General features: G+C 74.6%; 48 protein-coding genes and 1 pseudogene (1 of these 49 running past the window's edge). 20 read left to right on the forward strand and 29 right to left on the reverse strand.

The features are described from left to right. Positions 1 to 595, forward strand: the 3' portion of a protein-coding gene (locus tag JE024_RS19325) for a hypothetical protein (protein ID WP_205374779.1). Its footprint begins 434 nt before the window's first position; only the last 595 of its 1,029 coding nucleotides appear in the window; its start codon lies off the left edge, out of view; the stop codon is at positions 593 to 595. Between the two features lie 460 nt (positions 596 to 1,055). Then, positions 1,056 to 2,873, forward strand: coding sequence for a S8 family peptidase (locus JE024_RS19330; RefSeq protein WP_205374780.1), 1,818 nt, complete (start codon positions 1,056 to 1,058; stop codon positions 2,871 to 2,873). 177 nt (positions 2,874 to 3,050) lie between these two features. Here JE024_RS19330 and JE024_RS19335 read toward each other — a convergent pair whose 3' ends face one another. Next, positions 3,051 to 4,352 (reverse strand): MFS transporter, encoded by a 1,302-nt coding sequence (locus JE024_RS19335; RefSeq protein WP_205374781.1) that lies wholly within the window; start codon positions 4,350 to 4,352, stop codon positions 3,051 to 3,053. Then, positions 4,349 to 4,942, reverse strand: coding sequence for an ArsR/SmtB family transcription factor (locus tag JE024_RS19340; RefSeq protein WP_205374782.1), 594 nt, complete (start codon positions 4,940 to 4,942; stop codon positions 4,349 to 4,351). The genes JE024_RS19335 and JE024_RS19340 overlap by 4 nt, the downstream gene beginning before the upstream one ends. Positions 4,943 to 5,230: 288 nt before the next feature. Between JE024_RS19340 and JE024_RS19345 the strand changes: the two genes are divergently transcribed. Further along, positions 5,231 to 6,706, forward strand: a complete 1,476-nt coding sequence (locus tag JE024_RS19345) for an ABC transporter permease (RefSeq protein ID WP_205374783.1) — start codon at positions 5,231 to 5,233, stop codon at positions 6,704 to 6,706. A gap of 43 nt (positions 6,707 to 6,749) precedes the next feature. Then, complete coding sequence (locus JE024_RS19350; protein ID WP_205374784.1) at positions 6,750 to 7,430, forward strand: ABC transporter ATP-binding protein; 681 nt, start codon at positions 6,750 to 6,752, stop codon at positions 7,428 to 7,430. Between the two features lie 488 nt (positions 7,431 to 7,918). Here the strand turns inward: JE024_RS19350 and murQ are convergent, their stop codons facing one another. Further along, positions 7,919 to 8,845 carry an N-acetylmuramic acid 6-phosphate etherase gene (murQ, locus tag JE024_RS19355; protein WP_205374785.1) on the reverse strand — a complete coding sequence of 309 codons (927 nt, stop codon included), beginning with the start codon at positions 8,843 to 8,845 and terminating at the stop codon, positions 7,919 to 7,921. A gap of 107 nt (positions 8,846 to 8,952) precedes the next feature. Next, positions 8,953 to 9,870: a MurR/RpiR family transcriptional regulator gene (locus JE024_RS19360; RefSeq protein ID WP_205374786.1), complete on the reverse strand. Its 918-nt coding sequence runs from the start codon at positions 9,868 to 9,870 to the stop codon at positions 8,953 to 8,955. Positions 9,871 to 9,937: 67 nt separating this feature from the next. On the opposite strand from JE024_RS19360, the gene JE024_RS19365 reads away from it, so the two are divergent. Continuing rightward, the gene (locus tag JE024_RS19365; protein ID WP_205374787.1) at positions 9,938 to 10,294 is read left to right on the forward strand and encodes a DUF8819 family protein; all 357 of its coding nucleotides are present in this window, start codon (positions 9,938 to 9,940) and stop codon (positions 10,292 to 10,294) included. Beyond that, positions 10,291 to 10,560 (forward strand): DUF4031 domain-containing protein, encoded by a 270-nt coding sequence (locus JE024_RS19370; RefSeq protein ID WP_205374788.1) that lies wholly within the window; start codon positions 10,291 to 10,293, stop codon positions 10,558 to 10,560. The genes JE024_RS19365 and JE024_RS19370 overlap by 4 nt, the downstream gene beginning before the upstream one ends. A gap of 206 nt (positions 10,561 to 10,766) precedes the next feature. On the opposite strand, the gene JE024_RS19375 is transcribed toward JE024_RS19370, so the two are convergent. From JE024_RS19375 to JE024_RS19385, 3 genes are all read right to left on the reverse strand, one after another. Then, positions 10,767 to 11,990, reverse strand: coding sequence for a Cmx/CmrA family chloramphenicol efflux MFS transporter (locus JE024_RS19375; RefSeq protein WP_205376617.1), 1,224 nt, complete (start codon positions 11,988 to 11,990; stop codon positions 10,767 to 10,769). 88 nt (positions 11,991 to 12,078) lie between these two features. After that, positions 12,079 to 12,786, reverse strand: coding sequence for an HD domain-containing protein (locus JE024_RS19380; protein ID WP_205374789.1), 708 nt, complete (start codon positions 12,784 to 12,786; stop codon positions 12,079 to 12,081). A gap of 424 nt (positions 12,787 to 13,210) precedes the next feature. Then, complete coding sequence (locus JE024_RS19385; protein ID WP_205374790.1) at positions 13,211 to 15,481, reverse strand: heavy metal translocating P-type ATPase; 2,271 nt, start codon at positions 15,479 to 15,481, stop codon at positions 13,211 to 13,213. 248 nt (positions 15,482 to 15,729) lie between these two features. On the opposite strand from JE024_RS19385, the gene JE024_RS19390 reads away from it, so the two are divergent. Next, positions 15,730 to 16,428: a copper homeostasis protein CutC gene (locus tag JE024_RS19390; protein ID WP_205374791.1), complete on the forward strand. Its 699-nt coding sequence runs from the start codon at positions 15,730 to 15,732 to the stop codon at positions 16,426 to 16,428. 423 nt (positions 16,429 to 16,851) lie between these two features. On the opposite strand, the gene JE024_RS19395 is transcribed toward JE024_RS19390, so the two are convergent. Then, entirely contained in the window at positions 16,852 to 19,014 is a 2,163-nt protein-coding gene (locus tag JE024_RS19395) for a HelD family protein (RefSeq protein ID WP_372449818.1), read from the reverse strand. A 342-nt stretch (positions 19,015 to 19,356) separates the two neighbouring features. Here JE024_RS19395 and JE024_RS19400 point away from each other — a divergent pair, with 342 nt between their 5' ends. Continuing rightward, positions 19,357 to 19,557: a hypothetical protein gene (locus tag JE024_RS19400; RefSeq protein WP_205374792.1), complete on the forward strand. Its 201-nt coding sequence runs from the start codon at positions 19,357 to 19,359 to the stop codon at positions 19,555 to 19,557. 82 nt (positions 19,558 to 19,639) lie between these two features. Here JE024_RS19400 and JE024_RS19405 read toward each other — a convergent pair whose 3' ends face one another. Both JE024_RS19405 and JE024_RS19410 read right to left on the reverse strand, forming a co-directional pair. Further along, a complete protein-coding gene (locus JE024_RS19405; protein ID WP_205374793.1) occupies positions 19,640 to 21,295 on the reverse strand; it encodes a DNA repair helicase XPB in 1,656 nt (551 codons plus the stop codon). A gap of 100 nt (positions 21,296 to 21,395) precedes the next feature. Then, complete coding sequence (locus JE024_RS19410; protein ID WP_205374794.1) at positions 21,396 to 23,999, reverse strand: helicase C-terminal domain-containing protein; 2,604 nt, start codon at positions 23,997 to 23,999, stop codon at positions 21,396 to 21,398. Positions 24,000 to 24,137: 138 nt separating this feature from the next. Between JE024_RS19410 and JE024_RS19415 the strand changes: the two genes are divergently transcribed. The 3 genes from JE024_RS19415 (at position 24,138) to JE024_RS19425 (ending at position 27,536) form a co-directional block, all read left to right on the forward strand. Next, positions 24,138 to 25,163: a hypothetical protein gene (locus tag JE024_RS19415; protein ID WP_205374795.1), complete on the forward strand. Its 1,026-nt coding sequence runs from the start codon at positions 24,138 to 24,140 to the stop codon at positions 25,161 to 25,163. Positions 25,164 to 25,816: 653 nt separating this feature from the next. Then, entirely contained in the window at positions 25,817 to 26,461 is a 645-nt protein-coding gene (locus JE024_RS19420; RefSeq protein WP_205374796.1) for an HAD family hydrolase, read from the forward strand. Positions 26,462 to 26,582: 121 nt separating this feature from the next. After that, on the forward strand, positions 26,583 to 27,536 hold the full coding sequence (locus JE024_RS19425) for an IS481 family transposase (RefSeq protein WP_205374797.1): 954 nt from the start codon (positions 26,583 to 26,585) through the stop codon (positions 27,534 to 27,536). Between the two features lie 48 nt (positions 27,537 to 27,584). On the opposite strand, the gene JE024_RS19430 is transcribed toward JE024_RS19425, so the two are convergent. After that, positions 27,585 to 27,836, reverse strand: coding sequence for a hypothetical protein (locus JE024_RS19430; protein ID WP_205374798.1), 252 nt, complete (start codon positions 27,834 to 27,836; stop codon positions 27,585 to 27,587). A gap of 180 nt (positions 27,837 to 28,016) precedes the next feature. On the opposite strand from JE024_RS19430, the gene JE024_RS41935 reads away from it, so the two are divergent. Beyond that, on the forward strand, positions 28,017 to 28,400 hold the full coding sequence (locus JE024_RS41935; protein ID WP_018847073.1) for a cold-shock protein: 384 nt from the start codon (positions 28,017 to 28,019) through the stop codon (positions 28,398 to 28,400). A gap of 168 nt (positions 28,401 to 28,568) precedes the next feature. Here the strand turns inward: JE024_RS41935 and JE024_RS19440 are convergent, their stop codons facing one another. The 4 genes from JE024_RS19440 to JE024_RS19455 form a co-directional block, all read right to left on the reverse strand. Beyond that, positions 28,569 to 29,408: a 1,4-dihydroxy-6-naphtoate synthase gene (locus JE024_RS19440; RefSeq protein ID WP_205374799.1), complete on the reverse strand. Its 840-nt coding sequence runs from the start codon at positions 29,406 to 29,408 to the stop codon at positions 28,569 to 28,571. Then, positions 29,405 to 30,082, reverse strand: a complete 678-nt coding sequence (locus tag JE024_RS19445; protein ID WP_205374800.1) for a futalosine hydrolase — start codon at positions 30,080 to 30,082, stop codon at positions 29,405 to 29,407. The genes JE024_RS19440 and JE024_RS19445 overlap by 4 nt, the downstream gene beginning before the upstream one ends. A 16-nt stretch (positions 30,083 to 30,098) precedes the next feature. Next, positions 30,099 to 30,578, reverse strand: a complete 480-nt coding sequence (locus JE024_RS19450) for a DUF2771 domain-containing protein (RefSeq protein WP_205374801.1) — start codon at positions 30,576 to 30,578, stop codon at positions 30,099 to 30,101. 767 nt (positions 30,579 to 31,345) lie between these two features. Next, positions 31,346 to 32,710, reverse strand: a complete 1,365-nt coding sequence (locus JE024_RS19455) for an MFS transporter (protein ID WP_205374802.1) — start codon at positions 32,708 to 32,710, stop codon at positions 31,346 to 31,348. Between the two features lie 473 nt (positions 32,711 to 33,183). On the opposite strand from JE024_RS19455, the gene JE024_RS19460 reads away from it, so the two are divergent. Further along, positions 33,184 to 34,119 (forward strand): DUF3027 domain-containing protein, encoded by a 936-nt coding sequence (locus JE024_RS19460; protein ID WP_205374803.1) that lies wholly within the window; start codon positions 33,184 to 33,186, stop codon positions 34,117 to 34,119. A 751-nt stretch (positions 34,120 to 34,870) separates the two neighbouring features. Beyond that, positions 34,871 to 38,044 carry a sacsin N-terminal ATP-binding-like domain-containing protein gene (locus JE024_RS19465; protein ID WP_205374804.1) on the forward strand — a complete coding sequence of 1,058 codons (3,174 nt, stop codon included), beginning with the start codon at positions 34,871 to 34,873 and terminating at the stop codon, positions 38,042 to 38,044. A 62-nt stretch (positions 38,045 to 38,106) separates the two neighbouring features. Here the strand turns inward: JE024_RS19465 and JE024_RS41940 are convergent, their stop codons facing one another. The 3 genes and pseudogenes from JE024_RS41940 to JE024_RS42320 all read right to left on the reverse strand — a co-directional run. Then, positions 38,107 to 39,255 carry a hypothetical protein gene (locus JE024_RS41940; RefSeq protein WP_205374805.1) on the reverse strand — a complete coding sequence of 383 codons (1,149 nt, stop codon included), beginning with the start codon at positions 39,253 to 39,255 and terminating at the stop codon, positions 38,107 to 38,109. Between the two features lie 451 nt (positions 39,256 to 39,706). Then, positions 39,707 to 39,898, reverse strand: coding sequence for a DUF397 domain-containing protein (locus JE024_RS41155; RefSeq protein ID WP_372449870.1), 192 nt, complete (start codon positions 39,896 to 39,898; stop codon positions 39,707 to 39,709). Next, a pseudogene (locus JE024_RS42320) lies at positions 39,807 to 40,710 on the reverse strand (helix-turn-helix domain-containing protein); the annotation flags it as partial. The gene JE024_RS41155 and the pseudogene JE024_RS42320, both read right to left, overlap by 92 nt. Positions 40,711 to 41,078: 368 nt before the next feature. Between JE024_RS42320 and JE024_RS19485 the strand changes: the two are divergent. From JE024_RS19485 to JE024_RS19495, 3 genes are all read left to right on the forward strand, one after another. Further along, entirely contained in the window at positions 41,079 to 41,480 is a 402-nt protein-coding gene (locus tag JE024_RS19485) for an ATP-binding protein (protein ID WP_205376619.1), read from the forward strand. 151 nt (positions 41,481 to 41,631) lie between these two features. Further along, a complete protein-coding gene (locus JE024_RS19490; protein ID WP_205374807.1) occupies positions 41,632 to 42,039 on the forward strand; it encodes a VOC family protein in 408 nt (135 codons plus the stop codon). 195 nt (positions 42,040 to 42,234) lie between these two features. Beyond that, positions 42,235 to 42,831, forward strand: a complete 597-nt coding sequence (locus JE024_RS19495) for a peptidoglycan-binding domain-containing protein (RefSeq protein WP_205374808.1) — start codon at positions 42,235 to 42,237, stop codon at positions 42,829 to 42,831. 88 nt (positions 42,832 to 42,919) lie between these two features. On the opposite strand, the gene JE024_RS19500 is transcribed toward JE024_RS19495, so the two are convergent. The 10 genes from JE024_RS19500 to JE024_RS19545 form a co-directional block, all read right to left on the reverse strand. Continuing rightward, positions 42,920 to 44,824, reverse strand: a complete 1,905-nt coding sequence (locus JE024_RS19500; protein ID WP_244882979.1) for an ABC transporter ATP-binding protein — start codon at positions 44,822 to 44,824, stop codon at positions 42,920 to 42,922. Then, the gene (locus tag JE024_RS19505) at positions 44,821 to 45,330 is read right to left on the reverse strand and encodes a TlpA family protein disulfide reductase (protein ID WP_205374809.1); all 510 of its coding nucleotides are present in this window, start codon (positions 45,328 to 45,330) and stop codon (positions 44,821 to 44,823) included. Before JE024_RS19505 ends, JE024_RS19500 begins: the two co-directional genes overlap by 4 nt. Further along, positions 45,327 to 45,869: a MauE/DoxX family redox-associated membrane protein gene (locus tag JE024_RS19510; RefSeq protein WP_205374810.1), complete on the reverse strand. Its 543-nt coding sequence runs from the start codon at positions 45,867 to 45,869 to the stop codon at positions 45,327 to 45,329. Before JE024_RS19510 ends, JE024_RS19505 begins: the two co-directional genes overlap by 4 nt. Positions 45,870 to 45,882: 13 nt before the next feature. Beyond that, complete coding sequence (locus tag JE024_RS19515; RefSeq protein WP_205374811.1) at positions 45,883 to 46,083, reverse strand: hypothetical protein; 201 nt, start codon at positions 46,081 to 46,083, stop codon at positions 45,883 to 45,885. A gap of 225 nt (positions 46,084 to 46,308) precedes the next feature. Beyond that, on the reverse strand, positions 46,309 to 46,512 hold the full coding sequence (locus JE024_RS19520) for a hypothetical protein (RefSeq protein ID WP_205374812.1): 204 nt from the start codon (positions 46,510 to 46,512) through the stop codon (positions 46,309 to 46,311). A 157-nt stretch (positions 46,513 to 46,669) separates the two neighbouring features. Then, entirely contained in the window at positions 46,670 to 46,873 is a 204-nt protein-coding gene (locus JE024_RS19525; protein ID WP_205374813.1) for a hypothetical protein, read from the reverse strand. A 108-nt stretch (positions 46,874 to 46,981) separates the two neighbouring features. Continuing rightward, positions 46,982 to 48,862 (reverse strand): AfsR/SARP family transcriptional regulator, encoded by a 1,881-nt coding sequence (locus JE024_RS19530; RefSeq protein WP_205374814.1) that lies wholly within the window; start codon positions 48,860 to 48,862, stop codon positions 46,982 to 46,984. Further along, positions 48,859 to 49,356, reverse strand: a complete 498-nt coding sequence (locus tag JE024_RS19535) for a S26 family signal peptidase (protein WP_244882980.1) — start codon at positions 49,354 to 49,356, stop codon at positions 48,859 to 48,861. The genes JE024_RS19530 and JE024_RS19535 overlap by 4 nt, the downstream gene beginning before the upstream one ends. A 102-nt stretch (positions 49,357 to 49,458) precedes the next feature. Then, complete coding sequence (locus JE024_RS19540; RefSeq protein ID WP_205374815.1) at positions 49,459 to 51,927, reverse strand: HAD-IC family P-type ATPase; 2,469 nt, start codon at positions 51,925 to 51,927, stop codon at positions 49,459 to 49,461. 211 nt (positions 51,928 to 52,138) lie between these two features. Continuing rightward, positions 52,139 to 52,444, reverse strand: coding sequence for a DUF2530 domain-containing protein (locus JE024_RS19545; protein ID WP_205374816.1), 306 nt, complete (start codon positions 52,442 to 52,444; stop codon positions 52,139 to 52,141). A gap of 309 nt (positions 52,445 to 52,753) precedes the next feature. Here JE024_RS19545 and JE024_RS19550 point away from each other — a divergent pair, with 309 nt between their 5' ends. Beyond that, positions 52,754 to 54,211 (forward strand): NCS2 family permease, encoded by a 1,458-nt coding sequence (locus JE024_RS19550; protein ID WP_205374817.1) that lies wholly within the window; start codon positions 52,754 to 52,756, stop codon positions 54,209 to 54,211. On the opposite strand, the gene JE024_RS19555 is transcribed toward JE024_RS19550, so the two are convergent. Further along, positions 54,181 to 54,417: a hypothetical protein gene (locus JE024_RS19555; RefSeq protein ID WP_205374818.1), complete on the reverse strand. Its 237-nt coding sequence runs from the start codon at positions 54,415 to 54,417 to the stop codon at positions 54,181 to 54,183. The two genes, JE024_RS19550 and JE024_RS19555, sit on opposite strands and share 31 nt — an antisense overlap. Before the next feature lie 167 nt (positions 54,418 to 54,584). On the opposite strand from JE024_RS19555, the gene JE024_RS19560 reads away from it, so the two are divergent. Together JE024_RS19560 and JE024_RS19565 are read left to right on the forward strand one after the other, a co-directional pair. Continuing rightward, positions 54,585 to 55,031 (forward strand): MarR family winged helix-turn-helix transcriptional regulator, encoded by a 447-nt coding sequence (locus JE024_RS19560; RefSeq protein WP_147986969.1) that lies wholly within the window; start codon positions 54,585 to 54,587, stop codon positions 55,029 to 55,031. Positions 55,032 to 55,058: 27 nt separating this feature from the next. Next, on the forward strand, positions 55,059 to 56,396 hold the full coding sequence (locus tag JE024_RS19565; protein WP_205374819.1) for an MFS transporter: 1,338 nt from the start codon (positions 55,059 to 55,061) through the stop codon (positions 56,394 to 56,396). Positions 56,397 to 57,089 lie beyond the last annotated feature (693 nt).

Genomic DNA, 57,089 nt, shown 5'->3' on the forward strand with positions numbered 1-57,089 from the left:
CTCGATGCTGATCCTCGTCGCGTACGGCACGGGGGAGGACTGGGAGGAGATCCAGGACCAGTACATGATGCGGCTGGCCATCACCCCGTGGCTGCTGCTGCTCACGGCGCCGCTGGTGATCACCCTGCTGTTCCGGATGGCGCCGCCGGCCGCCCGGCCGAACATGCGGGCGCGGCTGCGGCCGTCGGTGCGGATGGTGCTCTGGTACTTCGGCGCGTTCACCGCGGTGCCGCTGATGTTCGCGGGCGTCATGCTGCTCACCCAGGAGTTGCAGGGCTACGTCTGGTCCCCGTTCCTGGCGCTCGGCCTGCTGATCCCGGTCGTCTGGGTCCTGTTCTTCGTGGGCTTCGGCTCGTCGACGATGGTGCGCACGGCGTTCGGCACCTCCGAGGTGCACGCGGCGCTCCCGGCGCTGCTGACGGGTGTGCTGGTGTGGGAGCTCGCGGCCATCAACCTGCTGACGGCGGGGATGCCGCCGGGCCCGCCGCTGGTGCAGATCCTGGCCGTGATCTGCGGGCCGCTGTCCGTCTCGGTGATCGCCTGGTGGGAGGTCGAGCGGCTGCGTACCCGGCACGGGGTGCGGCTGCGCGCCTGAACCGCGCCGCACGGCAACGGAGTCCGGACGCGCCGGCCCCTCGGGGGCCGGCGCGTCCGGCCGTTTCCGGGCGGGGTGCGGCAGGCCGGGGGCGGCGGCGCGGTCGACGGCCGCCGCGTCCGGCCGTTCCGGGCAGGGGCGGCGGGGCGGTCGGGCCCGAGGGTGAGCGGCCGTTCGGGCCCGGTAGGAACCGGCCGTTCCCGGCCCGCAATACCGCACCTCGGGGCGGACGGCGACCCCCGTGACGCGGCAAGTTCCTGACGGCGGGGGGAGAGGGTCCGGCAAGGGTTCTCCCTGTTTCCCCTCATGTCACCGGCTGGCTACGTTCCTCCAAGTGACATGTTCCGGCCACCCAGTGGCCGGGGCGTGGACCCCCCACCAGTACGGCTGCTCCCTTGCGGATGCGTGTCCGCACCCTCCGCAAGGGAGCGTCGTCCTTTGCCCGAGAGGGAACCACCACGTGAACAAGCCGACCCGAAGAGCCCTGTCCGCCGTCGCCGCCACGGCGACGCTGCTGGGACTCGCCGCGACGTCCTCCACGGCCGTCGCCGTCACCCCGGCCGCCTCCGGCACCGCGGCCCCGTCCGCCGCGGTGGCCGCCGAGCGGCTGATCGTCGGTTACAAGTCCGGTGTGCAGGAGGCGCGTTCCAACGGCGTCGCCGCCGCGGACGCCCAGGACAAGGCCGCCGACGCCGGCCAGGAGCTCAGGTTCGAGCGCCGCACCGGCACCGGTGCCGCCGTCTTCGACCTGGGCGAGAAGAAGTCCAGGGCCGAAGTCGCCGACCTGATGGCCGAGTTCCGTGGCGACCCGGACGTCGCCTTCGTCGAGCCGGAGCTGATCGCCCAGCCCCTGGCCGTCGCGGCCGACCCGAACGACACCGACTACGCCAAGCAGTGGGACCTCTTCGAGGCCACCGGCGGCATGAACGTCCCCGGCGCCTGGCCCACCACGACCGGCGCCGGTGTGACCGTCGCCGTCATCGACACCGGCTACGTCGCCCACTCGGACCTCGCCGGCAACATATCCGGCGGCTACGACTTCATATCCGACGCCGCCCGCGCCCGGGACAACAACGGCCGCGACGCCAACCCCGCCGACCAGGGCGACTGGTACGCCGTGGGCGAGTGCGGCACCAACACCACGCCGTCCGACTCCTCCTGGCACGGCACCCACGTCGGCGGCACCATCGGCGCGGTCACCGGCAACGGCAAGGGCATCGCCGGCGTCGCGTACGGCGCGAAGATCCAGCCCGTGCGCGTCCTCGGCAAGTGCGGCGGCTCCAGCGTCGACATCGCCGACGCCATCACCTGGGCCTCGGGCGGCACCGTCCCCGGCGTCCCGGCCAACCCCAACCCGGCCAAGGTCCTCAACCTGAGCCTCGGCGGCGCCTCGGCGACCTGCCCGAGCACCTACCAGAACGCGATCGACGGAGCCGTCTCCCGCGGCGCCACGGTCGTCGTGGCGGCGGGCAACAGCAACCAGGACATCGCCGGCTTCACCCCGGCCAACTGCAACAACATCATCTCCGTCGCCTCCACCAACCGTGAGGGCGGACGGGCCTTCTACTCCAACTTCGGCGCCAAGGTCGACATCTCGGCCCCCGGTGGCGAGACCCGCCGCGCCACCGACACCCCCGGCACCGTCACCACGCCGGAGAACGGCATCCTCTCCACGGTCAACGCGAGCAAGACCTCGCCGACCACCGAGACGTACAAGCCGTCCATGGGCACCAGCATGGCCGCCCCGCACATCGCGGGCCTCGCCGCGCTGATGAAGGCCGCCAAGCCGAGCCTGACGCCGGCCCAGATCGAGACCGCCATGAAGGCGAGCGCCCGTGCGCTGCCCGGCACCTGCACCGGCGGCTGCGGCGCGGGCATCGCCGACACGGCGAAGACGATCGCGGCCCTCGGGGGCACCACCCCGACCGACCCGAAGACCTTCACCAACGCCACCGCCGTCGCCATCCCCGACAACGGCGCCGCGGTGACCTCCTCGATCGCCGTCACCGGTGTCACCGGCAACGCCCCGGCCACGCTGAAGGTCGCCGTCGACATCCGGCACACCTACCGGGGCGACCTGGTGGTCGACCTCGTCGCCCCCGACGGCACCGTGCGCAACCTGAAGGCGTACTCGGGCAGCGACAGCGCGGACAACGTCATCGCGACCTACACCGTCGACGCCTCGTCGGAGGTCGCCAACGGCACCTGGAAGCTCCGTGTCCAGGACCGGGCGGCCCAGGACACCGGCTCGATCAGCTCCTGGGGCCTGACCTTCTGACCGGCCCCGTCAGACCCCCGCGGCGCCCGGCGTGAACCGCCGGCCCGCCCCGGGACCCGGCTGCCGCCGGGCCGGCGGAGTCGCCCCACGAGGTCCCACCCGCCGGCCCGACGGCGTCAACCGGGCCCGCCGCGCGGTGCTGTTCCGGGGCCGTCATGCGGTGCCGTTCCGGGGCCGTCACGCCGGGTCCGGCACCGTCTCCGCGGTCGGGTGGGGGAGCGCCGGGGCGGGGGTGGCGCGGGCCCACAGCAGGGCGCCGGCGAGCAGGATCGCGCCGCCGAGCAGCCAGGGCAGGGGGCCGATCGGGAGGACTCCGGCGCCGAGGCCCGCGAGGGCGCCGACCAGCTGGAGCGCGAGGGACTGCACGGACAGCGCCGTCGCGCGGACGGAACCGGTCACGCGGCGGTGCAGCAGGTCGTTCTCGTTGGGGCCCGCCGCGCCGAAGCCCACGTACACCAGCGCGTAGCCGAGCGCGGCGACGGCGAGGGCGAACGGGCCGGTGGACGCGGCCGTGGCGCCGAGGAGCAGCAGACCGGTGGCGCTCACGGCGAGGGTGGCGAGCACGGCCCGCTCGCCGCTGCCCGTCAGCCGGGCAGCCCAGGGCGCGAGATGGCTGCCGAGCGCCGTGCCGGCGAAGCCCGCGCACGCCAGCACCGCGAAGAGCACCGCTCCCGACTCGGCCGCGCCGGTGAGCCGCGCTGCCCGTCCGGGGGTGAGGAGTTCGATGGAGGCGAGGGCCGCGCCGGCGGCGCCCGCCGTGAGGAGCAGCCGGCGCACCACGGCGTCCCCCTTCCCGAGCCGCAGGCCGCCCAGCACGGTCGCCGGGACGCCGCGCAGCACCGAGCCGAGACCGGCGGGCGGCCGGGGCGGCTCGGGGAGGGCGGTGAGCACGTAGGCGACGTAGCCGGCGCACACCAGGGCGCCTACCAGCGAGGGGACCGACAGCGGCAGGACCGTGCCGAACGCCTCCATCCCGAGCGCGGACAGGCCGAGCGGCAGGGAGCCGCCGAGCAGGGTGCCGGCGGCGAGCGCGGCGGCTGAGGCGGTGCCGCCGCGGGCGAGCCCGGTGCGCAGCTCGGCGCCGGGGCCCTCGGCCGCCTGCACGGTGTCGACGTACCAGGCCTCGGCCGGGCCGCTGGACAGGGCGCGTCCGGAGCCCAGCAGCAGCATCGCGCAGACCAGCATCCACACGCTGTCGCCGAGCGCCGCCAGCAGCAGCGCGCCGAGGTTGAGCACGCCCGCCGCGGCGAGCACGGGCCGCCGTCCGAGGACGTCCGACAGCCCGCCGGTGGGCAGTTCGAGCGCGGAGACGGTGAAGGAGTGCACGGCGAAGAGTGCCGCGACGGTGGCCAGCGTCATGCCCCGCTCGGTGAACAGCAGGACCTGCGACGGGATGTACATCCCGACCGGGAGCCAGAAGAGGAAGGTGACGGCGGCGAAGCGGCGGCGGGCCGCCACCGGGTCGAGGACGGCGCTCATGCCTCCTCCTCCCCGCTGACGGGGAGACCGGCGGCGAACAGCACGACCTGGGCGCCGCGGGCGTCGCCCTCGTCCCGCGCGGCCAGTTCGAGCGCCGTGCGGTGGAAGGTGTCCCACAGCTCGGTCAGCGACTCGGGGGTGAGGCGCAGCACCAGGTCCGTGAAGCCGGACGGCTCCGTCCACTCGGGGCCGAGGCGGCCGGCCCCGGTGTCCGCGAGGTGGGCGGCGAGCGACCGCTCCAGGTGCTCCAACTGGGCGCGGCGGGCGGCGTCCACGAAGGCCCTGGTCTCCGGGGAGTCCGTCATCGCGGCGTTGGACCAGCTCGTCACGTCGTGCACGGACCGCCAGCGGCGCTCGCGTCCGTCGCGGTGCTCGGCCTCGGCGATGAAGGCGTACTTGGCGAGGACGCGCAGGTGGTAGCTGGTGGACGCGGACGACTCGCCCGTCCGCTCGGCCAGTTCGCTGGCTGTCGCCGGGCCGTGCTGGCGCAGCAGCCCGAGCAGCCGGATCCGCAGCGGGTGGGTGAGCGCCTTCAGCGCGGCCGTGTCCTGGCGCGGGTCGAGGACGCGGCGGGTGAGGGGAGTGGGCATGGGGGGAGCGTAGGGCGCGGGGGCGGTTCTGCAAAAGAGTTTTTGCAAAATTTGTTTGGCAAAGTGCGCGGATGCGGGTGCCCCGCCGGAGTGCGGAGCGGGGTGCGGCGGGGGCGGAGCGGGGAATGCGGCGGAGCGGGGTGCGGCGCGGGCGTGGCGTGCGGGGCGGGGCGCGGTGCGGCGGGGGGTGTGGCGTGCGGGGCGCGGTGCGGCGGGGGTGTGAGCGCACTCATGCGGCTCTCATCCGGGTCTTAACCCGCCATCACACCGCGCCTCTACGTTCGCGCCATGTTCTTCACCTACCTCCGGCGCGAACTGCGCCGCCGCAGGAAGGCGGCGCTCGTCGTCGCCTCGGGGCTCGCCCTCGGCATCGCCCTGGTCATCGTCGTCAACTCCGTGGCGTCCGGCATGAACCGGGCGCAGGACAAGGTCCTCGAATCCCTCTACGGACTCGGCACCGACATGACCGTCACCAAGGCCGCGGAACCGCCCGGCGAGGGCCAGACCGTGCGGCGGCCCCGGTTCGAGTTCGACGCGCAGGACAGCGGCGACGACGCCGAGCAGAGCCAGGACATCGTGATGGTCCAGGGCTTCGAGTCGCTCCCGGCGGCCACCGTGTCCGACGTCGCCGGCCAGGACGGCGTCGCCGACGCCGTCGGCGGGCTCAGCATCCGCGTCATGAAGGTCGACGGCGCGTTCACGCGCGGCGAGGTGCAGCAGATGCCCCGTCAGGGCGGCCCCGGAGCGGGCGGCGGGGGCACCGGCGGCGGCGAGGTCCGCGGCGGCGGCGCCGCCTTCGACGTCGACTCGTACAGCGCCTACGGGACGGACGTGACGAAGCAGGACCTCGGCCCGCTGACCTCCTCGAAGATCACCTCCGGGCGCGCCTTCACCGAGGCCGACGCGAAGGCCGACGTGGCCGTCCTCGACAGCGCCTGGGCCAAGGAGAAGGAACTCGCCGTCGGCGGGACCCTCACCGTCTCCGGCACCGCGTACAAGGTCATCGGGATCGCCACCGCCGACAGCGGGGACGCCACGGCCGACGTCTACCTCCCGCTCGCCGAGGCCCAGACCCTCGCCGACGCCGCGGGCAAGGTGACCACCGTCTACGTCAAGGCCACCGACTCGCAGCGGATCGACGGGGTCAAGCAGGCCATCCAGAAGAACATCTCCGGCACCACGGTGACCACCTCCGCCGACCTCGCCGACACCGTCTCCGGCTCCCTGTCCACCGCGTCCGACCTCGCCTCCGGCGTCGGCAAGTGGCTCTCCTGGCTGGTGCTCGCCGCGGCGTTCCTGGTGGCCGGACTGCTGACGTCCGCCGCCGTCAGCCGCCGGGTGCGGGAGTTCGGCACCCTGAAGGCGCTGGGCTGGCGCAGCGGCCGGGTCACCCGGCAGGTCGCCGGCGAGGCGCTCGTCAACGGACTCGTCGGCGGTGCGCTCGGCATCGGCCTCGGACTGCTGGGCGCCTGGCTCATCACCACCTTCAGCCCCACGCTGACCGCCCAACTGGGCGGTGCGGCGGGCGGCGGGGCCGCCCAGGGCGGCTTCGGCGGCGGGATGCGGGCCGGCGGCCCGGGCGGCGGCGACGGCCCCGGGGCCTCCGCACGCGCCCTGGACATCGTGCTCACCGCGCCCGTCTCGCTGACCACCATCGGCCTGGCCGTCGCGCTCGCCGTCGCCGGCGGGCTGGTGGCGGGCGGCTTCGGCGGCTGGCGCGCCTCGCGCCTGCGTCCGGCGGACGCGCTGCGCCGCGTCGAGTGACGCGCCACGCCACCCTTTCCCCATCGCACAACAGGAGTTGCAGATGTACCAGCTCAGCGGCGTCACCAAGGGCTACCGGCGGGGCAAGGACACCGTACGCGCCCTCGACGGGGTCGACCTCACCATCGAGGACGGCGACCGCCTGGTGATCAAGGGCCCGACCGGGGGCGGCAAGTCCACGCTGCTCCAGATGCTCGGAGGGCTCGACCGGCCGACCGAGGGGAGCGTGCTGCTCGACGGCACGGACCTCGCGACCCTGCCGGAGGCCCGGCTGACCCGGGTGCGCGCGGAGAAGATCGGGTTCGTCTTCCAGGGGTTCAACCTGATCCCGACGCTGACCGCCCAGGAGAACGTGGAGACCGCGCTCGTCCCCCTCGGCCTGCGCGCCGCCGAACGCCGCGAACGCGCGGCCGACGCGCTGGCGTCGGTGGGGCTCGGGGAGCGGCTGCGCCACGTGCCGGGGGAGCTGTCCGGCGGGCAGCAGCAGCGGGTGGCGATCGCGCGGGCGCTGGTGAAGCGCCCGGCGGTACTGCTCGCCGACGAACCGACCGGGAATCTCGACGAGTCGATGCGGGACGAGGTGATGGACGTCCTGGAGACCCTGTGGCAGGAGCACGCCTTCACCTTCGTGATGGTCACCCACGACTCCGCCCTCACGAAGCGCGCCCGCCGCGTGGCGACGATCCGCGCGGGGCGCGTGACAGTCCGCGAACAGGTGGGGTGAGCCCCCGGGGGCCTTTCCGCCTGTGTGGGGTGCGGTTTTCGGGGTGCGCATCTTCAGCCCGTCCGGCGATTGAGGACACCGTGCGCAGCGCGGTGCTGCGGCCACCGGGGTGCACCGCCCCGGGTGCGCGGCCGGGTCCGGCGGGGCTCTGCCCCGCACCCCGCGCCTCAAACGCCGGCGGGGCTGAAAGGAAGCGCACCGGCCCTGTGCGCGCGGCCCGGTCCGGCGGGGCGGAAAGGAAGCGCACCGGCCCTGTGCGCGCGGCCCGGTCCGGCGGGGCTCTGCCCCGCACCCCGCGCCTCAAACGCCGGCGGGGCTGAACCCTCCCAGCCCGTCCGGCGTTTGAGGACACGGCCGGAGGCCGTGCCGGGGCCACCGGGGCGCACCGCCCCGGCGTGCGCATCCCGGTCCGGCGGGGCTGGAAGGAAGCGCACCGCCCCCGGATGCGCGGCCCGGTCCGGCGGGGCTGAAAGGCGGCCCCACGAGGGTCAGCCGGTCTCCGTGAGGGCCGCGCGGAGGTGGCCGCGGGAGGCGGAGAGGAGGGACGCCGCACGCCCCGCGTCCACCCCTCCCAGGATCACCAGGATCGCGTGCTTCACCTCCCCGCCCGTCGCCGCCAGAGCCGCCTCGATCTCCGCGTCGGACGCGTCCGTCGCCAGCGCGACGATCCTGCGGGAGCGGGCGTGCAGCTTGTCGTTGGAGGCGCGGACGTCCACCATCAGGTTCCCGTATGTCTTGCCCAGGCGGATCATCGTGATCGTCGAGATCATGTTGAGGACCAGCTTCTGCGCCGTCCCCGCCTTCAACCGCGTCGAGCCGGTGAGTAGTTCGGGCCCGGTCACCACCTCGACGGCGTGCTCCGCCGCCGCCCCCAGCGCGCTGTCCGCGTTGCACGACAGCCCGATGGTGAGCGCTCCCAGCGCCCGCGCGTGCTCCACCGCGCCGATCGCGTACGGCGTGCGGCCCGAGGCGGAGATGCCGACCACCGTGTCGTCCGGGCCGGCCTTCAGTGCGTCCAGGTCGGCCGCGGCGAGTTCCTTGCTGTCCTCCGCGCCCTCGACCGCCTTGACCATCGCCGACGGGCCGCCCGCGATCAGGCCCACGACCTCCGACGGGTCGGTGTTGAACGTCGGCGGGCACTCGCTCGCGTCGAGCACGCCCAGCCGCCCCGCCGTGCCGGCGCCCGCGTAGATCAGCCGGCCGCCGCGGGCCATCCGCTCGGCGGTGGCGTCGATCGCGGCGGCGATGACGGGAAGCCGGGCGGCGACGGCGGCGGGGACGGAGGTGTCCTCGCCGTTCATGATCCGCGCGATCTCCAGGGTGGGCAGGCGGTCGATGTCGGCCAGGTCGGGGCGGAACGCCTCGGTCGTCAGCGAGGCGAGCTGGGCGCGGAGTTCACCGTAGGTGGAGGTCATGGAGGGCGGCTCTGCTTTCTCGGGCGTACGGCGAGGCGGGGCGGATCGGGAGCGGCGGGTGCGGGTGCCGGGTGCTGGTGCGGGTGCCTGCGGCGGGTGCCGACGGGTCAGCGGCTGCGCGGGCTGTGGCGGTGTGCGAGTGCCTCGTACGACGCGGCGAGGGCAGGAGCCGCCGACTCGTAGGTGCGCTGCGCCACGCCGATGAACAGGCAGTCGACGACGAGCAGTTGGCTGGTCCGCGAGGACATCGCGGCCGGGCGCAGCTCGCTCTCGCGGGCCGTCGAGGTGGTCAGCACATGGTCGGCGTACTGCGTCACGGGGCCGTCCGGGCGGCCGGTGATCGCGACCGTCGTCGCGCCGCGGTCGAAGGCCACCCGCAGCGGCTCGATGACGTCGCCCGTCGACCCGGAGTGGGTGATGGCGATGGCGACGTCGCCCGAGCGGAGCTGCACCGCGTTGGTCACGGCGAGGTGGGGATCGGTGTGGGCGTGGGCGATGAGCCCGATCCGCAGCAGCTTCTGCGCCAGGTCCATGCCGACGAGCGAGGAGGCGCCGACGCCGTAGATGTCGATCCGCCGGGCCGTGGAGGCCGCGGCGACCGCCGCGCCGAGCTGCACGGTGTCCAGGCCGGCGGCGGTGTCGGCGAGGGTCTGCTGCTCGTCGTAGGCGAGCTTGGCGACGACGTCGCCTATCGGGTCGTCGACGGCGATGTCGGTGGTGAGGGCCGGCGCGCGGCCGGACTGCTGGTGGGCGGCGAGGCCGGCGAGGGCCAGGCGCAGGTCGCGGTAGCCGGGATAGCCGAGGAGACGGGCGGTGCGGACCACGGTCGCCTCGCTGGTGCCCGTGAGCTCCGCGAGTCCGGTGACCGTGAGGGCCGCGCAGCCGGCCGGGTCGTCGGCGACGGCTTCGGCGACCCGCTGCATGGAGCGGGTCATGGACGGGGAGAGCGTACGCACCTTCGCCGCGAGCGCGGCGGGGGCGGGCGGTGCCTCACCGTTGAAAATTTCCTTCACTGGATAGGTCACCTATGAAAGGTATTTTCAGAATTCGCCCCCCGTCAAGACCCCCGGGCGGCGCGGGACAATGGGGCCCATGGACGAGACGAACCCGCTGGAGCAGGCCCTGCATGCCGCCCGGGCCATGGTCCTCGCGGACCTCGCCGCACGTGATGTGGCGGACGCGGACGTCGTCTCCCTCGTGGAGGACGCCGTCACGCACCGCCGCTGGTGGGTGGAGCAGTGGCCCGACGGGGCCGCCTTCGTGACGGGGCTGGTGGCCCAGGACGTGCAGGACGCGCTGCTGGAGCGGTACGGCCGCTGGCCGCTGTGCCCGGTCTGCGACGCGGGCGACCCGCACGCGCTGGAGGTCGACCCGGAGCTGGGCGCCGATCCGCGCTGGGTGTGCGCGAAGGCCGGGGCCGTGGTGGCCCCGGTGGGCAGTCTGCGGTGACGGTCTACATCGACCCGCCGAACTGGCCCGGGCACGGGCGCATGTGGTCGCACCTGGTCAGCGACGTCTCCTTCGAGGAGCTGCACGCCTTCGCGGACGCGATCGGGTGTCCGCGCCGGGCGTTCGAGCGCGATCACTACGACGTGCCGTCGCACCGCTACGCGGACGCGGTGGGGGCGGGGGCGGTGGAGATCGGCTCGAAGGAACTGGTCCACCGGATCACGGCGGCGGGCCTCCGCCGCCCGAAACACCGCCCGCCGCCGTAGCGCTTCGGCCCCACGGGCGTGCGGCTCCGGGCGGCCGTTGTCACTCAGCCCGTCCGGGGTCCCCTTCCGGAGGCGGGCCGCGCTGTGCAACTCCAGCCCGTCCGGCGATCGAGGACACCGCGCGCAGCGCGGTGCCCCGGCCACCGGGCGCACCGGCCCCGTGCGCGCGGCCCGGTCCGGCGGGGGCCGAAAGCAGCGCGGCCCGGTCAGTCGGTGGGGCGGAGGGACGCGGGGGAGGGGGCCTCGATCGGGGACGGGGCTCCCATGGAGCCCGTCACCACACGGGAGCGGCTGTGCAGCCGCAAGGAGACGGCGACCAGCACGATCGCCACCAGCGTCATCCCCGCCCCCGCCCACGCCGTCGAGGCGAACCCGAGCCCCGCGTCGATCACGGTGCCGCCCAGCCAGGGTCCACCCGTGTTGCCCAGGTTGAACGCCGCCGTCGTCGTCGCGCCCGCCAGCGTCGGGGCCGCGCCCGCGCCGTTGAACATGCGCGCGTTGAGCGCGGGCGCCGTGTAGAACGCGGACAGGCCGAGCAGGAACGACAGGGCGACCACCGCGACCGGGCTGGAGGCGAACAGCGCGAGCGCCGCCAGCAGCACGGTGGAGGCGGCGGTGCCGGAGAGCAGCACGCCGAAGAGGTGGGCGTCGGCCACCCGCCCGCCGACCGTCGTGCCGACCAGCGCGCCGAGGCCGAAGAGCGCCAGCACCGTCGGCACCCAGCCGTCCGGCAGCCCGGCGACGTCGGTGAGCAGCGGCGCGAGGTAGGAGAAGGCGCAGAACACGCCGCCCGCCGCGAGCGCGGTCACCGCGATCGACAGCCACACCTGCCGGTCGCGGTAGATCGACAGCTCGCCCTTCAGCCGGGGGCGCTGCTCGGGCAGCGGGATGCGCGGGATGAGCGTCACCACGCCGACGAGGGCGATCGCGGACGCCGCGCCCACCGCCCAGAACGCCGAGCGCCAGCCCAGGTGCTCCCCGAGGAACGCGCCCGCCGGGACACCCAGCACATTGGCGATCGACAGTCCGCCGATCATCACGGCCATCGCCCGGGCCCGTGACGTCCGGGGCACCATCGCGATGGCGACGGCCGCGCCCACGGCCCAGAAGCCGGCGCACGCCAGCGCGCTGATCACCCGCGAGGCGAAGAGGATCTCGTACGTGGGCGCCAGCGCCCCCGCGATCTGGCCGACGCCGAACACCGAGATCAGCGTGACCAGGGTGGTCTTGCGCGGCAGCCGCAGCGTCGCGACCGCAAGCAGCGGCGCGCCGACCACCATGCCGATGGCGAACGCGGAGATCAGCAGCCCGGCGCTGGGGATCGAGACGTCCATGTCCTCGGCGATCGGCGGCAGCAGCCCGGAGAGCATGAACTCGCTGGTCCCGAGCGCGAAGACGGACAGGCCGAGTATGTAGACGGCGAGCGGCATACGGGTGCCGGCGGGTCGTGCGGAAGGATCGGGCATGACAGGTGCCAACGACGGCGTCGTACCTGTCATTCCCCGGGGCCGGGGCGTCTCACGATGCGGCCAGCAGCTCCAGCTCCACGGTGAGGTTGTGGCGGGCCGCCCGCTCCCAGTGCTCCCGTCCGTACGGGGTGCGGAACAGCGCGGGCAGCGCCAGGAGCTGCCGCAGCACCGCGGCCCGCCCGTCGCGGAACGCCTCCTCCGGCACGAAGGCGTACTCCTCGCGCACGGCCGCCGCGTAGGCGGCGTACGCCTGCGGGGCGGCGGCCAGGATCGCGAGGTCGGCGTCGCAGAGGGCCTCGCCGTCGGCGTCGCCGGGGGCGGGGTCGTGGGTGACGGTGAGGCGCACCAGCCGGGCGACCTCGGCGGTGCGCCGCTCGTCGACGCCCAGCTCGGCGAGGGCGCGTTCCGCGAGGCGGGCGGAGCGCTCCTCGTTCTCGGAGCGGTCCGGCAGGTAGACGGCGTCGTGGAACCAGGCCGCGAGGCGGACGACCGCGGGGTCGTGGGCGTGGTCCGCGAGCTCGTCGATCCGGTCGAGGACGGCGACGAGGTGGTCGGTGGTGTGGTATCGGCGCTGCGGTTCGGCCCAGCGGGCGAGCAGGGAATCGGCGTACCGGTGGTCGGGGTCGGGGTCGGGGTGCCTGGGCCCGCCCGTGCCGCCCGTGCTGCCCGCGGCATCCGTGTCGAGGGCGTCGAGCAGGGTGGTGCGCCAGCGCGTGCGGAGGGCGTCGTGGGCGGGGTGCGCGGGGAGTGCGGGCATGCGCCCATTGTGCCGCCGACGGGGGTGGCTCAGCGGGGTGCGGGGCGGAGCCCCGCCGGAGCGGGCTGCGCGTGCAGCTCGGCTGCGCGCCGGTGGCCGCGGCACGCCCTGCGGGCGTGTCCTCAAGCGCCGGACGGGCTGGGTTCTCGCCGGACGGGCTGGTTCTCGGTGCCGCCGTGGATCAGGTGCGCGCCCGGTGGTCGAGGTACGGCCTGCGGGCGTGTCCTCAAGCGCCGGACGGGCTGGGTTCTCGCCGGACGGGCTGGTTCTCGGTCCCGCCGTGGATCAGGTGCGCGCCCGGTGGTCGAGGTACGCCCTGCGGGCGTGTCCTCAAGCGCCGGACGGGCTGGGTTCTCGCCGGACGGGCTGAAAAAGCGGCGCCCTCCCGGGAGGGAGGGCGCCTCGGGTGTGAGGGCGGCGGTTCTCAGGTCGTCGGGCGGAAGCCGCGGAGGCGGAGGGAGTTACCGACGACGAAGACCGAGGAGAACGCCATCGCCGCCCCCGCGATCATCGGGTTCAGCAGGCCCGCCGCGGCCAGCGGCAGGGCCGCGACGTTGTAGGCGAAGGCCCAGAAGAGGTTGGACCGGATGGTGCCGAGGGTGCGGCGGGAGAGGCGGATCGCGTCGGCGGCCGCGTTCAGGTCGCCGCGGACCAGCGTCAGGTCGCCCGCCTCGATCGCGGCGTCCGTGCCGGTGCCCATCGCCAGGCCCAGATCGGCGGTGGCGAGCGCGGCGGCGTCGTTGACGCCGTCGCCGACCATGGCGACGCTGCGCCCCTCGGCCTGGAGACGGCGGACGACGTCCACCTTGTCCTCGGGCATGACCTCCGCGATGACCTCGTCGATGCCGACCTCCGCGGCGACCGCCTCGGCGACGGTCCGGTTGTCCCCGGTGAGCAGGATCGGGGTGAGCCCGAGGGCGCGCAGCCGGCGGACGGCCTCGGCGCTGGTGTCCTTGACGGCGTCGGCGACCTCCAGGACGGCGCGGGGCTCGCCGTCCCAGGCGACGGCGATCGCGGTGCGTCCGGTGCGCTCCGCCTCCTGCTTGGCCTTGGCCAGGCCCTCCGGGAGAGCCATCGCCCAGTCCCCCAGCAGCTTCTCCCGCCCGACGAGCACCGCGTGCCCCTCGACGACGCCCTGCACGCCGAGGCCGGGCACGTTGGCGAAGTCCTCGGGGGCGGGCAGGGTGCCGACCCGCTCGCCGGCGCCGGCGGCGACGGCCCGGGCGATGGGGTGCTCGGAGGCGTTCTCCACCGCGCCGGCCAGGCGCAGGACCTCGTCCTCGGTGACGCCCTCGGCGGTGTGGACGGCGAGCAGGGTCATCCGGCCGGTGGTGACGGTGCCGGTCTTGTCGAGCACGATCGTGTCGACGGAGCGGGTGGTCTCCAGGACCTCGGGCCCCTTGATCAGGATGCCGAGCTGGGCGCCGCGGCCGGTGCCGACCATGAGCGCGGTCGGGGTGGCGAGCCCGAGGGCGCAGGGGCAGGCGATGATCAGGACGGCGACGGCGGCGGTGAACGCGGCGGTCAGTCCGGAGCCGTTGCCGAGCCAGAAGCCGAGGGTCGCGAGGGCGAGGCCGATGACGACGGGGACGAAGACGGCCGAGATCCGGTCGGCGAGGCGCTGGGCCGCGGCCTTGCCGTTCTGCGCGTCCTCGACGAGCTTCGCCATCCGGGCGAGCTGGGTGTCGGAGCCGACGCGGGTGGCCTCGACGACGAGCCGGCCGCCGGCGTTCAGGGTGGCGCCGGTGACGGTGTCGCCGGTGGAGACCTCCACGGGCACGGACTCGCCGGTCAGCATGGACGCGTCGATCGCGGACGACCCCTCGACGACGGTGCCGTCGGTGGCGATCTTCTCGCCGGGGCGGACCAGGAAGCGGTCCCCGACCGCGAGCTCCGCCGTAGGGACGGTCACCTCCCGGCCGCCGCGCAGCACGGTGACCTCCTTGGCGCCCAGTTCCAGGAGCGCCCGCAGGGCCGCGCCCGCCTTGCGCTTGGAGCGGGCCTCGAAGTAGCGGCCCGCCAGGATGAAGGCGGTGACGCCGGCCGCGGCCTCCAGGTAGATGTTCCCGGCGCCGTCGCCGCGGGTGACGGTGAACTCGAAGGGGTGGGTCATCCCGGGGGTGCCGGCGGTGCCGAAGAAGAGCGCCCACAGGGACCACAGGAAGGCCGCCGAGGTGCCGACGGAGATCAGGGTGTCCATGGTGGCGGCGCCGTGGCGGGCGTTGGTGAACGCGGCGCGGTGGAAGGGCCAGGCCGCGTAGGTGACGACGGGTGCGGCGAGGGTCAGGCTCAGCCACTGCCAGTACTCGAACTGGAAGGCCGGGACCATGGCCATCGCGATCACGGGCACGGAGAGGAGGACGGCGGTGATCAGACGCTGCCGCAGGGGCGCGAGCTCGTCCGGCTCGTCGGCGTCGTCCTCGGAGCCGGCCTCGCGGACGGGGCGCACGGGGGCGGGCTCGTGGGCGGTGTAGCCGGTCTTCTCGACGGTGGCGATGAGATCCGCCACGTCGACGCCGTCGGCGAAGGAGACCTTCGCCTTCTCGGTGGCGTAGTTGACGGTGGCCTCGACGCCGTCCATGCGGTTGAGCTTCTTCTCGATCCGGGCCGCACAGGAGGCGCAGGTCATGCCACCGATGGCGAGTTCCACTTCGCGGGCTTCGCTGGTGGCCGGGTGAGCGGCTGCGGTCGGCATCTCCGGTGCTCCTTCGTCGGTCTCGTATCCTACTGCGAGGATACCCCCTGGGGGTATCTTGCACCTCTTGTATACCCCCTCCCTGTATATGAGGCAAGCGCCGACGGGGAATCCGAGGGGTGAGGGGGTCGTGTGCTGCTGCCTGGGAGCCGGATGGGCATTAGGGTGGACATTGGACTAGACCTGTTGGGCGGGCTCGTCGGAGCCGCGCCGCCCCGTTAGCCGTACTTCCTGGAGGAATGGGCCCCATGAGCAACCGTGCACTCCTTGAGGTGATCGCCCTCGACGCACAGGACGCGGTCGCCGCCCGGGCCGGTGGAGCCGACCGGCTGGAGCTGGTCACCGACATGGCGGCCGACGGCCTGACCCCGCCGACCGAGACCTTCCGCCGCATCCGCGACGCCGTGGACATCCCGCTGCGGGTGATGCTCCGCCTCACCGACGGCTTCGCCGCGGGCGGCCCCGACGACGTCGACACCCTGGTGCGCACCGCGGCGACGCTGCGGGACGCGGGGGCCGAGGAGTTCGTGCTCGGCTTCCTGGACGACCACGGGCTGCCGGACCTCGTCACCGTCGAGCGCCTGGTGACCGTCATCGACGGCTGCGCCTGGACGTTCCACCGCGCCATCGACCGGGCGGCCGACCGCGACGCCCTGCGCAAGCAGCTCGCGGACGTCCCCGGCCTGGACACCTATCTGACGGCCGGCTCCCCGGCCGGGGTGGACGACGGACTCCCGACCCTCGTCGCCGAGGCGGCCCGCCACAGCGAGCCGGGCTACGAGCCGACGCTGCTCGTCGGCGGCGGCCTCCGGCTGGAGCACGTCCCCGAACTGCGCCGGGCCGGGCTCACCGCGTTCCACATCGGCGGCGCGGCCCGCCCCTCGGGCTGGACCGCCCCCGTCTCCGCCACCGCCGTCCGCGCCTGGCGCGACGCCCTCGACGCGTAGCCCTCGGGCGGGCGGCACACCCGGGGCCTGCTCCCGGGGGCGCGACCGCCCCCGGCGGGCTTCCCGGCTCCCGGGGCAGGGCCGCCCGTGCGGGCGAACACCTGCGGTGCCCCCGGCGCCGCCGGGCCGCTGGGGGGCGTCCCGTGGCGGCACGCGTACCGCCCGCGCGAGCGAGCTCCCCGGGGTGCTGCCCGGCCGCTCGCGGCCGCCGGGTGCTGCCACGTGGGCTTCGCCCGTACCGCCCGCACGGGCGAACACCTGCGGTGCCCCCGGCCCTGCCCCGGCCCCCCGGGCCCCCGGCGCCGCCGGGCCCGCGGGGGCCGTCCCGTGGCGGCGCGCGTACCGCCCGCGCGGCCGAGCTCCCGGGGTGCCGCCGTGCCGCCCCGGGCGGGCTTGCCGGCGCCCCGCCCCCACGGCCAGTCCTCAGGAGAGCTGGGCGGGCAGCGGGGTCGCGTGGAGGACGGCGAGGCCGGAGACGGCCCTGGTCAGGGTGACGTAGAGGCGGCGGAGGCCGGTGCGCTCGTCCGGTTCGCCCGAGACGATCGCGGACGGCTCGTCGAGGACGACGTAGTCGTACTCCAGGCCCTTCGCCAGGGAGGCCGGCACCAGCGTCAGCCGGGACTCGGCCGTGGTCTCCTCGCCCGGGGAGAGGTACGGCATCCCCGCGGCGGTGAGTGCGGCCGCCAGCACCGGGATCCGGGCGTCCGCCGCGATCAGGCCGATCGAGCCCTCCCGGCGCAGCGACTGCGCACAGGCGGCGAGCACCGCCGCGTCGAGGTCCGCGGCCTCGGCGACCGCGTCGACCGACAGCGAGCCCGGGTTCTCCCGCACCGAGGAGACCGGCGCCAGGCCGGGGGACATGTGCGGCAGCAGGCGGGAGGCGTAGGCGATCACCTCGCGGGGGACGCGGAAGCCCGCCGTCAGCTCCTCGACCACCGCCTCCGGCTTCCCGAGGTGCGCCAGGGCCTGGGCCCATGAGCCCGTCGCCCACGGGGTGGTGCCCTGCGCCAGGTCGCCGAGGACGGTCGCCGAGCCGGTCGAGCACCGGCGCCCCACCGCGCGGTACTGCATCGGCGACAGGTCCTGGGCCTCGTCGAGCACGACATGGCCCAGCGAGTGGGTGCGCCGCACCAGATCGGTCGCCTCGTCGATCAGCACCGCGTCCGCCGCCGACCACTTCGCCGTCCGCACGCTGCGCGGCGGCTTCTCCATCAGGATCGCGGCCTGCTCCGCCGCGTCCAGCTCGCCCTCCGCGTGCTCCGCGAGGAAGGTGGCGTCCGACAGCAGCCGGAGCACCAGCTTCGCCGGTTCGACGGGCGGCCAGATCGCCTTCACGGCCGCCTTGACCGCCGTGTTGCGGGCCACCGCGTCCTGGACGCGGTCGTCGGGGGCCTCGCCCGACTGCTCCATCCGCACCAGCACGGCGTGCGCGATCCGCTGCGGCAGCGCCTCGCGCGCGGCGCCGTAGCGGATGTCGCGGTCCAGCAGCTCGCGGACGATCTCCTCCAGTTCGTACGCGGGGATCCGCCAGCGCCGCGAGCCGCGCACGACCACGACCGGCTCGGTCGGCAGCGTCACATGCGAGCGGATCGCCCGGCGCAGCACCCGCGCCATGCGGGCGTCGCCCTTCACGACCGCCGCGGGGGCCTCGTCGGCGCCGCGCACCTCGACATGGGCGACCAGGTCGTCGACGGTCGCCTGCCGCACCTCCAGCTCGCCGAGCGCGGGCAGGACCTGCTCGATGTAGTGGAGGAAGGAGCGGTTCGGCCCGATGACGAGCGTGCCGGTGCGGGCCAGGCGCTCCCGGTGCGCGTAGAGCAGGTACGCCACCCGGTGCAGGCCCACGGCCGTCTTCCCGGTGCCCGGACCGCCCTGGACGCAGACCGAGCCGGACAGCCCGCTGCGGACGATCTCGTCCTGCTCGGGCTGGATCGTCGCCACGATGTCCCGCATCGGACCGACACGCGGCCGTTCGATCTCGGCCTGGAGCAGCTTCGAGGTCTGCTCGGCCTCGGCGGGGTCGGTCAGGTGCTCGTCCTCGTACGCGGTGAGGTCCCCGGCGGTGTAGCCGAAGCGCCGCCGCAGGCCCACGTCCTGGGGGTCCTTGCGGGACGCCCGGTAGAACGGCTGCGAGACGGGCGCGCGCCAGTCGACGACCATCGGGTCGCCCTCGGCGTCGTGGACGTGGCGGCGGCCGATGTAGAAGCTCTGGCCCTCCTGGGCGGAGTGGAGGTAGTCGAGGCGGCCGAAGAACAGGGGGGTGTGCGCGAGGTCGGCCAGCGCCTTCACCCGCTCGTCGATCTGGGCCTCCAGCACCGCCGCGTTGACCCAGTTCGCGGTGACGTCGCGGATGTCGAGCGCCTGGACGTCCTCGCGCATCGCGCGCAGCGCCGAGCGGGACGCCGCCAGGTGCGCGCGTTCGCGCCCGAGCGGACCGCCGTCGACGGCCCCCGGACCGCCGTCGGGCCGCGGGGTCTCGTCGGACTGCGGGGCCTCGTCGGAACGCGGGGCTTCGTCGGACTGCGCGGCGGTGGGGGACGTCGACGGCGGGAGCGGCGTCGAGGGTGCGGGGACGTGCGCGGGCACGGGTTGCCTCCGGGCTGGGTGCTTCGTGATCACGAACATGGCGAGCCGGCCGGTTTCCGTCCGGGCGGCGGCGCTCCTCGGCGGGAGGCGGGGGATCCCGGCCGAAGCCGGGCAAGCTCGCGATTGTAGTCACCGCCCCGGGCCGGGGCGAACGGTTTTCCACGGGGGCGGGCCGGGGCGGGGCGGGTGGGCCAGGAGGTCCCCGGGGGGACTCGGGGTCGCGCCTCCTCCTTGATGGGGACCCGGCGGGGTGGGCGTCTGTCCCGAGTCGTACACGGCGCCGCCCGCGGTTCGGTCCACGGGCCGATGCTCCGTACGGGTGAAAAGGGACACCATGGAGACATGAGCACAGCGACCTTCACCCCAGGCACCCCGGCCCCCGGCGGCGCCCCGCACCGCGGTGCCACGGCCACCGGAACCGTCTCCCACCCCCGCCACCGCGTCGGCAACGTGCTGCGCGCGGTCAAGGTCTTCGCCGAGACGGTGTTCTCGGTGGCCGTCCTCGGCGAGTACGCGCAGGAGGCGGGCGTCCGCCGCCGCTGACCCCCGCCCGCCCCCGCCGCGAGCGCCCCGGAACAGCCGGTCCCCGGACCGCCCCCGGGACGGCCCGCCCCGCGGCCCGGCGTCAGGCCGGTTCGCCCGAGTCCGCCAGCAGGTCGTCCGCGTCGACGATCCGGTACGCGTAGCCCTGCTCGGCGAGGAACCGCTGCCGGTGGGCGGCGAAGTCCTGGTCGATCGTGTCGCGTGCGACCACCGAGTAGAAGTGCGCCTTGTGGCCGTCCGCCTTCGGGCGCAGCACCCGCCCGAGCCGCTGGGCCTCCTCCTGGCGCGAGCCGAAGGTGCCGGAGACCTGGATCGCGATCGTGGCCTCGGGCAGGTCGATCGAGAAGTTCGCGACCTTGGACACCACCAGCACGCTGATCTCGCCGTTGCGGAACGCGTCGAAGAGCTTCTCGCGCTGCGAGTTCGGCGTCTCGCCCTTGATCACCGGCGCGTCCAGGTGCTCGCCGAGCTCGTCGAGCTGGTCGATGTACTGGCCGATGACGAGGATCTGCTGGCCGGCGTGCTTGCGCACCAGCCGCTCGGTCACCTTCCGCTTGGTGGCCGTCGTCGCGCAGAAGCGGTACTTCTCCTCCGTCTCGGCCGTCGCGTACGCGAGGCGCTCCGAGTCGGTGAGGTTGACCCGGACCTCGACGCAGTCCGCGGGCGCGATGTAGCCCTGCGCCTCGATCTCCTTCCAGGGGGCGTCGAAGCGCTTGGGGCCGATCAGCGAGAAGACGTCCGACTCCCGGCCGTCCTCGCGCACCAGCGTCGCGGTCAGACCGAGCCGCCGCCGCGCCTGGAGGTCGGCGGTGAACTTGAAGACCGGCGCGGGCAGCAGGTGCACCTCGTCGTAGACGATCAGGCCCCAGTCGCGGGAGTCGAACAGCTCCAGGTGCGGGTAGACGCCCTTCCGCCGGGTCGTCAGCACCTGGTAGGTGGCGATGGTGACGGGGCGGATCTCCTTCTTCGTCCCGCTGTACTCGCCGATCTCGTCCTCGGTCAGCGACGTCCGCTTCACCAGCTCGTGCTTCCACTGCCGGGCGGAGACGGTGTTGGTGACGAGGATCAGGGTCGTGGCCTTCGCCTGCGCCATCGCACCCGCGCCGACGAGGGTCTTGCCCGCGCCGCACGGCAGCACGACGACACCGGAGCCGCCGTGCCAGAAGCCCTCCACGGCCTGGGTCTGGTAGGGGCGCAGCGCCCAGCCGTCCTCGGCCAGGTCGATGGGGTGGGCCTCGCCGTCCACGTAGCCGGCCAGGTCCTCGGCGGGCCAGCCCAGCTTCAGCAGGGTCTGCTTGATCTGCCCGCGCTCCGAGGGGTGCACGGCCACCGTGTCCGGGTCGATCCGGGTGCCGACCAGCGGCTGGATCTTCTTGGACCGCAGGATCTCCTCCAGCACCGGCCGGTCGGTGGTGGTGAGGACGAGCCCGTGGGTGGGGTGCTTGCTGAGGGTCAGCCGGCCGTAGCGGGCCATCGTCTCGGCGATGTCGACGAGCAGCGCGTGCGGCACGGGGTAGCGCGAGTACTCGACCAGCGCGTCCACCACCTGCTCGGCGTCGTGCCCGGCGGCCCGCGCGTTCCACAGGCCGAGCGGGGTGACCCGGTAGGTGTGGATGTGCTCCGGCGCGCGCTCCAGTTCGGCGAAGGGGGCGATGACGCGACGGCAGGCGTCGGCCAGTTCGTGGTCGACTTCGAGGAGAAGTGTCTTGTCGCTCTGGACGATGAGGGGACCGTTCACGCCTGCGCCCTTTCGGTTCGAGCCTTCGACGAGGCCAAACCTCCAGTGTGCCGCATGATTGCCCGGTGCGGGCGGGGTCCGCCCCGCGGGGGCCGGGGCGTCAGTCCTCCACCAGCTCGGCGACGCCCGTGATGCGGTGCAGCGGATACGTGCGGACCTCGTCCGCCGTGTGGTCGTAGCCCGTCACGAAGCCGCCCTCCACCCGCACCGGGGCGATCACCCGCTGGCTGGCCGCGCCGTCCGCGTTCACATAGCCGATCCACAGCGCCGAGCCCGTCAGCGCCGCCGCCTGGACGGTGGCCAGGGTCTCCGCGGCCGTGGTGCGCGGCAGCTCGCCGTCGGCCGGCGGCGCCGAGGCGCCCGCGCCCGCCGGCCGGCGCTCGACGGTGGCCGCCAGGTCGCCGGCCCGGATCGCCTTCACCGCGGCGCCCAGCAGCGTCCGGTCGGGCAGCGGAGGGCCGTCCGGCACGGGCACCGGCGCCGTGCGCGGGGGCGTGCGCCGGGCGTGGGCGCGGGTGATCAGCACATCGCCCTCGGCCGACTCGGCGGCCGGGGCGTAGCCGAGGGAGCGCAGCCCCTCCAGCAGGGCCGCCGGGTCCGTCCGGGCGGCGAGCACGGTGGGCGCGAGCCGGCGCAGGCCGAGGCCCTGCGAGCGCCGGTCGGCCAGGATCTCCCCGAGGACGGTCTCGTCGTCGCAGCGCACGTACGCGGAGGCGGCGCCGACCCGGAGATGGCCGTGCCGCCGGGCCACGTCGTCGATCAGATAGCTGAGCGGCTGCGGCACCGGCGTACGGGAGTGCGCGGCGAGGAAGGCGTGCAGGTCGGACGCGCTCCGGCCGGCGTCCAGCGCCCGGCGCACCGACCCGGGGGTGAAGCGGTAGACCGTCGCGCCGCCCTTCGACTCGACGTCCGCGAGCACGGAGAGGGCCTCGGCGAGCGGGCGCTCCAGCGGCCCGGGGGCGACGGCGGTGAGGTCGGCCTGGAGCAGGACGTGGTCGAGCGGTTCGGGCAGCAGCGGCGTGAGCAGGGCGACGGCGTGCGCCCGGCGCGCGTCGTCCCCCGCGCCGCCGGTGCCTCTGCCGGTGCCAGTGTCTCTGCCCGTACCGGTGCGGGTGCCGGTGCCCGACCCGGTGCCGTAGTCCGCCGTGCCCGACCCGGTGCCGTCGTCCGCCGTGCCCGAGCCGTCGGCGTCGTCGTCCGCGCCGCCGAGCAGCGCCCGCGCGGGGGCCGCCAGCGCGCCCCGGCCCGTGATGCCGAGCAGTTCCGCCTCCGACAGCGTCCACTCGGTCAGCCGCGCCCTCAGGTCCCGGGCGCCGGTGCCCAGGGCGTCCCCGCGCAGCGGACGCTCCCACCGCAGCCGGTCCTGGAGCGACCGGGGGTCGGGCGCGGCGCCGTCGGGGAGCGCGGCCAGCAGCCGGAGCACCCGGTGGCGGACCTCCGGCGCGGCCGAGCGGTCCAGCTCCGGACCGAGCGCGGAGAGCGTGCGCCCCTTGGAGTCCTGCCCGCCGACCAGCCCCGGGGTGCGGGTCGCCGCCAGCCAGGCGGTCGCCAGCACCGCCCACCGCCGGGCCGCGGGCAGCTCCAGCCACTCGTCGTACGCGGGGGTCGGCGCGTACCGCTCGTCCACCTCGCCGTCCGAGGCCAGCAGGCCCGCCGCATAGGTGAGTTCCAGCCAGAATGCGGCCAGCGGCTCCGTGGTGTCGAGCGCCGCCGCGGTGCGCTTGAGGTCCCGTACGGACAGGCCGCCCGCGCGCAGGACCGCCGGGCCGCCCTCGTGCCAGTCCTTCAGCAGGTCCTCGACCGTCGCCAGGGCCGTGTACGCCTGCCCGGCCGCCGCGCTGTCCACAACCTGTGGACGGCGTTCGGCCGCCACCACGACGGCGGGCGGCACCGGTTCGGGCGTGCGGTGCGCCCGGCCCGCCCGCAGATGCAGCGCCGCCTCCCTCGGCAGCACCACCGTCCGGGGCGACGCGGGCAGCAGCAGCCCCCGGTCCCGCAGCCACCGCACCGGCGGCGCGGGCGAGGCCGTCACCTCGCCGTACGGCGGGCCCCACACCAGCCGGTCCAGCACCGAGAGGGCCTCGGACGGCGCCGTGTCCAGCAGCCGCGCCATCCGCTCCCGGTCCGTGAACAGCGACGTCAGCGCGGCGACCGCCGACACCGGGTCATGGGTGGCCGGCAGCCCGGCCTCCGCGACGATCTCCTGGAGCCTGCCCGGCGACATGCCCGCCGTCGCCTCGGCGACCGTCGGCCCCAGCCCCGTGGGCGAGGGGCGGGTGGGCTGCGGGGCGAGCAACTCCCGCGCGGTGCGCACCAGTCGGAGCCGGTCGTCCTCGCCCCACACCAGCGCCTGGCGCCGCAGCTCGGCCAGCGCGCCCGGCAGCGCCGCCGCGACCTCGGGCACCGGTTCGTCGCCGGTCAGCAGACCGAGCAACTCCCCGTACGGCGCCGGGTCCGAGGCCACGGCCAGCGCCTCGGCGGTCTGGAGCGCGAACCGGTCGAGCCGCTCCAGCGCGCGCACCACGGAGGCGCGGGTGCCGGCCCGGGTGGCGAGCTGGGTGACGTCGTTCGGCACCGGGCTCAGCAGATCGGGGCGCGCGCGCAGCAGCGCGGCCAGCTCGTCGTCGGCGCGGGCGCGCAGCGCCTCGGCGAGCGTGCGCGGCGCGGTACGGCCGGCCTGCGAGCCGCCACGTGAATCGGGCATCGTCCCCATCCGCCCCACGGTAGCCGCTGGAACGCTACCGTCGGGGGCAGGGCGGCCCCGGTCGCTCCTCGTCGCGCACGCCGGCAGCGTCACGCTGGAACATTCGAGCGTCACGCTGGGAACAGCAGGGGAACGTCCGTGGGGATCGAGAGCGACCAGCTCGTCTTCGACTATCTGAGCCGGGTCGGGGACCTGGCCCAGCAGGCCCAGCTCCCGTCCGGGTCGCGCATGCGCCTGGTGACCACGCTGCGGGGCGAGATCGACCGCCAGCGGAACAAGGTCGGCGGGAACAGCCCGGCGGGGGTGCGCCGCATCCTCGGACGGCTGGGCACGCCGGACGAAGTCGTCGCCGCCGCCGCGGAGGACGGCGGCGGCGCGCCGCCGACGGCCCCGCCCGCGCCGCCCGCCCACCGACCCGCGGAGCCCGCGGCGGACGAACCGCCGGTGCCCCGCCAGCGCCTGCGCTTCCGCGCCCCGCGCCCCCGTACGCCCGAGGCCCCGCCGCCCGCGCAGGCCGCCTCGCCGCCGCACCTCGCGGGCACCGACGAACTCGGGCCGTCCGGCTCGGAACCGGACTGGTGGCGCATCGACCCGGCACCGTTCGGGCCGGGGGACCGGGTGGCCGGCTTCGTCGGCGGCGTCGAGGTCCCGGAGATACTGCGCCCGCCGCGCGAGGACGAGTCCGAGGACCCCGAGGACGGCGACGGCGACCCCGAGGCCACGGAGGCCGAGGAGACCGGGACGGGCCGCCGCCGGCTGCGGCTGCGGCTGCGCCGCCGAGCGGAGGCCGTGCCGGTGGCGGCGGCCTCCGGGACCGGGCTGCGGCTCGGGAACCCGGTGCTCCTGCTGGGCGCGGCGCTGCTCCTCGGCGGGGCGGCGTTCGGCTCGCTGATCCCGCTCGCCGGCGGCTGGCTCATCGCGTACGGCTCCCGCCGCCTGAACCCGGCCCAGACGAAGGTCGCCGTCTTCGTCCTCCCCGGCGCGGCGCTCGCGGGCGGGGTGCTCTGGCTGTGGGGCCGCGTCAACGGGCGCTGGGGGGAGGCGGTGGCGGAGGGGGCGATGCGGGACGCGCTGACGGGGACGTGGCCCTGGGTCCTGAAGTCCGCGGCCGTCGCCACGGCCCTCTACCTCCTCTGGCACGCCCGCCCCCGAGGGCCTCTGTAGCCCACCCGCCGCCCTCATCCCGGGGGGTCCCCCCCCCCCCCGGCGGCGGGCCTCCTCGGCCGTCCGGCGTGGCTTGTGCTCGGGGTGCGCCTTTTCGGACCGTCCGGCGTGGCTTGTGCGGGGTGCGCCTTTCAGCCCGTCCGGCGTGGCTTGCACGGGGTGTGCCTTTTCGGCCCGTGCGGCGTGCCCTGCTCGGGGTGTGCTTTTCAGCCCGTCCGGCGTTTGAGGACACGGCCGTAGGCCGTGCCGGGGCCACCAGCGTGCACGCGCCCCGTGTGCGTATCCGGGTCCTGCGGGGCTCTGCCCCGCACCCCGCGCCTCAATCGCCGGCGAGGCTGAAAGCCAGCCCGCAGGCACGCGGCCCTCGAAGCGGGGCAACTCCAGCCCGTCCGGCGTTTGAGGACACGGCCGTAGGCCGTGCCGGGGCCACCGGGGTGCACGCGCCCCGAGTGCGTATCCGGGTCCGGCGGGGCTCCGCCCCGCGCCCCGCGCCTCAATCGCCGGCGAGGCTGAAAGGTCCGGCGTTTGAGGACACCGTGCGCAGCGCGGTGCCGGGGCCACCGGGGCGCACCGGCCCCGTGCGCGCCACCGGGGTCCGGTGCGGGGCGGGCCGTCCCGGGGGCCGAGCCCCCGGGCTCGGCACAATGGGTGGCATGACCACACACCCCACCCCCACCCTCACCGTCGGCTTCGACCTCGACATGACCCTCATCGACTCCCGCCCCGGCATCCACGCCGCCTACCGGGCGCTCTCCGCCGAGACCGGGGTGTGGATAGACGCGGATCTCGCCGTCACGCGCCTCGGGCCGCCGCTGGAGCAGGAGTTGGCGCACTGGTTCCCGGAGGACCGGATCCAGGAGATGGGCGACCGCTACCGCGCCGTCTACCCGGAGTACGCGATCGAGCCGACGCTCGCCATGCCCGGTGCGCGGGAGGCGATCGAGGCGGTGCGGGCCGTCGGCGGGCGGGCGATCGTCGTGACGGCCAAGCACGAGCCGAACGCCAAGCTGCACCTCGCCCACCTCGGCATCGAGCCGGACGAGACGATCGGCTGGCTGTGGGCGGAGGCCAAGGCGGAGGCGCTGCGCGAGCACGGCGCGAGCGTGTACGTGGGCGACCACGTCGGCGACGTGCGGGGCGCGCGCGTCGCGGGCGCCTGCTCGGTGGCCGTGCCGACCGGCCCCTGCGACCGCGACACCCTGCGCGAGGCCGGCGCCGACGTCGTCCTCGACGACCTCACGGCGTTCCCGGCCTGGCTGGCGGAGTACGCGCGCAACGGGTCCGTCAGGCCGGCCTAGCTGTTCTGTCCAGGGAGGTTGTGGACGGGTGATGCAGGTCTCGGCTGAGGCGGGTTGAACGGGTGAGGGCCTTCCGGGTTCGGTGTGGATTGCGACGTCTGCACCGACCAGAAAGGCCCTCGTGCCCCACCGTAATGCACCCCTGACCGAGACCGGACGCCTTCGCCTGGCCCGCTGCGTGGTCGAGGACGGCTGGCCTCTTCGCCGGGCCGCGGAACGCTTCCAGGTCTCACCGACCACCGCCCAGCGGTGGGCCGAGCGCTACCGGACGCTCGGCGACGCCGGCATGACCGACCGTTCGTCCCGCCCCCGCCACAGCCCGCGCCGGACACCGACCCGCACCGAACGCCGGATCATCAAAGTCCGCCTCCTTCGCCGCTGGGGACCGGCCCGCATCGCCCACCTGCTGGACCTCGTGCCCTCGACCGTGCACCGGGTCCTGACCCGGTTCGGGCTGGCCCGGCTGACTCATCTGGACCGCGCCACCGGCCGCGTCATACGCCGCTACGAACGCGAACGGCCCGGCGAACTCGTCCACGTGGACATCAAGAAGCTCGGCAACATCCCCGACGGCGGCGGCCACAAGGTCCTCGGCCGCCAGGCCGGCCGCAGAACCCGCAAGAACGCCGGCTACAGCTACCTCCACACCGCCGTCGACGACCACTCCCGCCTCGCCTACAGCGAGATCCACCCCGACGAGCGCAAAGAGACCGCGACCGCCTTCTGGACACGAGCCGAGAAGTTCTTCGCCGGTGCAGGGATCACCGTCGAACGTGTCCTGACGGACAACGGCTCCTGCTATCGCTCCCGTGACTGGCGCGACGCACTCGCGGCGGCCGGGATCACCCACAAGCGAACCCGGCCCTACCGACCCCAGACCAACGGCAAAGTCGAACGCTTCAACCGCACCCTGCTGGACGAGTGGGCCTACGCCCGCCCCTACCGGTCAGAGCAGGCACGACGCGACGCGTTCCCGGACTGGCTGCACTTCTACAATCACCACCGCGGACACACCGCACTCGCAGGCAACCCACCCGCCAGCCACGTCCCCAACCTCACAGGGCAATACACCTAGCCCGGGCCGGGTCGGCCCCGGCCGGGGACCGGCCCGGGCGCGGACCGGTCAGGAACGACCGGATCCGGCCTGTCGCCGCTGCGCGGCGATCGAGCGCAGCACCCCGGCCGCGGCGATCACGAACCCGACGCCCATCAGCATGCACACCGCGTACGCGACCGGCGGAAACGGTTCCGTGCCCAGGAACAGCGGGGCCACGGTGACGAGGGTGGCCACCGCGCCGACGATGAAGACGATCGCGCCGACGCGCACCAGTCCGTCGCCCGGCGCGGGAGCCGTGGCCTGAGGAGTAGCAGTCATTCGGCCAGGGTATTCCCTTGCGCGTAGGAACCGATCGGGGACGTCTTGTCACCAGCCTCTGGACCATTAGCCTTGGGGGTGGCGGGTCAGGCGACCCGCTGTAGTGCTATCCAGAGCCGTTTTTCGGCGCCCGACATGCGGTGCCCCCAGCGCCCCACGAGTACGAGGACGAGGACAGACGTGCCTACCGGCAAGGTCAAGTGGTTCAACAGCGAGAAGGGCTTCGGCTTTCTCTCCCGCGACGACGGCGGTGACGTCTTCGTCCACTCCTCCGTGCTCCCGTCCGGAGTCGACGTGCTCAAGCCCGGTCAGCGCGTCGAATTCGGCGTCGTGGCCGGTCAGCGCGGTGACCAGGCGCTGTCGGTGACCTTGCTCGACCCGACCCCGTCGGTGGCCGCGGCCCAGCGCCGCAAGCCCGACGAGCTGGCCTCCATCGTGCAGGACCTGACGACGCTGCTGGAGAACATCACGCCGATGCTGGAGCGCGGCCGCTACCCCGAGAAGACGCAGGGCAAGAAGATCGCCGGCCTGCTGCGCGCGGTCGCCGACCAGCTCGACGTCTGAGCCCCCGCCGCAGCCCGCCGCAGCCGCCCGCCCCCACGCTCACCGCCGCACCGCGTTCGTCGTGCAGCCGCACCGCACGGCCCGCGTCCTGAGCACGGCTCCCGTCCGGCGCACGGCCCCGCCGCACCGCACGGCACCCGCCGCGCCGCACCCGGTGGCCGTGCGCGCTCAGACGAAGGAGAGCGCGTCCGGGCCGAGGGGCGGCACCAGCCCCTCGGCCGCCGCCCGGGTCAGCAGCCCGCGCACGGCCGCGTAGCCGTCCACCCCGAGGTCGTGGGTGAACTCGTTCACGTACAGGCCGATGTGCTGGTCGGCCACGGCCGGGTCCATCTCCTGCGCGTGCGCCAGCACGTACGGGCGGGAGACCTCCGGGTCGTCCCACGCCATGCGCACCGAGGTGCGGGCCGACTCGGCGAGCAGCCGCAGGGTCTCCGCGCCCAGGGACCGCTTGGCGATGATCGCGCCGAGCGGGATGGGCAGTCCGGTCGTCGTCTCCCAGTGCTCGCCCATGTCGGCGAGCGAGTGCAGACCGTACTGCTGGTAGGTGAAGCGGGCCTCGTGGATGACGAGCCCGGCGTCCACCTTGCCGTCGCGCACCGCCGGCATGATCTCGTGGAACGGCATCACGACCACCTCGCCGATCCCACCCGGCACGGCGTCGGCCGCCCACAGCCGGAACAGCAGGTACGCGGTGGAGCGCTCGCTCGGCACGGCGACGGTGCGGCCCTTCAGGTCCACCCCGGGCTCCCGGGTCAGCACCAGCGGCCCGCAGCCGCGGCCCAGCGCGCCGCCGCAGGGCAGCAGGGTGTAGTCGTCCAGCACCCACGGCAGCACCGCGTACGACACCTTGAGCACGTCGTACTCGCCGCGCTCCGCCATGCCGTTGGTGATGTCGATGTCGGCGAAGGTCACGTCCAGCGCGGGCGCCCCCGGCACCCGTCCGTGCGCCCAGGCGTCGAAGACGAAGGTGTCGTTCGGGCAGGGCGAGTAGGCGATCTGCAGGGTCACAGGTGCTCCTGGAGTACGGGGGTGAGCCGGCCGAAGCCGTCGCGCAGCGCGGCGAGCGCGTCGCCGATGCGCCAGGCGGCGCGGTCGCGCGGGCCGACGGCGTTGGAGACCGCGCGGATCTCGAGGACGGGCACCCCGTGCGCCGCGGCCGCCTCGGCCACGCCGAATCCCTCCATCGCCTCGGCCGCCGCCCGGGGGTGACGGACCGCCAGTTCGGCGGCGCGGGCGGCCGTGCCGGTCACCGTGGAGACGGTCAGCACCGGCGCGTGGGCCGCGCCCAGCGCCTCGGCGGCGCGGGCGGACAGCGCGGCGGGCGGGTGGTGCACGGTGCGGCCGAAGCCGAGTTCGTCGACGGGCAGATAGCCGTCGGGGGTGTCGGCGCCGAGGTCGGCGGCGACGATCGCGTCCGAGACGACGAGCGAGCCGAGGGGCGCGCGGCCGGTGAAGCCGCCGCCGATCCCGGCGGACACGACGAGCGCGTACGGCTCGTCGGCCAGGGTCAGCGCCGTCGCCGTGGCGGCCGCGGCGGCGGCCGGTCCGACGCCGGCGGCCAGGACGTCCAGGCCGGGCGCCCTGGTGAGCGTGTACCCGCCCCTCGGGAGGGTGCCCGTGTCCCCCGTGGCGGCGACGGCTTCGGCCTCCGCCGCCACGGCGGTCACGACGAGTACGCGCATGGCGAGGTCCTGCCGGTCAGGAGGACTTCTCGAACTGGAACCGGTAGATCCCGATGACCTTGGTGCCGTTCGTCTCCATGATGTTGACGTCGGCCTTGGTGGTCGGTTCGCCGGTCTGCGAGGAGAAGAAGGCGTTGCCCGGGATGGTCCGGTACGTCTTCTTGTACGGCTCCTGCTCCACCGGCTGCGCGCCGAAGAGGAGCGTCCAGCCGTTCTCGGCGATCTCGGGGTCGACGCCGATGCGGACCTTGTCGTCGAGCGCGAAGTCGATCTTGGTCGGAGTGCCCTGGGTGAGGCACTTCTGCACCTCGGACTCCTTGATCGCCTCGCCGTCGTTGTAGCAGGTCGCCTCTGCGTGGACGGACTCCGTCCCGACCGTCACAGTCACGAGCGGGGTCGGCTTGTCGCAGGCGGAGAGGACGAGAAGCCCGGCGGACACGGCACCGAGAGCGGCGGCGGCCCGGCGGCGCCTGCCGGAGTAGAACGCAACGGTCATGGCCCGAAGGCTATCGGTCCCGGTCGGCCGCGCGTCGCGGGGGTACGGCGCGCCGCGCCTTTGCCCCCACGGGGATGCACGCCCCCGGGGCGCCGCGGCGCCCGCCGCGGGGCGGCCCGGCCCGCCGTACGCCGTGGCCGGCCCGCCCGCCCAACCGCGCCGGGGCGCCCCGCCGTCGCGGGTCCGCCCGCCCCGGTGCGGGCCGGCCGGCCCGCCGCCCCGGAGCCGCGCCGCAGGCCCCGGCCCGCCCTCCGCGCCCCGCCCCGCCGCCCCGCGCGTGTCGCCTCCCGCCCCGCCGGCCCGGCCCACCGGCCGCGGGAACGGCCCTTCGGGCCGCCTGGGGGCGGGCGTTCAGGTCGCCCGGCAGCGGGCTCCTGCGACCCGGGCAGTCGCCTCGGGTCGCAGGGGGCAGCGGCTCGGCGACCGGGAGCAGCGGCTCGGGTCGCCCGGGGAACAGGCTTTGGGGCGGACCGGGGCAGCGGCTCGGCGACCGGGAGCAGCGGCTCGGGTCGCCCGGGGAGCAGGCTTTGGGGCGGACCGGGGCAGCGGCTCGGCGACCGGGAGCAGCGGCTCGGGTCGCCCGGGGAACAGGCTTTCGGGCGGACCTGGGCAGCGGCTCGGCGACCCGGGCAGTCGGCTCGGGCAGTCGGCTCGGGTCGCCCGGGGAACAGGCTTTCGGGCGGACCTGGGCGGTCACTCGGTCGCGCGCCGGTGAAGGGTGTCCGGCGCGCCGGTGAAGGGCGTCCGGGGCGCCGGGGAACAGGTGTTCAGGCGACCCGGGGGCGGGCGCCGCTGCCGGTGCCGCCGCCGCCGCGGCGGGCGGCCGTGAGCAGGCCGCGGTCCGCCGCCAGCGCGCCCATGGCCACGATCCCGGCGGCCACCGACATGCCGACCACCCCGTTGAGCGGCAGCGCGATCCCGATGGCGCCGCCCGCCACCCACGCCATCTGCAACAGCGTCTCCGAGCGCGCGAACGCCGAGGTGCGCACCTGTTCCGGCACGTCGCGCTGGATCAGCGCGTCCAGCGACAGCTTGGACAGCGCCTGCGAGAACCCCGCCGCCGCGGCGAGCACCGCCACCATGCCGGCGCCGAAGAACACCGCGGCGAGGACCGCGGCCGTCAGTACCAGCGTCAGCATCGTCACGATGATCATCTCGGGGCCGCGGGCCTTGAGCCACGCGCCCACCGCCGTGCCGAGGGCGTTCCCGGCGCCCGCCGCCACGCCCACTATCCCCAGCGAGACCGCCGCCGACTGCCCGGCCAGCGGATGCTCCCGCAGCAGGAACGCCAGGAAGAAGATCAGGAACCCGGAGAGCGCCCGGTGCGCCGCGTTCGCCTGGAGGCCGTGCAGCACCGAGGGCCCCACCGTCCGCAGGCTCGGCTTCTTCTCGCCGTGGGTGAGCATGTGCGCCTTGCGCTCGCCCTTCGCCGAGTCCACCTTCGGCGGCATCGTGAACGCCCAGTACGCCCCGAGCACGAACAGCGCGCACGCCCCGTACAGCGGCCACTGCGGCCCGATCTGCTGGAGCCCGGCGCCGATGGGCGCGGCGATGCCCGTCGCCAGCAGCCCGGCGAGCGTCACCCGTGAGTTCGCCTTCACCAGCGAGAACTTCGGTGGCAGCAGACGCGGCACGACGGCGCTGCGCACCACGCCGTACGCCTTGGACGACACCAGGACGCCCAGCGCGGCCGGATACAGCTCCAGACCGCCCGTCGCCACGGCGGTGGACATCAGGATCGCCAGCAGCGCCCGGGCGATCATCGCGCCCGCCATCGCCGCGCGCCGGCCGTGCGGGATGTGGTCGAGCAGCGGACCGATGACGGGGGCGAGCAGCGTGAACGGCGCCATGGTGACGGCCAGGTACAGGGCGACCCGGCCGCGTGCCTCGTCGGTCGGCACGGAGAAGAAGACCGTCGACGCGAGCGCGACGGTGATCATGACGTCGCCGGCGCCGTTCACCGCGTGCAGCTCGATCAGCTTCCCGAGCCCCGACTCGCCCGCGCCGTGCGCGTGCGTCGCCTTGCGGATGCCGCGCGCGGTGCCGGTGAAGGGCCGGCGCAGGGCACGCCCGACCGCCCGGCCCGCTCGTCGCAGCGGCCCGGCGTCGTCGGACGACCTCGCGGTTGCCACGTCGTCATAGTGCCCCAACGGCCGCCGCCGCGAACCGTGATCCGCTTCGGTGGCGCGGCGTGTCCGTCCGCGGCACCGTGCGCGGCGGCGAGGCGCCGGAGAATTTCCTGACGCCCTTTCGGGCCGCGTCCACGGTGCCGTCCGCCCCGTGATCGGCCTCTGTCGCGGGCTCCTTCGGTCCGCGCCCGGCACCCGTCCCGCACGCCTTCCGCTCCCGTCTCGTCTCCCCTCTTGGGACGGGCAGGTGGGCGGGGGGCCGTGAAGGGGGTAGCGTGCGTAGCGCGCCACCGGCGGTTGTTCCCGGCCGCGCGCCTCTTCGGCATCCCGCAGAATGGATGACGTCAGGTGCGCCCGGAAACGGTTCGGTCCGGGCGTGGACGTCGATGCGGCCCTCAGGTCCGCTCCGCCCACCGCCCCGGATCACCCGGACGACAGGCGCACCCGTGAGAACGCGTAGGAGAGAAGCGAGACCTGTGAGTGCTGCGACGACGCGAAGCCGTACCCCCGACCGCCTGTGCGCCGAGGCGGTAGACCTCGCCCGGGAGGCGGCCGAAGAGGCCGCGGCCCCGGGAGTGGTCGGCGAGCACGTATCCCTCGTCTCCGAGGGTGACCGGGTCGTCACCCACTTCTTCGAGTCCAAGGAGCCGGGCTACCGGGGCTGGCGCTGGGCCGTCACCGTCGCCCGCGCCTCCCGCGCGAAGGTCGTCACCCTCGACGAGACCGTCCTGCTGCCCGGGCCCGACGCCCTCCTCGCCCCGGAGTGGGTGCCCTGGAGCGAGCGGCTGCGCCCCGGCGACATGGGCCCCGGCGACCTGCTGCCCACCGAGGCGGACGACCTGCGCCTGGAGCCCGGCTACACCGGCGACGAGGACCCGCCGCCGAACTCGGTCCTCGCGCCCTCGCACGACCTCGTCGAGCGCGTCGACGCGGAGGACGCCGAGCTCACGGACCGCGTCCCCGCCATCGAGGCGACCGACAGCGACGGCCGCGGCCAGATCGCGGCACTCGCCGAGGAACTCGGGATGCGGCGCGCCCGGGTCCTGTCCCGCTACGGCCTGCACACGGCGGCCGACCGCTGGGACGACTCCTACGGCCCGAAGACGGCGATGGCACAGGCCGCGCCGGCCTCCTGCCAGTCCTGCGGCTTCCTCGTCCCGCTCGGCGGGTCGCTGCGACAGGCGTTCGGCATCTGCGCCAACGAGTTCTCGCCGGCGGACGGGCGGGTGGTGTCGCTCGCGTACGGGTGCGGGGGGCACTCGGAGGCGGCCGTGATGCCGAAGCCGCCGGTGCCGCCGCCGCCGGTGCTGGATTCGCTGGCGGTGGACGAGTTTCCGCTGCGGCCGGCGCGGGACAGCGGGTCCGTCTCCACGGACACGGACCCCTCCTCCGACGACCTCGGCCACTCCTAGCCCCCTCGCGGGGCGCCGCTCCAGCCCGGGCTGCTCCAGCCCGTCCGGGGTTCCCTCCTGGGGGTGGACCAGGCCCGGGCTACTTCAGCCCGTGCGGCGTCCCCTCCTGGGGGTGGGCCAGGCCGGGCTGCTTCAGCCCGTCCGACGTTTGAGGACACCGCGCGCAGCGCGGTGCCGCGGCCACCGGGGCGCGCCGCCCCCGCGTCCGTAGCCGGGTCCGGCGGGGCTCTGCCCCGCACCCCGCGCCTCAATCTCCCCCTACGGCCTGGCGGCCGCGGGAGGTGCCCCCATGCGGGGTTGGAAAGGGACGCCCCCGCAGGTGCACCGAGCCGGGCACTCCAGCCCATGCGGGCTTCCCTCCCGGGGGTGGGCCAGGCCGGGCTACTTCAGCCCGTCCCGGGGTGGGCCAGGCCCGGGCTGCTTCAGCCCGTCCCGGGGTGGGCCGGCCCCGGCAACTCCAGCCCGTCCGGCGATTGAGGACACCGCGCGCAGCGCGGTGCCGCGGCCACCGGGGCGCACCAGCCCCGCGCCCGCAACCGGGTCCGGCGGGGCTCCGCCCCGCACCCCCGGTGGGGCTTCGCGGCCGAAACGGCACGTCCCGCAGGGCTCCGCCCCGCACGGGTGTCCGCCGACGCGGTACCTTCGGCCCCGTGGGCACCGACCTGCCCCGTCCAGCCCAACGGCAACAGCGAGCAGCACACCCCGCACCACCACCACGAGAAGCACCCATCGCACAGAGCGGAGCCGCAGCGTGAGCGTCAGGACGACCGAGGGGGCCGACCCGTTCGGGACTGCGCGGTTGCGGCGCGGGGTGCTCGATGCGTGGGGGGCGTCTCCCGCCCGTTTCCGGGAGGACGCGAACGCCGAGGAGGACCTCGCGCTCGGCGGCTACCGCGACCGCCTCGTCGTCGAGCTGGCGCAGAACGCCGCCGACGCCGCCGCCCGCGCGGGCGTCCCCGGGCGGCTGCGGCTGACGCTGCGTCCCGGCGGCCCGGACGACGGCGCCGGGACGCTCGCCGCCGCGAACACCGGCGCCCCCCTCGACGCCGCCGGCGCCGAATCGCTGAGCACCCTGCGCGCGTCAGCGAAGCGCGAGGGGCACGAGACCTCCGTCGGACGGTTCGGCGTCGGCTTCGCCGCCGTCCTCGCCGTCTCCGACGAGCCCGCCGTCGTCGGCCGGCACGGCGGCGTCCGCTGGTCGCTGGCCGAGGCCAGGGACCTCGCGCTTGAGGTCGCGAAGGGCGCCCCCGGTCTCGGCGACGAGCTGCGCCGCCGGGACGGGCACGTCCCGCTGCTGCGGCTGCCGCTGCCCGCCGAGGGCTCCGCGCCCGAGGGGTACGACACGGTCGTGGTGCTGCCGCTGCGCGACGGCGCCGCCGTGGATTTGGTGGAGCGCCTGCTCGCCGGGATCGACGACGCCCTGCTGCTGACGCTGCCCGGTCTCGCCGAGATCGTCGTCGAGACTCCGGACGGCGTCCGGGAGTTGCGGCGCGAGACCGAGGGCGCGTACGTGCGCGTCACGGACAGCGCCGCCGCCGAGCCCCGCCGCTGGCGGGTCGTCGGCCACGACGGTCCGATCGAGGCGGCGCTGCTCGCCGACCGCCCGGTCGAGGAGCGGCTGCGTCCGCACTGGGCGGTCACCTGGGCCGTCCCGGTGGACGGCGACGGCACGCCCGTCCGGCCCGGCACCGCGCCCGTGGTGCACGCGCCGACGCCGACCGACGAGCCCCTCGGCGTGCCCGCGCTGCTGATCGCCTCCCTGCCGCTGGACCCGACGCGGCGCCACCCCGCGCCCGGCCCGCTGACCGACTTCCTGGTGGAGCGGGCGGCCGACGCCTACGCCGAACTGCTCGGCGAGTGGCGGCCGGTGACGACCGGCACCATCGATCTGGTGCCCGGTCCGCTCGGCAAGGGCGAGCTCGACGGGGCGCTGCGCGCCGCCGTGCTGAAGCGGCTGCCCCGGGTCGCCTTCCTGGAGCCCGCGCTGCCCCGCGAGGGCGCGGGCGACGACTCCGGACCGGCCGCGGGCGACGACTCCGGGCTGCCGGACCGGGAGACCCCGCCCGCGCTGCGCCCCATCGAGGCCGAGGTGCTGGAGGGCGGCGGTGCGGAGACGGTGCGGGTGCTGGCCGAGGTGCTGCCGAGCCTGCTGCCCGCCGGTCTGGAGCGCCGGGTCGAGCTGCGCACGCTGGGTGTCGCCCGGGTGCCGCTGACGGAGGCGATCGACCGCCTGGCCGGCCTGGAGCGGGCGCCGGAGTGGTGGCGCCGGCTCTACGACAGCCTCGCCGGTGTCGACCCGGACCGGCTGACCGGCCTGCCGGTGCCGCTCGCCGACGGGCGCACCACCATCGGCCCCCGCCAGACGCTGCTGCCGCTCGCCGACACCCCGCCGCACCTGGCCCGTCTCGGCCTGAAGGTGGTCCACCCCGACGCGTCCCACCCGCTGCTGGAGAAGCTGGGCGCGCTGCCCGCGACGCCGCGGGCCGTGCTGACGACCCCGCAGGTGCGGGCCGCCGTCGCCGGATCGCTCGACGCCGGGGAGATCTGGGACGAGGACGCGGACGCCCTCGACGCCGACGAGCTGGCGGAGACCGTGCTCGCCCTGGTGCGGGACGCCGAGCTGGAGCCGGGTGACGAGCCGTGGCTCGGCGCGCTGGCCCTCGCCGACGAGGACGGCGAGCTCGCGCCCGCCGGTGAACTCGTGTTGCCCGGCAGCCCGTTCGCCTCGGTGATGCGCGAGGGCGAGCTGGCGCTGTGCGACGCCGACCTGGCGGACCGCTGGGGCGAGCAGCCGCTCGCGGCCTGCGGCGTGCTGGCCGACTTCGCCCTGGCCCGGGCCACCGACGTCGTTCTCGATCCCGACGAACTGGAGCCCCGCGAGGGCGACTTCGCCGAGCCGGACGACGCCGGTCTGCTGGACGCGGTCGACGTCTGGTGCGAGGACGTGCTCGACCGGCTGCCCGACACCCCGCTGCCCCCGGTCGCCACGGAGATCGTCGCCGTGCGGGACCTCGACCTCGTCGACGACGACCGCTGGCCGCAGGCCCTCGCCCTGCTGGCGCAGCCCCCGCTGCGGGACGCGCTCACCCAGCCCGTGCGGGTGCTGCTCCCGGACGGCACCACGGAGACGGTCCGCCCGTACACCGCGTGGTGGCTGCGCGACCACCCGGTGCTCGACGGACGCCGCCCCGCGGGGCTGCGGGCGTCCGGCGCCGACCCGCTGCTGGAGGGCCTGTACGAGCCGGCCGACACCACCGGCTTCGAGGACGCCCAGGTGCTGGGCGCCCTCGGGGTGCGCACCTCGGTGGCCGCGCTGCTCGACGAGCCCGGGGGCGCCGCGGAGCTGCTGTCCCGCCTGGCGGACCCGGAACGCCCGGTGCGCCCGGCCCAGTTGCACGCCCTGTACACCGCGCTCGCCGATCTCGACCCGGAGCAGGTGACGCTCCCCGACGAGCTGCGGGCCGTCGTCGACGGCGAGGTGGTGGTCGTGGACGCCGCCGACGCGGTCGTCGCCGACACCCCCGACCTGCTGCCGCTCACCGCGGGGCTGCCGCTGCTGCCGGTGGCGCCCTCGCGCGCCGCCGACCTGGCGGAGCTGTTCCAGGTGCGCCGGCTCGGCGAGGCGGTCACGGCCGAGGTCACGACCGAGGGCGAGGAGCACGAGGTGCCCGCCTCGGTGCGCGTCCTGCTCGGCCCGGCGGCTCCCGAGACCTACGTCGAGCACGACGAACTCCTCGTCGGCGACACCGAACTGGACTGGCGCCGCACCCCGGACGGCACCATCCACGCCTCCACCTTCGAGGGCGTCGCGGCGGGCCTGGCCTGGGCCGCCGGCCAGTGGCCCCGCCGCTTCGAGGTCGCCGCCCTGCTGGAGGACGCCTCCCGCACGGCGGAACTGGAACGCGACCGCTGGTTCGACGCGTAGGCCGGAGGCGGTGACGGGGACCACCCGCGCCCCGGTGACCCGCCCTCGGCGCCGCCGGACTGTCAGCTTGCCGCCGCCAGGGCGCCCTGACGGCAGTCGCGGCACTGCTCCGTCCCTGCGGAGCGGAAGGCGAGCCCGCATCCGTCGCAGGTCACCATCGGCAGGACCGGGGGAGGGGCGGGCAACTCGGGCAGTGGCGGAGGGAGTTCGCGCAGCCGGTGGGCGAGGATGCGGGCGGGGCGGGCCAGCAGGCGGGCGGGGAGGCGGTCCGTGAGGTGGGCGGTGAGGTCCTCGGGCTCCACGCCCCCGGCCAGCCATCGGCACACGGCGGGGACGAGGTCGGCGGTTTCGCGGCGGGAGAGGATCAGCCGCCGGTCGACGAGCCGCAGCGAGGCGAGGATCACCTCGGCGCGGGGGTCCGGATCGGGTGGCGCGTCCGTCTCGTGGGCGGGGGGTGCGGTGTGCTCCCGGGCGGGCGGCGCGGCCGCTTGCGGGGCCGGCGGGGCTTGCGTGTCGCGGGCGGGTGGCGCGGCCGTTTCCGGGGCCGGTGGCGCTTGCGTGTCGCGGGCGGACGGCGCGTCCGACTCCGGGCCGCTGCCGGGGTGGTTGGCCTCCTGCGGAGGAGCGGGGGCCGCCGGGGTGCCCTGAGCGGGCGGGCGGTCGCGTGTCGTGCGCCGGGTGTCCGCGCCGTCGCCCGAGGGGGCCGGGGCGCCCTGCGTCGCGTCACCCACAGGCGGGTGGTCCGGCGTCACGTCCCCCGCGTCGGGGCCGTCCCCCGTCGCGCCCCGCGCCTCACGCGTCTGCCGGGCGGGAGCCGCCACGGAGGCCGCGCACACATCGCCCGGGGGTGCCCCGGTGCCGGGGCGCGGGGCGCGGCGAGGTGACGCGGCGCGGCGGGTGCCCGGGCGGGCCGGGTGGCCGGCGGGCGGGACGTCGTGGAAGAACGTCCGCGTCCCGACCCGGCCCCACGGGCCGCGCTCCACGCGGCGCGCGAGGTAGCCGTCCGTCTCCAGCTCCCGCAGGGCGCGGGAGATCAGCGTCTCGCCCTCGGTGAAGTGCTCGCAGAGGGCGTCGATGCTCACGGCGGCGCCGTCGGGCAGCGACAGGATGTAGCCCGCGACACCCACCGTGACCGCGCTTCCGGGGCGCTGGAGCAGGGAGTTGGCGATCACCGTGAAGTCGGCGGTGAGCCGGGTGCGGACATGGATCACGCCGGACCTCGGAGTTCCGGGCGTCGAAGCCCCGGCGGACGGAGCTCCGGGCGTCGAAGCCCTGGCGGACGGAGCTCCGGGCGTCGAAGCCCCGGCGGACGGAGTTCCGGACATCGAGGCTCCGGAGGGCGGAGCTCCGGCGGGCGCGCACGGGGGCGCGTTAAACTGCGTGGCAGCCATCGGGAAGGGTCTTCTTCCAGATCGGTGAGGCCCTCGATCGGGATTGCCGTCCCGGCCGGGGGCCGCATATGTCTTCGGTTGTTGCGGCGAACGTAGCCGCCGCCTTCCCGCCCCCGCAAGCTCATCACCCGTCCGGGTGACGGGCGGGAGGGGAGGGAGGGCAGGGGTTCTTTCCCCCGGGTTCTTTCAGGGAGTTCGTGGCCCACCGGCCCCCCGTGGACCACGCCCCGGTGGGCCCGGCACGCGGCTCACGGGCCGGGGCCCGGCGGGCTCAGAGGCGGTCGTCGGCCTTCAGGCCGTCCACGAAGGCGGCCCAGCCGGCCGGTGCGAACACCAGGTGCGGCAGGTGCGGCGCCTTGCTGTCACGCACCGGGATCACGCCGGGGACCCCGTCCGCCACCTCGACGCAGTTCCCACCCTCCTGATTGCTGTGACTGCTCTTTCGCCAGACGGCGTTGTGCAGGGGAAGGGCGTCTCGGGTCACGGTGGTCCTCCTCCATCGCGGATCGGATCAGTTCGAGCGACCTGCGCGGGGGCAGGGCCGCCGTCCGGAGCCGATCGTAGGACACCGCGAACCGCCGTACGTCGGACGGATCTTCGAAGAGGCGCCCGTGGTCCGCGCCCTCCGTGTAGGCGACTTCGGAGCCGTCGGGCAGCGTGAGCACGGTGAGTGAGCCGCCCAGCATGTCGTGCTCGCCCTCCGTGAAGGGAAGCACCTGCACGGTGATGTGGCGTTTCCCCGGCGGCCGTCAGCAGCGCGGCGAGCTGGCGGCGCATGACCTCGGCCCCGCCGATCCGCTTGCGCAGCACCGTCTCGTCCAGGATCACCAGCAGTTCCGGGCGGTCGTCCGAGGCCAGGCGCTTCTGCCGCTCCATCCGGGCGGCGAGGCGCTCCTCCAGGTGCTCGGCGTCCCGGTGGGACAGGCCGACGCTCAGGACCGTCCGGGCGTACTCCTCGGTCTGGAGCAGGCCCGGCACCACATGGGCCGCGTACTCACGGATGGAGACGGCCCGCGCCGCGTAGGCCATGAACGTCCGCGACCAGTCGGGGAACGCCTCGCGGTGGACGTGCGGCCACAGGTCGACCAGCAGGCCGTCGGCGCCCAGTGCCGCGTCGAGCGCCCGCGCCAGCTCCCGCGTCGGCCGGGCGCCCGAGGCCCGTTCCACCTGGGTGATCCGGGTGCTCACCACATGGGTGCGCGGCCCGAGTTGGGCCTGGGTGAGACCGGCCGCCGTGCGCAGCCTGCGCACCCGGGAGCCGAAGAGGGCGGCCATCGACGCGTCCGGATCGATGTCCTTGGCCATGGGCTCACTCCCGTTCCTTACGGCTGGTGATGTAAGGCCGTACACCCTTCCGACCCTAGGGCCGCGCCAGCACGCTTGACCACGGAAGGTCACCATCCGTACACCCACGGGTGGTGCTCGTGGCGACAGGGACGAACAGGACGGGCGACGCGGTGCGGGAGACCACGACGACACGGGGCACGGACCCCGCACGGACGGAACAGGGCGACGGACGAGAGGAGTTCGCGCCGACGGAGCAGGGCGACGCACGCGAGGAGCTCGCGCCGACGGAACAGGGCGACAGGAGCGAGCAGGTCGCGCGGACGGAACAGGGCCACGGACGCGAGGAGTTCGCGGCGATGTTCGGGGCCACCCGGCGCGGGGCGCGCCTCGCCCGCCGGGTCGCGGTGCGGCATCTCGCCGCGTGGGGCCACCACCCCGGAACGGACCTCTCCGAGACCGTCGCCCTCCTGGTGGCCGAGCTGGCGGGCAACGCGGTCCGCCACGGCCGGGTGCCGGGCCGCGACTTCCGGCTGGCCCTGCGCCTGGACCGGGCGCGGGCACTGGTGCGCGTCGAGGTCGCGGACGCGTGCGCGCTGCTGCCGCCTGCGGTGCGGCCGCAGCCCGCCGACGACGACGAGTCCGGGCGCGGGCTGCTGCTGGTGGAAGCGCTCGCCGACCGCTGGGGCGCCGAGCCGCGCGACCCGGTCGGCAAGACGGTGTGGGCCGAGGTGTCGGCGGCGGCGGGCGGGGACCGGTAGGGTCGGGATCATGACTGCCGGGTCGGCCACGTGCCGCACACAAGAGAGCCGCCCGGCTGCCGCGTGACCTCGCGGCGGGCCAGGGGCCCGCCCGTCTCTCCGCGTCTTCCCCTTCATCGAGGATCCGGCCCGGAGAGAGAGTCACCCCGCCATGCAGCAGCAGTATTCGCCCGTCACCACCGTGCAGTTGAACCACACCGCCGTCTATGCCAGGGACCGGCGGCTGTCCGCCGACTTCCTCGCCGCCGTCCTGGGGGTCGAGGTGGGCGCGCCGTTCGGCCCGTTCCTCCCCGTCGACCTGGGCAACGGCGTGACGCTGGACTACTACGAGCTCACCGACGAGCCCGTCCAGTCGCAGCACTACGCCTTCCTCGTCCCCGACGAGGAGTTCGACGGCATGATCGCCCGGCTGGAGGCCCTCGGGGTGACCTACTACGCCGACCCGCCCCACACCGAACCCGGCGCGGTCAACCACCTCTTCGGCGGCCGGGGCGCCTACTTCGACGATCCCTCGGGCCACAACATGGAGATCATGACCCGGCCCTACGCCCGGCCGTGACGGGCGTGGCCCGAGCGGCGGCGCCCGTCACGGCGCCGCCGCCCGGGCCGGGCCCCGCGGCGACGCGGATCGCCCTCCCCACCCGCTGGGCTCGGCTATTGCGGTGAGCCGCAACAGCATCGTCGGACCGCCCTCACCTCGGTGATCCTGGTCCTGCCGGGGGACGCCGGGCACGATCCGAACCGAGGGGGACACATGGGCAGCAGAGGATGGAAGCCGGTCATCGTCGCGCTGAGCGCCGCGATCGCGACCGTACTTCCCATGAGCACGGCGCAGGCGGACTACCCGGGGAACTCGGATTCCTTCGGCACCACGTTCGTGGACGGCGACGGTGTTCTCACCGACGACTTCGGCGACCACTTCGACGAGCTCGGGAACTCGCTGTGCCAGGGCTGCGGGGAGTCGTCGAACACCGACATCGTCATGTTGTGGCAGAGCATCCTGGTCGCCGAGCACCACCTGAACTTCTCGGAGGTGGACGGGGACTTCGGGCCCAGGACCAAGGCCGCCACCGTCAAGTGGCAGCAGAGCCGGGGGCTCCTCGCCGACGGCATGGTCGGCGACGCCACCTGGAGCAGGGCCGACGACCGGCTCGTCTGGGTCGGCTCGACCGGCTCGACCGTGCGGTACAAGAGCGCCGGCGACTTCGGATTCGTGGAACTCCACCGCGGCGACAGCGACAAGTACCGCGACGGGGGTGCCTACCACCTTCACAAGGTCATGCAGGGGGACGGCGTTGACGTCTACACCGGCAGCACCCGCATCTTCCACCGCGTCAAGACGATCAGCTAGGGCACGGGCGTGCGCCCCCTGCCGCCGCCCGCCTGACACGGCGGGCGGCGGCAGGGGGCGTCGTCGGCTGCCCTCGGCACCGCGTCCGTCAGGGCGCCGTCGCCGCGGCCGGGGTGCCGGCCGGGCGGTAGCCCTCGGCCTGGATGGCGAACAGCCGGGCGTACTGGCCGCCCGCCGCCGTCAGTTCCTCGTGGCTGCCGCGCTCGACGACCCGGCCGTCCTCCAGCACCACGATGACGTCCGAGTCCCGGACGACACCGAGCCGGTGGGAGACGAGCAGGCTCGTGCGGCCCGTGCGGTGCTCCCGCAGCCGGCGGTGGATGGCGTGCTCGGCGTCCGCGTCGAGGCCCGAGCCGGGCTCGTCGAGGATCAGCAGGTCGGAGTCCCGCCGCAGCAGGGTGCGGGCGAGCGCGACGCGCTGCCACTGGCCGCCGGAGAGCACCACGCCGGTCGTCGGGTCGTTCTCGTCGCCCTCGAAGTAGATCCGGCTGAGCAGGGTGTCGTACCCCTGCGGCAGCCCCGTCAGCTTCTCGTCCACGTCGGCCAGCCGGGCGGCGGCGCGCACCCTCGGCCGGTCGTCGAGCGCGGGGAGGTCGCCGATGCCGATGTTCTCGGACGCGGTGAGGTCGTAGCGCATGTAGTCCTGGAACAGCACGCCCACCCTGCGGCGCAGTTCCTCGGGCGGGACGCTGCGGATGTCGACGCCGTCCCACAGGATCGTGCCCCGGGTCGGGTCGTAGAAGCGGCAGAGCAGCTTGATCAGGGTGCTCTTGCCCGCCCCGTTCAGCCCCACCAGCGCCACCGACGAGCCGTGCTCCAGGGTGAGGTCGAGCCCGCTCAGCACCCAGGGGTGGTCGTCGCCGTAGCGGAACCACACGTCGCGCAGCTCGATGCCCCGGCGCAGCGGGGCGAGCGTGCCGGAGGCCGGGGGGAGGTCGTCCGGTTCGGAGACGATCGCCCGGTGGTACCGGAAGAGCAGCATGGCCCGGTACGCGGCGGCGATGCCGGAGGCGAGGCCGACGAGCGCCCCCTGCGCCCCGGCCACGGCCGCGGCGAAGGCGGTGACCGAGCCGATGCTCAGATCACCGGCGGCGGCTGCCGAGACCGCCCAGACCAGGCCGCCGCCGGCCACCGTCGCCGACAGCAGCCCGAGCAGGCCCTGGGTGCGGAACTCGCGCCCCGCGAGCCGGCGTTCGCCCCGGTGGGTGACCTCCAGCTCGCCCAGCATGCGGTCCTTGAGGAAGCCCCCCAGGCCGAACATCCGGGTCTCCTGCACGGCGGTGAGGTCGGAGATCAGGGTGGAGTAGAAGATCTCCCGGCGCGCGGCGGGGGAGACCGAGGCGAGCATCTTCACGTGCCGGCGCGTCAGGCTGAGGTGCACCAGCAGCGCGGGCACCGCGGCGGCCGCCACCAGCACCGCCATCGTGGGACTCAGCACGGCCAGCGTCGCCATCAGACTGACGATCGTGATCACACTGCGGGCGATGTCGAAGAGCCCGGCCGTGGTGGAGCCGAGCGACGCGCCGGACGCCTGGGCGGCCATGGAGAGGTCGTTGCGGAAGGACGGGTCCTCGAAGCGCGCCAGGCCCTGGAGCCGGTTGAGGCGGGTGTAGAGCTCGTCCTTCATGGTGCGGTCGAGCCGCCGGTTCAGCTCGTCGCGGAGGAAGCGGGACAGATGCGGCAGGAAGCCGGTGCCGAGCCCCACCGCCGCCAGCGCGACCGCCCAGCGCACGGCACCGGAGACGTCCCCCGCGGTGAGGGCGTCGATGACGAACTTCGTGAACCAGGCGGTGGCCGTCGGCAGCAGACCGGCGAGCAGGGTGATGGCCAGATAGACGAGGCAGCGGGCGCGCCCGGCGCGCCAGCACAGGCCCAGGGCGACGCCGAGCAGCCGCACGACCTCCAGCCGGCCGCCGAGGCCGCCGCCCGCGCCGCCCGGGGCGGGGCCGCCGCCCGGCGCGGCAGCGGCCTTCGGGGCCGGGCGGGCGCTCACGCGGCGGGGACCCGGGAGGCCAGCGCGCGGGCGGACGTGGCGGCCCCGGTGATCGTGCCGTCGGCGTCGACGAGCGCGTAGGTCGGGAACGCCTTGAGGCCGATGCTGTTCACCAGGGTCATCGCCTCGTCGACACGGGTGACGGGCACCTCGCCGCCCACCGCCGCGAGCAGTTCCTCGGCCTGCGGCCCCTTCCCGGAGACCACGGCCGCGGCGCCGTCGAACGCGCGGGCCTCCTCGGCGAAGTCCGGGGCGTGCTCGTGGCACACGTCGCAGTTCGCGTCGAAGAACGCCACCACCCGCTCGGCGGGACCGCCGGCCAGCTCGGGGAGCGTCTGGCCCACCACGTCCTCCGGATCCCAGGGCTCGAACTCCGGCCGGGGGGCGGCCAGCCGGTCCAGTTCGGCGGTGTTCTCCCGCAGCCTGCGCAGCACGGCGAAGGTGAGGAAGAGGTCGAACACGCAGAGCACGCCGACCACCACGACGGCACAGATGAGGTAGATCATGACAAGTCTCGCTTCGGGTCGGAGAAGAGGAAGGCCAGATCGTCGAGGCGGAGCACCAGCAGCGCGCCGAGCAGGGCCACCGCGAGCGCGACGACGGTCCCCGCCGCGTGCGGCGGCCATCCGGAGGCCCAGGCGCCCGCGGCGAGTCCGGCGCCGCCGATCGCGGCGAGCGCCAGGTTCCGCACCACATGGATCAGGCCGAGCGGCGCGGCCGAGGCGCCGAAGCAGCGGCAGGTCGCCGTGCCGTCACCCCGCCGCAGTGCCAGGACGATGCCGGCGGAGAACGCCAGCAGCAGCGCCACCGCCAGGGCGAGGCCCGCGACCGCCGTCGCGGGCACCACCAGCAGGACCGCCGTGACGGCCTCCACCGCCACCACCGCGGTGGCGGCCGCCCGCGACAGCCGCCGTGACAGCAGGCGCAGGGCGACGATCGACGCGCGGAACTCGGCGAACGCCGCGCGACTGCGCGTCTTGCCCACCAGGGCGGCGAGGAAGACGACCAGAAGCAGCGCGCGGCATCCGAGCATCAGGTACGTCACGCGGAACGGCCCGTCAGCAGCCGATTTCGAAGTACTTGCAGGTGGAGCAGCTCGTCCTGCCGCCCACGACGTGGCAGAGCTTCTGCCAGCGGCCGATCGCGTCCCACGCGTCGACGTGCGCGCAGCCGGTGCAGTACTGGTAGAAGGACGTGTCGGCGGCGGCCGTGGCGCGCGGCACCAGGCGGTCGAGCACCTTGTCCATGAGGTTGGTCATGGTGGTTCCCCTCGTTCGTTCGGTCAGGAGCGCTGTTCGGTCAGGAGCGCGACACCGGTGTGAACGGCCCGTACACGGGCCGGTGTACGGCGCACGGACGGGTGTCGCGGGTGTGCGGCGGACCGGGTCACGCCGGTGCGGGATCCCGGCGCCGGTGCGCGTCCTCCCCGCCACGGGGGCGGGGAGGACGCGCGGCACAGCGAGGCGTCCGGGGACGCCCCTGGGTCAGGCGCAGCCGATCTCGAAGTAGATACAGCCGGTGCAGCCGGTCTTGCCGCCCACGACGTGGCAGAGCTTCTGCGTGTGGCCGACCGCGTCGAGCATCTCGACGTATCCGCAGGCGCCGCAGTTCTTGTAGTACGACGTGTCGGCGCTGGCGGTGGCGCGCGGCACCAGGCGGTCGAGCACCTTGTCCATGAGGTTGGTCATGGTGGTTCCCCTCGTTCGTTCGGTCAGGTGCACGTGATCGGTCGGGACCACGTGTTCGGTCAGGAGCGCGACGCGGGTGCGAACGGCGCGTACACGGGCCGGTGTACGGCGCCGGGGTGCGTCGCGGCGGTGTGGGCATCCGGGGATGCCCACGGGATCACTTGCAGCCGACGCTGAAGTAGAGGCACCCCGTGCAGCCGGTCTTGCCGCCCACGACGTGGCAGAGCTTCTGCCAGTGGCCGACATGGCCGTACTCCTCGACGTACGTGCAGACGTCGCAGTTCTTGTAGTACGACGTGTCGGCGCTGGCGGTGGCGCGCGGCACCAGGCGGTCGAGCACCTTGTCCATGAGGTTGGTCATGGTGGTTCCCCTCGTTCGGTCGGTCAGGATCGCCACGACCCTACGAACGGCCCGTACACGGGCCGATACACGCCGCGTGGACGGGCGTCGCGGCCGTGTGGCGGGCCGTCAGGGGCGGCAGGGACCCGAGGCGCGGGTACGCGACCAGCCGGGCTCCGGCAGCTCGGCCGCGTACAGCCGCAGCAGCCGGTGCATCCGGAAGTGGCCGTGCCCCAGCGACTCCAGCAGCCGCGCCGCCACCAGCTCGTCGAGGGCCGCCTCCGCCGAGGCCATGTCCGAACCCAGCCAGACGGCGGCCGACTTGAGGTGCATGCCGCCCGGGTGCACCCGCCCGAGGATCCGGAACGCCCGTGCGGCGGCAGGGTCGGTGAGCTTGTCGTAGCCGGCCGCGAAGCACGCGCGCAGATCGAGGTCGCCCGCCGTCCACTCCGCGAGCCGACGCCGCGCCAGACGCTCCGCCAGACAGGAGACCGGCAGATCCGGCCGGGCCGCGAGCCGTGCTCCCGCGATCCGCAGGGCCAGCGCGTGGCCGCCGGCCTCCCGCGCGATGGCTGCCAGGGCCTCCGGTTCCGCGGCGGCGCGCTCCTCGCCCACCTGGAGCGTCAGCATCGCCACCGATGCGGCGGGACACAGGCCGCGCAGCGCGATCTGCTCGGCGTCCAGCGCGGAGAGCACCGCCCGCCCGGTGACCAGTGCGCCGCAGTCGCGGCCCGCGGGCAGCAGCGGGCGCACCTGACCGGTACTCGCCGCGTTGTCCAGCACGACCAGCACCCGGCGCCCGGCGAGCAGCGACTGGTAGAGCGCGGCGGCCTCCGCGGATCCGGCCGGGATACGGCTCCGGTCCACCCCCAGCGCACGGAGGAACCGGCCCAGCACCTCGGCCGGGGCGAGCGCCCTGGTCCGGTGGCTCGCGCCCTGGAGGTCGGCGTACAACTGCCCGTCGGGGTAGTGGTCGGCGACCGCGTGGGCGGCACGCAGCGCCAGGGCGGACTTCCCGAAGCCGCCCGGCCCGTGGACCGCGACCACCACGGGCACGGCGCCGGGGGCCAGCGCGGCCTTGATCCGGGTGAGTTCGGCTCCGCGTCCCACGTACAGCGTGGGAGCGGGCGGCAGTTGGCGGGGCAGGGGGCCGCGCGCGTCCGGCCGGCCGGGGGGCGAGCCGTCCTCCGGGCCGGGGCGCGGTGCGGCCGGCGCCGAGGGGGCGGCCCGGTCCGTGCGGGGGGCGGATCCGAGGGGCGTCTCCAGGTGGGGGTCGCGCGCCAGGACCGCCTGCTGGAGCAGGGACAGGTCGCGCCCCGGCTCGATGCCGAGCTCGGTCCGCAGCGCCCGTCTGACCTGGCGGTACACCCGCAACGCGGCGTCGACGTCACCGGCGCGGTAGTGCGCCAGCATCAGATGCCGGTGGGCGCGCTCGCGCAGCGGATGGAGTTCGGCGAAGGGGCGCAGCCGGGCCACCACCCCGCGGTGGTCGCCGAGCGCGAGGCCCGCCTCGGCGCGGTCCTCGACCGTCTGCGCGTACTCCTCGCCGAGGGAGTCGGCGAGGTCGCCGAGCGCCGGTCCGAGGGGCACGTCCTCCAGCGGTGTGCCGCGGAAGTGGGCGAGGGCGCGGTCGAAGGCGCCGGCGGCGGCCCCGGCGTCCGAGGCGCCCAGGGCCCGGCGTCCGGCCTCCGCCGCCGTGCGGAACGCGGACAGGTCCAGTTCGTCCTCGCCCGGTTCCACGCGCAGGGCGTAGCCGGACGCCGAGGTGGTCAGCCGCTCCGCGAGACCGGGGTCGCTGCGCCGCAACCGCATGACGTACGTCCGCAGATTGGGCACGGCCGACGTCGGCACCCGCTCCCCCCAGATCTCCCGCGTCAGGGCCGGCACGGCGACGAACCGGCCCTCGGCGGCCAGCAGGAGCGCGGCGACCGTCTGCTGATTGCCCCGGGCGATGCGGACGGGATGCTCGCAGGTGCGGATGTCGAGGGGGCCGAGGACCCGGAACCTCATCGGGCGGAGAGCCGTCGGACGACCACGCCCATCAGCCGCTCCGCGGGGAACAGCCCCCGGTGCCGGGAGTCGATGCTGTCGGCGAGGTTGTCGCCGAGCACCGCGAAGCTGCCCGGCCCCACCCGGCCCGCGCCGGGCTCCGCGCCCGTGCCCGGGTCGCCGAGGTCCGCGCCCTCCGCGCCCTCCGCGCCGGGCACACCGGGCGGCAGCGGGTCGCCGGGCAGGGCGGCGACCCGCTTGACGTTCCAGACCCGTCCGTCGGGGCCCGCCTCGGCGGCGCTCCGGTAGGGCCCGCGCGACGGCGGCTCCAGCACCACGATGTCGCCGACCTTCACGCGGCGCAGGCGTCTTCGTCTGACCAGCACGCGGTCGCCGTCGACGACCGCCGGTTCCATGCTGGTGCCCTGGACGGACACCACCACCAGACTCCGCCGTGCCCAGACGGCACCGGTACAGATGACGATCACACCCAAGGCCACGCTTGTCAGGAACACGCTTTCACACTAGCCACAGTGATCGAAAAGTCGATCGAATTTCATCTGCTGGATGGGGAGTTGGCGTGCGGGCGGTCCCGTTCCGGGAGGAGTGCCGCCGCCTCACGCCGGGAAGCGGCGTCCCACCCAGCGCCAGGCGACCTCCAGGACGGCCGCCGCCGTGGCCGCGATCGCGACCGCCGTCCACGGCATCACCGTGCCCACCAGCTTCAGCGCGAAGAACTCCTGGAGCCAGGGGACCACCAGCACCAGCAGGAAGCCGCCGCCCATCGCCCCGACCAGGGCGAGCCGCCACCAGGTGTAGGGGCGGGCGATGATCGCCAGCACCCACAGCGAGACCAGGAACAGGCAGAGCGTCGCCGCACTCGTCTCGGCGCCCAGCGCCCCCGTGCCGCTGTAGTGCGACCGCGCCAGCAGGTACGTGCAGAACGTCGCCGCCGCCGCGATCACGCCCGCCGGGATCGCGTACCGCATCACCCGGCGCACGAAGTGCGGCTTCGCGCGCTCCTTGTTGGGCGCGAGCGCGAGGAAGAAGGCGGGCACCCCGATGGTCAGCGTGGAGAGCAGCGTCAGATGCCGGGGGAGGAACGGGTACTCCACCTGCGAGCAGACCACCAGCACCGCCAGCAGGACGGAGTAGACCGTCTTCGTCAGGAACAGCGTCGCGACCCGGGTGATGTTGCCGATCACCCGGCGGCCCTCCGCCACCACCGAGGGCAGCGTGGCGAAGCTGTTGTTGAGCAGCACGATCTGCGCCACGGCACGGGTCGCCTCCGACCCCGACCCCATGGACACCCCGATGTCCGCGTCCTTCAGCGCGAGGACGTCGTTGACGCCGTCGCCCGTCATCGCCACCGTGTGGCCGCGGGACTGGAGCGCGCCGACCATGTCGCGCTTCTGCTGGGGGGAGACCCGGCCGAAGACCGCGTTCGCGTCGATCGCCTCGCCCATCTCGTCCCGCTCGGCCGGCAGCTTGCGGGCGTCGACGGTGTCCGAGGCGCCGGGCAGGCCGAGCTTGGCCGCCACCGCGCCGACGGCGACCGCGTTGTCACCGGAGATGACCTTCGCCGCGACGTCCTGCTCGGCGAAGTAGCGCAGGGTGTCCGAGGCGTCCGGCCGCAGCCGCTGCTCCAGCACGACGAGGGCGGTGGGCTCCGCCCCGGCGGCGGGGGATTCGGCGTCGAGCTCCGCCGCCGCCCGGGCCAGCAGCAGCACCCGCAGGCCCTCGCGGTTGAGGGCGTCGACCTCGGTCAGCGCGGGGTCGTCGGCCGGGAGCAGCACATCGGGCGCGCCCAGCAGCCAGGTCGACGCGGCGCCGCCCCCCTCGTCGAAGGTCGCGCCGCTGTACTTGCGGGCCGAGGAGAAGGGGAGCGCGGCGGTGCACCGCCAGGCCGTCCCGTCCGGATAGGCGTCGACGACGGCCTGGAGGGAGGCGTTCGGCCGGGGGTCGGAGGCGCCGAGCGCGCCGAGCACCTGCCGCAGCCGCCCCTCGTCGGCGCCGTTCAGCGCCCGCAGCTCCGTGACGTCCATGCCGCCCTCGGTGAGCGTGCCCGTCTTGTCGAGGCAGACCACGTCGACCCGGGCCAGGCCCTCGATGGCCGGCAGTTCCTGCACCAGGCACTGCTTGCGGCCCAGCCGGATCACCCCGATGGCGAACGCGACGGAGGTCAGCAGCACCAGACCCTCGGGGATCATCGGCACGATGCCGCCGACGGTCCGCGCGATGGAGTCCTTGAGGTCGTTGTCCTTCACGATCAACTGGCTGATGATCAGACCGGTCGCGGTCGGGATCATCATCCAGGTCACGTACTTGAGGATGGTGGAGATCCCGGAACGCAGCTCGGAGTGGACCAGCGTGAAGCGGGACGCCTCCTCCGCGAGCTGGGCCGCGTACGCCTCGCGCCCCACCTTGGTCGCGGTGAACGCGCCCCCGCCCGCGACGACGAACGAGCCCGACATGACCTGGTCCCCGGGCTGCTTGAGCACCGGGTCGGCCTCGCCCGTCAGCAGCGACTCGTCGATCTCCAGGCCGTCCGCCTCCGCGATCTCGCCGTCGACCACGACCTTGTCGCCGGGGCCGAGTTCGACGAGATCCCCGAGGACGATCTCGGAGGTGGAGACGGGGGCGGCGGTGCCGTCCCTGCGCACCCGGGGTTTCGCCTCGCCGATCACGGCGAGCGAGTCCAGCGTCTTCTTGGCGCGCAGCTCCTGGATGATGCCGATGCCGGTGTTGGCCACGATCACGAAGCCGAAGAGGCTGTCCTGGATCGGCGCGACGAAGAGCATGATCACCCACAGCACGCCGATGATGGCGTTGAAGCGGGTGAAGACGTTGGCGCGGACGATGTCGACGGCCGAGCGCGAACTGCGCACCGGTACGTCGTTGACCTCGCCCCGGGAGACCCGCTCGGCGACCTCGGCCGAGGTGAGCCCCGTCGCCGCCCCCTGGCCACGCCGGCTGGGCGGCGGGTTCCTGGGATGCACGGGGTCGAGTTCGGCCCCCGCGTCGATCACGGGTGTGCGGCCGCCCGGCTCGGGCCCGTCGGTGTCGATGTCCGCCCCATGCGTCATGGTTCCGACGGTACGGGGGCGACGGCGCGTCCACCCCCCGAGCGGCGGAAGATCCGACCGTGGTCGTACGGAGATCGTCCCGTGGTGCCACCCGGGAGGCTCCTGGGGGCCGGGCGGCCGGGAGCGCGGTCGGACGGTCGGGCGGGGTGCGAGGGGGCGGGGCCGGGCGCGCGGGGCGCGGTGCGGGGCCGGCTTCGGCGCCGGGCCCGGGTCAGGCGGGGGTGCCGGGCTCCGGGGCGGCGCCGGGTTCCGGGGCGGCGCCGGAGGCTTCGGCCGCCTTCGCGCGCTTGATCGCCGCGTCCCGGCTGCGCACGTACCAGATGCCGATCAGGCCGAGCCCCGCGCCGGCCAGGCAGGTCCACACCCACCAGGTCAGGTCGCGGTCGTCGAACCAGCCGTAGAACGGGACCTGGACGAGGAACATGACGAACCACAGGATCGTGCCGCCGGTGATGGTGGCGACGATCGGACCCTCAAGGGGTTCGGGTGCCTCGTGCCGGGGGGTCCACTTCGCCATGGGCACCAGTCTAGAGCGGGGCCCCGGCGCCCCCTCCACGGCCCGGCGGCCGGCCTGTTCCGGTAGGCCCGCGACGCCCGGCGGCCGGACCGCGATGCCCGGCGGCCGGCTCCCGGAGCGGCGGTTCGATACCTCGTCCGTCACAGCGGCCCCTTGCGCCCCATGGGTCTACGCGCGGAGATGGCGATCTTTCGTTCATATGTTCATACTGAAACTGTTTACGGCTGGCTGGTTTCCGTCGTGGGAACGTACAAACAGCGGCCGTATTTCTGTGTCACCCCCCGTCCCCTCGCACCACTGAGGTTCCGCATGTCCTCCTCGGCCACCGCCAAGGTCGATCAGCCCGACCTGCCGCCGGCTTCCCCGCAGCAGCCCGTCGGCGGCCTGGACCGCTTCTTCAAGATCTCGGAGCGCGGCTCGACCGTTGCCCGCGAGGTGCGTGGCGGATTCGCCACCTTCTTCGCGATGGCCTACATCCTCGTGCTGAACCCGATCATCCTCGGCAGCGCCAAGGACATGTACGGGCACCAGCTCGACGGCGGCCAGCTCGTCACCGCGACCGTGCTCACCGCGGCGTTCTCCACCCTGCTCATGGGCGTCATCGGCAACGTCCCGATCGCGCTCGCCGCCGGACTCGGCGTCAACACCGTGGTCGCCCTCCAGCTCGCGCCCAAGATGTCCTGGGCCGACGCCATGGGCATGGTCGTGCTCGCGGGTGTGGTCGTGATGCTGCTGGTCGCCACGGGCCTGCGCGAACGGGTGATGAACGCCGTGCCGCTCGGCCTGCGCAAGGGCATCGCCATCGGTATCGGCCTGTTCATCATGCTCATCGGCCTGGTGGACTCCGGCTTCGTGTCCCGTCTCCCCGACGCCGCGCAGACCACCGTCCCGCTCGGCCTCGGCACCGGCGGCCACCTCACCGGCTGGCCGATCCTCGTCTTCGTCCTCGGCACGCTGCTCACCCTCGCGCTGATGATCCGCAAGGTGCCCGGCGCGATCCTGATCTCGATCGTCGTGATGACCGTCTTCGCGATGGTCGTCCACGCCGTCGCCGACGTGAAGAGCTGGGGCCTCACGACGCCCGAGTGGCCCGGCAACCCGGTCGCGTCCCCCGACTTCGGCCTGGTCGGCCAGGTCAGTCTGTTCGGCGGCTTCGAGAAGGTCGGCCTGCTCACCGGCTGCCTCTTCGTCTTCACCGTGCTGCTGTCCTGCTTCTTCGACGCGATGGGCACCATCATGGGCGTCGGCGACGAGGCCAAGCTGATGGACAAGGACGGCAACTTCCCCGGCATCAACAAGGTGCTGATCGTCGACGGCATCGCCGTCGCCGCGGGCGGCGCCAGCTCCGCCTCCGCCAACACCTGCTTCGTGGAGTCCACGGCCGGCGTCGGCGAAGGCGCGCGGACGGGCCTCGCCTCCGTCGTCACCGGCGCGCTCTTCTCGGTGGCGCTGTTCCTCACGCCGCTCGCCACGATGGTGCCCTCCCAGGCGGCCACCCCGGCGCTGCTCGCGGTCGGCTTCCTGATCCTGGCCGGTTCGGTCAAGGACATCGACTGGAGCGACTGGACGATCGCCATCCCGGCGTTCCTCGCGATGGTGATGATGCCGTTCACCTACTCGATCACCAACGGCATCGGCATCGGCTTCATCTCCTTCGCCGTGCTGCGCCTGGCCGCCGGCCGCGGGCGCGAGGTGCCCGCCGCGATGTACGCGGTGTCGGCGGTCTTCCTCTTCTACTACGCGATGCCGGCGCTGGGCCTGACCTGATCCTGGCCGGACGGGGCCGGATCCGGCCCCGTCCCGTAGAACTTCTCCGTCTCGTCGACCGCCGCCTTGAAGCGTTCGTCGAAGTCGTCGCGAATGAGCGTCCGGACCACATAGTCCTGGACGCTCATCTGCCTTCTGGCGGCGTGCTGCTTGAGCCGGTCGAGCAGCTCACTGTCTATCCGCAGGCTGAGCACTGTCGATCCCATGCGAGCCAGAGTCGCGGCGTCCGCGCGGGCCATGGGGCACTTTCCGGCTGCATCTCACTCATATGGGTGACGAAACGATTCGGCCCGTAACGGAGCCACCGGGCCGGCTCCGAGCGGTCGGCATGCCGACTGGTATTTAGCCAGGGTAATGAGTTACGCTAATGAACATGCCTGACCTGTCCCACGGTACTGACGCCGACGTCGCAGCCGTGAACGCCCTCCGCTCCGCCGTCATGCGGCTCGGAAGGCGCCTGAAGCACCAGCGCGTCGACGAGTCGCTGAGCCCGACGGAGATGTCCGTCCTCGGCACGCTCGCCCGGTGCGGCTCCGCCACCCCCGGCGAGCTGGCCCGCAAGGAACACGTCCAGCCACCGTCGATGACCCGCATCGTCGCCCTGCTGGAGGCCAAGGGACTGGTCCGGCTGGAGCCGCATCCCGACGACCGCCGGCAGAAGGTCGTCAGCCAGACCGAGCAGGCCGAGGCCATGCTGGAGGAGAGCCGCCGCAAGCGGAACGCCTGGCTGACCGGCCTCGCCGAAGGACTCGACGACGACGAGTGGGCCACCCTGCGCGCCGCCGCCCCCGTTCTGGAGAAGCTCGCCCACCTGCAGTAACCGCCTACGCCGAGGAGGCGAACACTTTTGAGTACGGGATCCGGAGCAGACTCCGCCCCCGCACCCCCCGCCACCGACCCCACCCCCGTGAAGCAGACCATGTTCAGCTCGCTGAGGGTCCGGAACTACCGGCTCTTCGCGATCGGACAGGTGGTCTCCAACACCGGCACCTGGATGCAGCGCATCGCCCAGGACTGGCTGGTCCTGAGCCTCACCGGCTCGGCCTCCGCCGTCGGCATCACCATCGCGCTCCAGTTCCTCCCCATGCTCCTGTTCGGCCTGTACGGCGGCGTGCTCGCGGACCGGCTCCCCAAGCGGAGGCTGCTCCTCGCCACCCAGGCGGCGATGGGCGCGACCGGAGTCGCCCTCGCCGTCCTCACGCTCAGCGGACAGGTCCAGGTCTGGCACGTCTACCTCACGGCGTTCCTGCTCGGCCTCGTCACCGTCGTCGACAACCCGGCACGCCAGACGTTCGTCGCCGAGATGGTCGGCCCCGACCAGCTCCGCAACGCCGTCTCCCTGAACTCCGCGAACTTCCAGTCCGCGCGCCTCGTCGGCCCGGCGGTGGCGGGTGTCCTGATCACCGCCGTGGGCAGCGGCTACGCCTTCCTCTTCAACGGCCTGTCGTTCCTCGCGCCGATCGCGGGACTGCTGCTGATGCGCCCGGCCGAGTTCCACAGGATCGACCGCGCCCCGCGCGGCAAGGGCCAGCTCCGCGAGGGGCTGCGCTACGTCGCGGGCAAGCCCGAGCTGATCTGGCCCATCGTGCTGGTGGGCTTCATCGGCACGTTCGGCTTCAACTTCCCGATCTGGCTCGCGGCCTTCGTCGACGACGTCTTCCACGCGGACGCCGGCACCTACGGCCTGCTCAACACCCTCATGGCGGCCGGCTCCCTCGCGGGCGCCCTGCTCGCCGCCCGGCGCGGCAGCTCCCGGCTGCGGATGCTGGTCGGAGCGGCGATCCTCTTCGGCTTCCTGGAGGTCGTGACGGCCTTCGCGCCGACGTTCTGGATCTTCGCGCTGATGATGGTGCCGATCGGGATGTTCGGCCTGACCGTCAACGTCACGGCGAACTCCAGCGTCCAGCTCGCGACGGATCCGCTGATGCGGGGCCGGGTGATGAGCCTGTTCATGATGGTCTTCACCGGCGGCACGCCGTTCGGCGCGCCCCTGGTGGGCTGGGTCACCGACACCTACGGCCCGCGCATCGGCTTCGCCGCGGGCGGCGCGGTCGCGATGCTCGCGGCGGCCGCGGTCGGCCTGATGCTGGCCCGCGCCGGCGGCCTCCGCCTCTCGGTCGGCTGGCACCACGGCCACCCCCAGGTCCGCTTCGTCCCGCGCGCGGAACTGGCGCCCGCGGCATAGGCGCGCGCAGCGCGCCGCGTCGGGGGTCCCGCACCCTCTGGGGGTGGGCCTCGGCCTGCGGGGGTGGGGGCGGGCCGTGCATCTTCCGCGGGTGGGGCTTCGACCTGCCGGGCGGGGCTGGGCCGTGCATCTTCCGCGGGTGGGCCTTCGGTCTCCCGGGCGGGCTGGGCTGTGCATCTTCCGCCCGTCCGGCGTTCCCTGCCCGGGGTGGGCCAGGCGGGCATCTTCAGCCCGTCCGGCGTTTGAGGACACGCCCGCAGGGCGTGCTGCGACCACGGGGGCGCGCCGGGCCCCGTCAGCCTGGCCCGCTCCGGCCTGGGCTCCATCGCCGGCGGGGCTGGAGGTTGCCCCTATCGGGCGGGGCCGGGCCGTGCATCTTCAGCCCGTCCGGCGTTTGAGGACACGGCCGGAGGCCGTGCCGGGCCGCCGGGCCGCACCGGCCCCGCCTGCGCCCCCCGGTCCGGCGGGGCTGGAGGTTGCCCCTATCGGGCGGGGCCGGGCCGTGCATCTTCAGCCCGTCCGGCGTTTGAGGACACGGCCGGAGGGCGTGCTGCGGCCACCGGGCCGCACCGGCCCCGCCTGCGCACCCCGGTCCGGCGGGGCCCTGCCCCGCGCCCCGCCGGCGGGGCGGAGGTTGCCGTGCGGTGCCCGCTCCCGGGGTGCGCTGATGCCGGGCATCTTCAGCCCGTCCGG

It is taken from the genome of Streptomyces zhihengii, assembly GCF_016919245.1.
Taxonomy (GTDB): Bacteria; Actinomycetota; Actinomycetes; order Streptomycetales; family Streptomycetaceae; genus Streptomyces; species Streptomyces zhihengii.

Excerpts from the sequence above, each read along its gene's own strand:
- JE024_RS19505 (WP_205374809.1), bottom strand. The coding sequence starts at position 45,330 with ATGATCTACCTCATCTGTGCCGTCGTGGTGGTCGGCGTGCTCTGCGTG.
- JE024_RS19420 (WP_205374796.1), top strand. The coding sequence starts at position 25,817 with ATGACCACACACCCCACCCCCACCCTCACCGTCGGCTTCGACCTCGAC.
- JE024_RS19380 (WP_205374789.1), bottom strand. The coding sequence starts at position 12,786 with ATGCCCGCACTCCCCGCGCACCCCGCCCACGACGCCCTCCGCACGCGC.
- JE024_RS19375 (WP_205376617.1), bottom strand. The coding sequence starts at position 11,990 with ATGCCGCTCGCCGTCTACATACTCGGCCTGTCCGTCTTCGCGCTCGGG.
- JE024_RS19545 (WP_205374816.1), bottom strand. The coding sequence starts at position 52,444 with ATGGCGAAGTGGACCCCCCGGCACGAGGCACCCGAACCCCTTGAGGGT.
- JE024_RS19410 (WP_205374794.1), bottom strand. The coding sequence starts at position 23,999 with ATGCCCGATTCACGTGGCGGCTCGCAGGCCGGCCGTACCGCGCCGCGC.
- JE024_RS19345 (WP_205374783.1), top strand. The coding sequence starts at position 5,231 with ATGTTCTTCACCTACCTCCGGCGCGAACTGCGCCGCCGCAGGAAGGCG.
- JE024_RS19340 (WP_205374782.1), bottom strand. The coding sequence starts at position 4,942 with ATGCCCACTCCCCTCACCCGCCGCGTCCTCGACCCGCGCCAGGACACG.
- JE024_RS19490 (WP_205374807.1), top strand. The coding sequence starts at position 41,632 with ATGCAGCAGCAGTATTCGCCCGTCACCACCGTGCAGTTGAACCACACC.
- JE024_RS19540 (WP_205374815.1), bottom strand. The coding sequence starts at position 51,927 with ATGACGCATGGGGCGGACATCGACACCGACGGGCCCGAGCCGGGCGGC.
- JE024_RS19390 (WP_205374791.1), top strand. The coding sequence starts at position 15,730 with ATGAGCAACCGTGCACTCCTTGAGGTGATCGCCCTCGACGCACAGGAC.
- JE024_RS19520 (WP_205374812.1), bottom strand. The coding sequence starts at position 46,512 with ATGACCAACCTCATGGACAAGGTGCTCGACCGCCTGGTGCCGCGCGCC.
- murQ (WP_205374785.1), bottom strand. The coding sequence starts at position 8,845 with ATGACCTCCACCTACGGTGAACTCCGCGCCCAGCTCGCCTCGCTGACG.
- JE024_RS19335 (WP_205374781.1), bottom strand. The coding sequence starts at position 4,352 with ATGAGCGCCGTCCTCGACCCGGTGGCGGCCCGCCGCCGCTTCGCCGCC.
- JE024_RS19530 (WP_205374814.1), bottom strand. The coding sequence starts at position 48,862 with ATGAGGTTCCGGGTCCTCGGCCCCCTCGACATCCGCACCTGCGAGCAT.
- JE024_RS19350 (WP_205374784.1), top strand. The coding sequence starts at position 6,750 with ATGTACCAGCTCAGCGGCGTCACCAAGGGCTACCGGCGGGGCAAGGAC.
- JE024_RS19365 (WP_205374787.1), top strand. The coding sequence starts at position 9,938 with ATGGACGAGACGAACCCGCTGGAGCAGGCCCTGCATGCCGCCCGGGCC.
- JE024_RS19385 (WP_205374790.1), bottom strand. The coding sequence starts at position 15,481 with ATGCCGACCGCAGCCGCTCACCCGGCCACCAGCGAAGCCCGCGAAGTG.
- JE024_RS19495 (WP_205374808.1), top strand. The coding sequence starts at position 42,235 with ATGGGCAGCAGAGGATGGAAGCCGGTCATCGTCGCGCTGAGCGCCGCG.
- JE024_RS19450 (WP_205374801.1), bottom strand. The coding sequence starts at position 30,578 with ATGACCGTTGCGTTCTACTCCGGCAGGCGCCGCCGGGCCGCCGCCGCT.
- JE024_RS19400 (WP_205374792.1), top strand. The coding sequence starts at position 19,357 with ATGAGCACAGCGACCTTCACCCCAGGCACCCCGGCCCCCGGCGGCGCC.
- JE024_RS19485 (WP_205376619.1), top strand. The coding sequence starts at position 41,079 with ATGTTCGGGGCCACCCGGCGCGGGGCGCGCCTCGCCCGCCGGGTCGCG.
- JE024_RS19445 (WP_205374800.1), bottom strand. The coding sequence starts at position 30,082 with ATGCGCGTACTCGTCGTGACCGCCGTGGCGGCGGAGGCCGAAGCCGTC.
- JE024_RS19560 (WP_147986969.1), top strand. The coding sequence starts at position 54,585 with ATGCCTGACCTGTCCCACGGTACTGACGCCGACGTCGCAGCCGTGAAC.
- JE024_RS19525 (WP_205374813.1), bottom strand. The coding sequence starts at position 46,873 with ATGACCAACCTCATGGACAAGGTGCTCGACCGCCTGGTGCCGCGCGCC.
- JE024_RS19550 (WP_205374817.1), top strand. The coding sequence starts at position 52,754 with ATGTCCTCCTCGGCCACCGCCAAGGTCGATCAGCCCGACCTGCCGCCG.
- JE024_RS19430 (WP_205374798.1), bottom strand. The coding sequence starts at position 27,836 with ATGACTGCTACTCCTCAGGCCACGGCTCCCGCGCCGGGCGACGGACTG.
- JE024_RS19515 (WP_205374811.1), bottom strand. The coding sequence starts at position 46,083 with ATGACCAACCTCATGGACAAGGTGCTCGACCGCCTGGTGCCGCGCGCC.
- JE024_RS19555 (WP_205374818.1), bottom strand. The coding sequence starts at position 54,417 with ATGGGATCGACAGTGCTCAGCCTGCGGATAGACAGTGAGCTGCTCGAC.